At 36.1% G+C, this 57,671-nt stretch carries 58 protein-coding genes (1 of these 58 running past the window's edge); 52 read left to right on the top strand and 6 right to left on the bottom strand.

The window, feature by feature from the left end:
* Positions 1–730: the start of a hypothetical protein gene (locus BLS24_RS12425; protein ID WP_091759658.1), read on the bottom strand. The gene continues 821 nt to the left of window position 1, outside the view; the window shows 730 of its 1,551 coding nt (coding positions 1–730); the start codon lies at positions 728–730; its stop codon lies beyond the left edge, outside the window.
* A gap of 212 nt (positions 731–942) precedes the next feature.
* Here BLS24_RS12425 and BLS24_RS12420 point away from each other — a divergent pair, with 212 nt between their 5' ends.
* The 8 genes from BLS24_RS12420 to BLS24_RS12385 all read left to right on the top strand — a co-directional run bounded on the left by BLS24_RS12420 (position 943) and on the right by BLS24_RS12385 (position 8,986).
* Positions 943–1,578 (top strand): hypothetical protein, encoded by a 636-nt coding sequence (locus BLS24_RS12420; protein WP_091759657.1) that lies wholly within the window; start codon positions 943–945, stop codon positions 1,576–1,578.
* Between the two features lie 212 nt (positions 1,579–1,790).
* Complete coding sequence (locus BLS24_RS12415) at positions 1,791–2,942, top strand: hypothetical protein (protein ID WP_143015183.1); 1,152 nt, start codon at positions 1,791–1,793, stop codon at positions 2,940–2,942.
* An 11-nt stretch (positions 2,943–2,953) separates the two neighbouring features.
* Positions 2,954–3,406 (top strand): Imm30 family immunity protein, encoded by a 453-nt coding sequence (locus tag BLS24_RS12410; protein WP_091759651.1) that lies wholly within the window; start codon positions 2,954–2,956, stop codon positions 3,404–3,406.
* Between the two features lie 141 nt (positions 3,407–3,547).
* Positions 3,548–4,696 carry a glycosyltransferase family 4 protein gene (locus tag BLS24_RS12405; RefSeq protein ID WP_242872295.1) on the top strand — a complete coding sequence of 383 codons (1,149 nt, stop codon included), beginning with the start codon at positions 3,548–3,550 and terminating at the stop codon, positions 4,694–4,696.
* A 2-nt stretch (positions 4,697–4,698) separates the two neighbouring features.
* Positions 4,699–5,985 (top strand): glycosyltransferase, encoded by a 1,287-nt coding sequence (locus tag BLS24_RS12400; RefSeq protein WP_091759647.1) that lies wholly within the window; start codon positions 4,699–4,701, stop codon positions 5,983–5,985.
* 35 nt (positions 5,986–6,020) lie between these two features.
* Complete coding sequence (locus BLS24_RS12395; RefSeq protein WP_071175224.1) at positions 6,021–6,428, top strand: sugar 3,4-ketoisomerase; 408 nt, start codon at positions 6,021–6,023, stop codon at positions 6,426–6,428.
* Positions 6,429–6,432: 4 nt separating this feature from the next.
* Positions 6,433–7,401, top strand: coding sequence for a glycosyltransferase (locus tag BLS24_RS12390; RefSeq protein ID WP_091759645.1), 969 nt, complete (start codon positions 6,433–6,435; stop codon positions 7,399–7,401).
* Positions 7,394–8,986 carry a hypothetical protein gene (locus tag BLS24_RS12385; RefSeq protein ID WP_091759642.1) on the top strand — a complete coding sequence of 531 codons (1,593 nt, stop codon included), beginning with the start codon at positions 7,394–7,396 and terminating at the stop codon, positions 8,984–8,986. Before BLS24_RS12390 ends, BLS24_RS12385 begins: the two co-directional genes overlap by 8 nt.
* A gap of 16 nt (positions 8,987–9,002) precedes the next feature.
* Here the strand turns inward: BLS24_RS12385 and BLS24_RS12380 are convergent, their stop codons facing one another.
* Positions 9,003–10,871 carry an AAA family ATPase gene (locus BLS24_RS12380; RefSeq protein WP_330388266.1) on the bottom strand — a complete coding sequence of 623 codons (1,869 nt, stop codon included), beginning with the start codon at positions 10,869–10,871 and terminating at the stop codon, positions 9,003–9,005.
* 136 nt (positions 10,872–11,007) lie between these two features.
* Between BLS24_RS12380 and BLS24_RS12375 the strand changes: the two genes are divergently transcribed.
* Positions 11,008–11,643 carry a flavin reductase gene (locus BLS24_RS12375; protein WP_091759639.1) on the top strand — a complete coding sequence of 212 codons (636 nt, stop codon included), beginning with the start codon at positions 11,008–11,010 and terminating at the stop codon, positions 11,641–11,643.
* A gap of 285 nt (positions 11,644–11,928) precedes the next feature.
* Here the strand turns inward: BLS24_RS12375 and BLS24_RS12370 are convergent, their stop codons facing one another.
* A complete protein-coding gene (locus BLS24_RS12370) occupies positions 11,929–12,912 on the bottom strand; it encodes an Abi family protein (RefSeq protein WP_091759636.1) in 984 nt (327 codons plus the stop codon).
* A gap of 117 nt (positions 12,913–13,029) precedes the next feature.
* Between BLS24_RS12370 and BLS24_RS12365 the strand changes: the two genes are divergently transcribed.
* From BLS24_RS12365 to BLS24_RS12325, 9 genes are all read left to right on the top strand, one after another.
* Entirely contained in the window at positions 13,030–13,218 is a 189-nt protein-coding gene (locus BLS24_RS12365; RefSeq protein WP_091759633.1) for a hypothetical protein, read from the top strand.
* Entirely contained in the window at positions 13,215–13,772 is a 558-nt protein-coding gene (locus tag BLS24_RS12360) for a rhomboid family intramembrane serine protease (RefSeq protein WP_091759630.1), read from the top strand. The genes BLS24_RS12365 and BLS24_RS12360 overlap by 4 nt, the downstream gene beginning before the upstream one ends.
* Before the next feature lie 45 nt (positions 13,773–13,817).
* The gene (locus tag BLS24_RS12355) at positions 13,818–14,216 is read left to right on the top strand and encodes a hypothetical protein (RefSeq protein WP_091759626.1); all 399 of its coding nucleotides are present in this window, start codon (positions 13,818–13,820) and stop codon (positions 14,214–14,216) included.
* An 11-nt stretch (positions 14,217–14,227) separates the two neighbouring features.
* Entirely contained in the window at positions 14,228–15,034 is an 807-nt protein-coding gene (locus BLS24_RS12350; RefSeq protein WP_091759622.1) for a DUF2238 domain-containing protein, read from the top strand.
* 121 nt (positions 15,035–15,155) lie between these two features.
* Entirely contained in the window at positions 15,156–16,229 is a 1,074-nt protein-coding gene (locus BLS24_RS12345) for a Fic family protein (RefSeq protein ID WP_091759618.1), read from the top strand.
* Between the two features lie 54 nt (positions 16,230–16,283).
* Positions 16,284–17,399 carry an acyltransferase family protein gene (locus tag BLS24_RS12340; RefSeq protein WP_091759615.1) on the top strand — a complete coding sequence of 372 codons (1,116 nt, stop codon included), beginning with the start codon at positions 16,284–16,286 and terminating at the stop codon, positions 17,397–17,399.
* A 208-nt stretch (positions 17,400–17,607) separates the two neighbouring features.
* Positions 17,608–17,997, top strand: coding sequence for a type II toxin-antitoxin system RelE/ParE family toxin (locus BLS24_RS12335; RefSeq protein ID WP_091759611.1), 390 nt, complete (start codon positions 17,608–17,610; stop codon positions 17,995–17,997).
* A 35-nt stretch (positions 17,998–18,032) separates the two neighbouring features.
* Positions 18,033–18,440 (top strand): helix-turn-helix domain-containing protein, encoded by a 408-nt coding sequence (locus tag BLS24_RS12330; RefSeq protein ID WP_091759608.1) that lies wholly within the window; start codon positions 18,033–18,035, stop codon positions 18,438–18,440.
* A gap of 1 nt (position 18,441) precedes the next feature.
* Complete coding sequence (locus tag BLS24_RS12325; protein ID WP_091759606.1) at positions 18,442–18,891, top strand: hypothetical protein; 450 nt, start codon at positions 18,442–18,444, stop codon at positions 18,889–18,891.
* A 65-nt stretch (positions 18,892–18,956) separates the two neighbouring features.
* Here the strand turns inward: BLS24_RS12325 and BLS24_RS12320 are convergent, their stop codons facing one another.
* Positions 18,957–19,736 carry an IS3 family transposase gene (locus BLS24_RS12320; protein WP_242872294.1) on the bottom strand — a complete coding sequence of 260 codons (780 nt, stop codon included), beginning with the start codon at positions 19,734–19,736 and terminating at the stop codon, positions 18,957–18,959.
* Complete coding sequence (locus tag BLS24_RS15450; RefSeq protein WP_242872293.1) at positions 19,733–20,164, bottom strand: transposase; 432 nt, start codon at positions 20,162–20,164, stop codon at positions 19,733–19,735. Before BLS24_RS15450 ends, BLS24_RS12320 begins: the two co-directional genes overlap by 4 nt.
* A gap of 166 nt (positions 20,165–20,330) precedes the next feature.
* Here BLS24_RS15450 and BLS24_RS12310 point away from each other — a divergent pair, with 166 nt between their 5' ends.
* The 4 genes from BLS24_RS12310 to BLS24_RS12295 are packed head-to-tail and all read left to right on the top strand — an operon-like array spanning position 20,331 to position 24,064.
* Positions 20,331–21,401, top strand: coding sequence for an HNH endonuclease (locus BLS24_RS12310; RefSeq protein WP_091759601.1), 1,071 nt, complete (start codon positions 20,331–20,333; stop codon positions 21,399–21,401).
* An 8-nt stretch (positions 21,402–21,409) separates the two neighbouring features.
* On the top strand, positions 21,410–22,642 hold the full coding sequence (locus BLS24_RS12305; protein WP_091759598.1) for a hypothetical protein: 1,233 nt from the start codon (positions 21,410–21,412) through the stop codon (positions 22,640–22,642).
* Positions 22,643–22,692: 50 nt separating this feature from the next.
* Positions 22,693–23,514 (top strand): SMODS domain-containing nucleotidyltransferase, encoded by an 822-nt coding sequence (locus tag BLS24_RS12300; RefSeq protein ID WP_091759596.1) that lies wholly within the window; start codon positions 22,693–22,695, stop codon positions 23,512–23,514.
* Positions 23,515–23,518: 4 nt separating this feature from the next.
* A complete protein-coding gene (locus BLS24_RS12295) occupies positions 23,519–24,064 on the top strand; it encodes an SLATT domain-containing protein (protein WP_091759593.1) in 546 nt (181 codons plus the stop codon).
* A 106-nt stretch (positions 24,065–24,170) separates the two neighbouring features.
* On the opposite strand, the gene BLS24_RS12290 is transcribed toward BLS24_RS12295, so the two are convergent.
* Positions 24,171–24,479: a transposase gene (locus BLS24_RS12290; protein ID WP_091759590.1), complete on the bottom strand. Its 309-nt coding sequence runs from the start codon at positions 24,477–24,479 to the stop codon at positions 24,171–24,173.
* A gap of 563 nt (positions 24,480–25,042) precedes the next feature.
* On the opposite strand from BLS24_RS12290, the gene BLS24_RS12285 reads away from it, so the two are divergent.
* The 30 genes from BLS24_RS12285 to BLS24_RS12140 all read left to right on the top strand — a co-directional run bounded on the left by BLS24_RS12285 (position 25,043) and on the right by BLS24_RS12140 (position 57,655).
* Positions 25,043–25,690, top strand: a complete 648-nt coding sequence (locus tag BLS24_RS12285; protein ID WP_091759586.1) for a hypothetical protein — start codon at positions 25,043–25,045, stop codon at positions 25,688–25,690.
* A 493-nt stretch (positions 25,691–26,183) separates the two neighbouring features.
* On the top strand, positions 26,184–26,765 hold the full coding sequence (locus tag BLS24_RS12280; protein ID WP_091759583.1) for a GNAT family N-acetyltransferase: 582 nt from the start codon (positions 26,184–26,186) through the stop codon (positions 26,763–26,765).
* On the top strand, positions 26,765–27,904 hold the full coding sequence (locus BLS24_RS12275) for a glycosyltransferase (protein WP_091759580.1): 1,140 nt from the start codon (positions 26,765–26,767) through the stop codon (positions 27,902–27,904). The genes BLS24_RS12280 and BLS24_RS12275 overlap by 1 nt, the downstream gene beginning before the upstream one ends.
* A gap of 18 nt (positions 27,905–27,922) precedes the next feature.
* Positions 27,923–28,672 (top strand): glycosyltransferase family 2 protein, encoded by a 750-nt coding sequence (locus tag BLS24_RS12270; protein ID WP_091759577.1) that lies wholly within the window; start codon positions 27,923–27,925, stop codon positions 28,670–28,672.
* A 37-nt stretch (positions 28,673–28,709) separates the two neighbouring features.
* The gene (locus tag BLS24_RS12265) at positions 28,710–29,960 is read left to right on the top strand and encodes a hypothetical protein (RefSeq protein ID WP_091759573.1); all 1,251 of its coding nucleotides are present in this window, start codon (positions 28,710–28,712) and stop codon (positions 29,958–29,960) included.
* A 403-nt stretch (positions 29,961–30,363) separates the two neighbouring features.
* Complete coding sequence (locus tag BLS24_RS12260) at positions 30,364–30,636, top strand: hypothetical protein (protein ID WP_091759570.1); 273 nt, start codon at positions 30,364–30,366, stop codon at positions 30,634–30,636.
* A gap of 132 nt (positions 30,637–30,768) precedes the next feature.
* Positions 30,769–31,356 carry an ImmA/IrrE family metallo-endopeptidase gene (locus tag BLS24_RS12255; RefSeq protein ID WP_091759566.1) on the top strand — a complete coding sequence of 196 codons (588 nt, stop codon included), beginning with the start codon at positions 30,769–30,771 and terminating at the stop codon, positions 31,354–31,356.
* The gene (locus tag BLS24_RS12250) at positions 31,346–31,879 is read left to right on the top strand and encodes a hypothetical protein (RefSeq protein ID WP_091759563.1); all 534 of its coding nucleotides are present in this window, start codon (positions 31,346–31,348) and stop codon (positions 31,877–31,879) included. The genes BLS24_RS12255 and BLS24_RS12250 overlap by 11 nt, the downstream gene beginning before the upstream one ends.
* Before the next feature lie 331 nt (positions 31,880–32,210).
* Positions 32,211–32,972: a hypothetical protein gene (locus BLS24_RS12245; RefSeq protein ID WP_091759559.1), complete on the top strand. Its 762-nt coding sequence runs from the start codon at positions 32,211–32,213 to the stop codon at positions 32,970–32,972.
* 451 nt (positions 32,973–33,423) lie between these two features.
* Positions 33,424–35,346 (top strand): ATP-binding protein, encoded by a 1,923-nt coding sequence (locus BLS24_RS12240; protein WP_091759556.1) that lies wholly within the window; start codon positions 33,424–33,426, stop codon positions 35,344–35,346.
* A gap of 179 nt (positions 35,347–35,525) precedes the next feature.
* On the top strand, positions 35,526–36,683 hold the full coding sequence (locus BLS24_RS12235) for a DUF262 domain-containing protein (protein ID WP_091759553.1): 1,158 nt from the start codon (positions 35,526–35,528) through the stop codon (positions 36,681–36,683).
* The gene (locus tag BLS24_RS12230) at positions 36,676–37,656 is read left to right on the top strand and encodes an AAA family ATPase (protein ID WP_091759551.1); all 981 of its coding nucleotides are present in this window, start codon (positions 36,676–36,678) and stop codon (positions 37,654–37,656) included. Before BLS24_RS12235 ends, BLS24_RS12230 begins: the two co-directional genes overlap by 8 nt.
* The gene (locus tag BLS24_RS12225) at positions 37,649–38,524 is read left to right on the top strand and encodes a hypothetical protein (RefSeq protein ID WP_091759548.1); all 876 of its coding nucleotides are present in this window, start codon (positions 37,649–37,651) and stop codon (positions 38,522–38,524) included. The genes BLS24_RS12230 and BLS24_RS12225 overlap by 8 nt, the downstream gene beginning before the upstream one ends.
* A gap of 86 nt (positions 38,525–38,610) precedes the next feature.
* Complete coding sequence (locus BLS24_RS12220) at positions 38,611–39,792, top strand: acyltransferase family protein (RefSeq protein ID WP_091759545.1); 1,182 nt, start codon at positions 38,611–38,613, stop codon at positions 39,790–39,792.
* Positions 39,793–39,801: 9 nt separating this feature from the next.
* Complete coding sequence (locus BLS24_RS12215) at positions 39,802–41,505, top strand: glycosyltransferase family protein (protein WP_091759542.1); 1,704 nt, start codon at positions 39,802–39,804, stop codon at positions 41,503–41,505.
* Positions 41,496–43,364: a hypothetical protein gene (locus BLS24_RS12210; RefSeq protein ID WP_091759539.1), complete on the top strand. Its 1,869-nt coding sequence runs from the start codon at positions 41,496–41,498 to the stop codon at positions 43,362–43,364. The genes BLS24_RS12215 and BLS24_RS12210 overlap by 10 nt, the downstream gene beginning before the upstream one ends.
* Positions 43,365–43,377: 13 nt before the next feature.
* The gene (locus BLS24_RS12205; protein ID WP_091759536.1) at positions 43,378–44,031 is read left to right on the top strand and encodes an acylneuraminate cytidylyltransferase family protein; all 654 of its coding nucleotides are present in this window, start codon (positions 43,378–43,380) and stop codon (positions 44,029–44,031) included.
* On the top strand, positions 44,028–45,056 hold the full coding sequence (locus tag BLS24_RS12200) for a beta/alpha barrel domain-containing protein (protein ID WP_091759534.1): 1,029 nt from the start codon (positions 44,028–44,030) through the stop codon (positions 45,054–45,056). Before BLS24_RS12205 ends, BLS24_RS12200 begins: the two co-directional genes overlap by 4 nt.
* A 5-nt stretch (positions 45,057–45,061) precedes the next feature.
* A complete protein-coding gene (locus BLS24_RS12195; RefSeq protein WP_091759529.1) occupies positions 45,062–45,553 on the top strand; it encodes a KdsC family phosphatase in 492 nt (163 codons plus the stop codon).
* Between the two features lie 10 nt (positions 45,554–45,563).
* The gene (locus BLS24_RS12190; RefSeq protein ID WP_091759526.1) at positions 45,564–46,094 is read left to right on the top strand and encodes a thiamine pyrophosphate-binding protein; all 531 of its coding nucleotides are present in this window, start codon (positions 45,564–45,566) and stop codon (positions 46,092–46,094) included.
* Complete coding sequence (locus BLS24_RS12185; protein ID WP_091759523.1) at positions 46,048–47,169, top strand: thiamine pyrophosphate-binding protein; 1,122 nt, start codon at positions 46,048–46,050, stop codon at positions 47,167–47,169. The genes BLS24_RS12190 and BLS24_RS12185 overlap by 47 nt, the downstream gene beginning before the upstream one ends.
* A 59-nt stretch (positions 47,170–47,228) precedes the next feature.
* Positions 47,229–49,016, top strand: a complete 1,788-nt coding sequence (locus BLS24_RS12180) for an ABC transporter ATP-binding protein (protein ID WP_091759520.1) — start codon at positions 47,229–47,231, stop codon at positions 49,014–49,016.
* A 52-nt stretch (positions 49,017–49,068) separates the two neighbouring features.
* On the top strand, positions 49,069–50,088 hold the full coding sequence (locus BLS24_RS12175) for a sulfotransferase (RefSeq protein WP_091759517.1): 1,020 nt from the start codon (positions 49,069–49,071) through the stop codon (positions 50,086–50,088).
* A 33-nt stretch (positions 50,089–50,121) separates the two neighbouring features.
* Entirely contained in the window at positions 50,122–51,306 is a 1,185-nt protein-coding gene (locus BLS24_RS12170) for a glycosyltransferase (RefSeq protein ID WP_091759514.1), read from the top strand.
* A 141-nt stretch (positions 51,307–51,447) separates the two neighbouring features.
* Entirely contained in the window at positions 51,448–52,125 is a 678-nt protein-coding gene (locus tag BLS24_RS12165) for a YdcF family protein (protein ID WP_176764436.1), read from the top strand.
* A gap of 31 nt (positions 52,126–52,156) precedes the next feature.
* On the top strand, positions 52,157–53,992 hold the full coding sequence (locus BLS24_RS12160) for a DUF6077 domain-containing protein (protein ID WP_091759507.1): 1,836 nt from the start codon (positions 52,157–52,159) through the stop codon (positions 53,990–53,992).
* 31 nt (positions 53,993–54,023) lie between these two features.
* Positions 54,024–54,737, top strand: a complete 714-nt coding sequence (locus BLS24_RS12155) for a glycosyltransferase family 2 protein (RefSeq protein WP_176764435.1) — start codon at positions 54,024–54,026, stop codon at positions 54,735–54,737.
* Between the two features lie 2 nt (positions 54,738–54,739).
* Positions 54,740–55,123, top strand: a complete 384-nt coding sequence (locus tag BLS24_RS12150; protein WP_176764434.1) for a DUF2304 domain-containing protein — start codon at positions 54,740–54,742, stop codon at positions 55,121–55,123.
* A 98-nt stretch (positions 55,124–55,221) separates the two neighbouring features.
* On the top strand, positions 55,222–55,950 hold the full coding sequence (locus tag BLS24_RS12145) for a hypothetical protein (RefSeq protein WP_091759500.1): 729 nt from the start codon (positions 55,222–55,224) through the stop codon (positions 55,948–55,950).
* Positions 55,951–56,035: 85 nt separating this feature from the next.
* On the top strand, positions 56,036–57,655 hold the full coding sequence (locus BLS24_RS12140; RefSeq protein WP_091755420.1) for an IS1634 family transposase: 1,620 nt from the start codon (positions 56,036–56,038) through the stop codon (positions 57,653–57,655).
* The last annotated feature ends 16 nt before the right edge of the window (positions 57,656–57,671 follow it).

Genomic DNA, 57,671 nt, shown 5'->3' with positions numbered 1-57,671 from the left:
CAACAAGCTCAAGAACAAGTGGCACAAAAAGCATGAAAATTCGCTTATCACGAACTTTATTAAGTACAAATCCAGCGAGCCACAGCAAAAATACTGATAACAAAAGAAGTAAGGCAGCAGGATAGGTTGCGCCGCCAATTAGGGCAGCTACGATAGATAGCCACACAAGATCTGAAATCTTGTGAGAAGATAAGAACTTGTCACCAAGGACGATTCCCACAAGAGCAAGGCACATAGGCATTGCGTAGTGGATAGAGCCAACCCACCAGAAGAAGGCGGACTTTTGGGATGGAACAAGCTGGAAAACAAAGAGCATGTATATAAGACTAAGCTCCAGGTAAAAGAGTCCATCTATGCCGAAATGTCTTTTGATAAAGTGATAGGAAAAGTAGGTGAAGCTCGCAACCTGCATGATCACAAAGATATAGGGCACGATCACATAGGCTGAGTCTGAGAAAACCTCTGGGTGAAGGCAGAACAAGAAGCAGTCAAACCAGGTGCCCTGCCAGGTGTGCCAGATAGAAACTGTGGTGCGACCAGCAGCTGTGATAGCTGCCCAAACAGAACCAGAACTTAAGAAAGCCAATCGTGATGCGGCGCCGTAGTTGTAGTCATCACCTGATGCGGTGTCAAAGCCAGCAACAACAAATATAGGAATAAGCGAAATCACGAAGATGATCGTCAAGAGCCATGTGAATAATTTTTGATGTTTATAGAAAAAGTCAGACATAAAAATCTCCCTCAAAAACCTGATGTATTACCACTAAATTCTAGCATACCATTATGCATCGTGCCATGAGTAAATATCTGAGCCCTAGCGAAGGGGAAGATGCTCATTTTATTGTAAAAGTTCTTGATTTACAAGGCTTAACCATGTTAAATTATTAAAAAATATTACACATATTACGTGATAAGAAATAATATCCAATAAAGGAAAGCAAAATGCCTCACGACAAATTTTTTGAAGCATCAGGTGGCGGATATACCCCGCAGACATTTAAGACAAACAAGACCAACTGGCTTGATAGATTTAACGCATACAACTTTGACGAAATGCAGAAAGTATCTACATACTTTTCAAATGTCTTATCAGCGATGGAAGATGCAAACGAAGCCATTGAAAGTTCCGGAATAGAAGGAATAAGTAAGATAAAACTTGCCTTTGATTACTCTGATACGAAAGCTCTAGAAGAAAAAAGAGAGAACTTAAGTGACTTTTCTGGTGGAGTTTATGATGACGCTGAGAAGCTCATAGAAGATCCATTCCACGTAAGGATATATGAGCTTATGAGATCCACGCAGGAACATAAGACAATGCCTGTCACATATATGGGTAATACAATAGAGATTCCTTTTGAGCATTCGTCTCCACAGAGTATCTTTGCGTGGATGATGTATTCTTTGGAGAATACAGATATCGATGACATACTATATACAGGTGATGAGAGAAAAGATGAGATTATCCGTGAGTACATGACTTACGACATGAGAACTGGAACTTATGGATTTATGTATCAAAGCTGGAGGCTTTTGGAAGGGGAGCAGAAAATAATGCACTTCTCATACCTAGAGCTTTAACTAATCTTTGCATAAAACTTGATTCAGACAAGGCACAAAGCGTAGATATTAGAAACATAGACGAGCGTTTAAAATTATATGAAGAGAAGATTTCTGAAAAAGAAAGGAACTATCATGATGATCCTTTAAGTCCTCTTTGCGAAATGGTCAATCCTTCTGATGAAAACAGCAATTATTTAAAGTTACATCGTCCATATTTGCCGGATGATGAATTGGAAGATCTCAAGAATATATATTATTCATATGCAACATACTGTAAGGATCAATCCGCAGAACTATTGATTACGGATGAGATGTTAAATAAGCTCGACGCTATCAGAAAACTGCTAGAAAGAGCTGACGTGCAATACTTAATGGAATCTGGCTATACTGAGGAAAACGAAAAGATAGAGCTAGCTAGAAATCAACATCCAAAGTGGTTCAAAGGTGGAGAGATTGCAAGTGACGCAGTATTGTACTGGGCTTTGGCACCAGAAATTGGAGCGGAAAGAGTCTTAGGTAAAAAGACATTTGAAGAAGCTGCAAAAACCTTTGGAAAGAATGTTGCTAAAGGTATGGCACTTGATGTTGCTATAAAGGATATTCCGGCTGCGACATTATCCTTTGCAAGCGGACAGGATATTGATACAGTGCTCTATAATTTTGGTGGAGCGTTAGAAACAGATCTTGTTGGAAATTCAATCGGTGAATTTGTTGGCATTGGATTTGATGCGGCATTGAGTGCGGTTAAGAGTACTATCAGAGAATCTGCTAGTGAAACTTTTGAGAGTTCCTGTAAAACTGTTCAGAGTGCAGGGAATGAATTAGAGGAGATAGCTTTAGAAAAAAACATAGATAATATTCCTACTGATAACACCGAAAAAATTGACATATTTGCAGAAAAATCAGGTGTAGGGGATGCTTCAAAAAATGCAAAACAGGGCAATTCTGGGGATGCTACACAAAAGATTGCATATTTTGATAAGGCAGGTTCATTATTACCGGCAGAAGGTAAAATTGGTTCTTATAAAGAATTGATAAAGCAAGGAAAACGAGGAGATAATATAACTCCACATCATATGCCTTCATGTGAATATGCAAATAAAATGGGCGTAAGCAAAAATGATGGTTTATGCATGAATATGGAAATGTATTATCCTGGCAAAGGAGGAAGACATAGACTTACATATACGTATGGGAATAACATGACAAATATTCAAAAACAGATGTACTACGAACTATCACCGAGGGATGCTTTGACTTTTGATTTAAAAGATATAAAAAGAATTTATATGCAGCAAGGCTTATATGATGATATTCGACCTCAAATTCGAGAGTATATAGATGAGAGTATGCGGAGATGGCCAAATATATATGAAAAATAGGAGACGCTGTAATGAAAAATGAAATAATAGATGCTTTAAAACAGAATAGATTGTTGAGAAATCAGAAAGAAATTCGCATTTTTGAAAATGCATTAGAAAGATTAGCTTTTGACTATTCAGAGGATGATATTGCAGAAATATGCGAAATATTTGATGATGACACTAACGATACAGAAGTGATGTTTGGAATGGTTCATTTATTAGAAACGATTTCTACAAAGAAAGCATATTTAAATACTATATATGGAATAGTGTCAATGTACAAGAAAGCGCCGGAATGGGCAAAGACTATATTGTATAGATGTTTGAATGATGACTGTTCCGTTGAAATGATTAAGCAATTATATACTAATTTACCACAGAAAATTAAAATTTCTTTCAGTGAAATACTTGAAACTATTAAGAACGAAGATAAAGATATGTTTGGTGACGCAATTGACAGAATTATGTTTGGTACAAATTGATGATAAACGCTAATGTTCTTAGCAGATGCTAGGAAGACTCAGGCTCAAATCATGAAGGAGAAGATTGGTAGATTCAGGAGGAAGTAGCAATATTGCCACGAAAATGGCGACAAACTAAAAAACCATGATATAATCGGTTAGATGGATAATAGATATAAGAATAAAGAAAAACTTAACATAGCAATGCTGGGACAAAAGCGCGTTCCATCTAGGGAAGGCGGCGTTGAGGTTGTGGTGGAGGAACTCTCCACAAGGATGGCAGCCCTGGGGCACAAGGTGACTTGTTTTAACAGGTCAGGGCACCACGTGGCAGGACAGCAGTACGACAACGACGTAACAGGTGAGTACAAGAAAGTCAGGCTCGTAAATGTTCCAACGATCAACAGGCGAGGCTTTGCGGCAGCCACCTCGTCTTATTTTGGCGCCATAATGGCGGCCTTCGGACCATATGATATCGTGCATTTCCACGCAGAGGGACCTTGCGCAGCCATGTGGATTCCCAAATTATTTGGTAAAAGATGCATCGCAACCATCCACGGCCTTGACCACAAGCGCCAGAAATGGGGACGCCTTGCCAGCAGATACATCATGGCTGGTGAAAAAGGCGCAGTGAAGCATGCTGACGAGATCATAGTCCTTAGTAAGAGCGTTCAGGACTATTTTCAGAATAAATATGGAAGGAAGACAGTCCTTATTCCAAACGGTGTTAACAGGCCTGTTACCGTACTTCCAACTCAGATTGAAAAGAAATATGGTCTTCAGAAAGACGGATATTTTTTGTATCTTGGAAGGCTTGTGCCAGAGAAGGGGCTTGAATACCTGATCAAAGCCTACAAAGATCTTGATACTGACAAAAAGCTCGTTGTTGCAGGCGGCAGCAGCGACATGAAGGAGTTTGAAGATAAGATCCATGGACTTGCAAAGGGCGATGACAGGATCATCTTTACTGGATTTGTACAGGGTAGGATTTTGGCGGAGCTTCTTAGTAACGCATATACCTACGTTATTCCGTCAGATCTTGAGGGCATGCCACTTACTCTTTTGGAAGCTATGAGCTATGGCAACTGTTGCCTCACATCGGACATTCCGGAGTGCACCGAGGTTGTGGAGGATAGAGCAATCTCTTTTCACAAGGGCGATGTGACAGATCTTCGTAGTAAGTTAAAAGAGCTGGATGAAAGCCCGGAGAAGGTTGCACAGTACAAGGAAAAGGCTGCGGAGTTCATCTGCGGCAAGTACAACTGGGACAAGGTTGTGGAAAAGACGCTGGAACTCTATAGGGGCGTGTAAATATGCGATATTTGATGGTGAACAAATTCCTCCACCCAAACGGCGGATCGGAGACATATATATTTAAGCTTGGCGAAGCACTTGTGAAAAAAGGCCACGAAGTCCAGTACTTTGGCATGGAGCATGAGGGAAGGATCGTTGGAAACAAGGCTGAGAGCTACACTTCCGACATGGATTTCCACGGAGGCAGCAAGCTAAAAAAGCTGACTTATCCAATTAAGACGATCTACAGCAGCGAAGCTAGGAAGAAGATAAGAGTCGTTCTCGATGACTTCAAGCCAGATGTGGTGCACCTTAACAACTTTAATTATCAGCTGACACCTTCCATTATCCTGGAGGTTGTGAAGTGGAGAAAAGAGACTTCTCGTGAGTGCAAGATTCTTTTTACAGCCCACGATTACCAGCTCCTGTGCCCAAACCACATGTTCAATAATCCGGCAACTCACGAAAACTGTGAGAAGTGCATCGGCGGCAAGTTCGGCAATTGTATCAAGGGCAAGTGCATCCACGGCTCAACAGCTAAGTCCGTTGTAGGCGCCATGGAAGCTGAAGTTTGGAAGCTTAAGGGAACCTACAGATATATCGACAAGATCATCTGCTGCTCAGAATTCATGAAGACCAAGATGGACACAAATCCTGTATTTGCGGGAAAGACCGTGGCCATGCACAACTTCGTAGAGCATGTAGAAAATGGTCCACAGGGACGGGGTTCCTGGTCCATTTCCGAAAATGAGCCCCAACCTCCGTCCCTAGGGCTCAAATACGTCCTGTACTTTGGCCGTTTTTCCAAGGAGAAGGGCGTGCGAACTCTCATAGAAGCAGCAAAAAAGCTTCCGGAAGTGAAGTTTCTTTTTGCAGGAGCAGGAGAGTACGCTGAGCAGATAGAGGCTCTTCCTAATGCCGAGAACCTTGGCTTTAAATCGGGAAAAGAGCTGGATGACTTGATATCAAATGCGCTGTTCTCAGTATGTCCTTCTGAGTGGTATGAAAACTGCCCATTCTCAGTAATGGAGAGTCAGGAGAGACTTACACCAGTGCTGGGCGCGAGAATCGGTGGAATTCCTGAGCTTGTAGAAGACGGCAAGACAGGGTGGCTCTTTGAGAGTGGAAATGCAGAGGAGCTGGCGGAGATCATCGGTAATATCTGGAAAAAGACAGCGGAAAAGACTAGTGATAGCAAAGCACAAAGAGACGATAGATTTAATCTGATCCAGATCAAGGAAAAACTCCAGAACTTAAATCGCCCTGACGCAGATGAATATGCGAATTGGTTGATATCTATGTTATAATCTATAGGAATTGATAATTTGTTTTAGGAGTAACTATGCAGGTAGTTAAATATATGTTCCAGCCCCACGGCGACGAGAGAGGTCAGCTGGTGGCGCTTGAAGAGTTCAAAGACATACCATTTCAGATAAAAAGAGTTTACTACATGTACGACACCATTGATGGCGTCACAAGAGGTAAGCACGCTCACAAGAAGCTCGAGCAGATCCTCATTTGTATCCACGGAAGCTGCAAGGTTAGACTTGATAACGGTGTGGAGAAAAAGGTAGTGCCTCTTGAAAAGCCTTATGAAGGCCTTTACATTGCCAATAACATGTGGCGCGAGATGTACGACTTTTCACCAGATGCAGTTCTCATGGTGCTTGCGTCAGAGCTCTACGATGAGAGCGATTATATCAGGGACTACGACGAGTTCCTTAAGATGGTAGAGGAAGAAAAGAAGTAATAATATGTCAGAAAAACAGATAGATGTGAGCATTTATATGCTCACATATTTTCATGAAAAATATATTCGTCAGGCCATTGAGAGCGTCCTTGCTCAGAAGACTCAGTACACCTATGAGCTCGTGATTTCCGACGACTTCTCCCAGGACGGCACAAGGGATATCCTCAAGGAGTACGCTGAGAAATATCCTGACATCATCAGGGTGAACCTCAACGAGCAGAACGTTGGAATCCCAGCAAACATCTACAAAGCTCGCTCAATGTGTAGGGGCCGCTATATCACAGCTCTTTCCGGGGATGATTACTGGATCAATGACCAGAAGATCGAAACTGAGGTCAAGTTCCTGGATGAGCATCCCCAGTACGTTGCAGCATTCAACGCAATCGAGCTTAGAATGGACGATTCAACCGTTGCCTACGACATCGTGCCAAGAGATAAGTCTCAGCTCAACAGAGAATATTCCATAAAAGACTATGAGAAATGCGAACCTCTCGGAACACACGGATTCTTTATGCGTAACTACTTCCTTACAGAAGAAGGCAGAGAGTACTTCGCTCAGGCTCAGCAGATCAGTAAATTCGTAGACGACGCAGTAGATGAAGTATTGATCTTGAAGAAAGGCCCAGTCTACATCCTTGACATCGTAACTGACGCTCACCGTGTAGTAAGTTCAGAAGGGGATAAAAAGAACTATAACTCCCGCTACTCTCGTCTTGAGAAGTTCGGCCATCACATCGGCCTTCTCAACGGCATGAGTGAGAGATGGGGAGATGAGATAGATTTCTCTGGATGGTACGCAGAGTATTACGCTACAGGATTTTTAAGCATGCTTGTTAGCAGAGATTTCAAGGGCTATAAAGAGATCATGGCAACAATTCCAGATAGATATAAGGGAATCTTCTGGAAGGCGCTTCCAAAGATGTTTAGCTTTGTATTTAATAGATTTAAACGCGTGGGGAAAGATAATGTTTAGAGGAAAAAAGATTTCACCAGTCGAGGTTTTAATAGTTACACTATTATCCACGATAGCGGTATTTGGGGTACTTTGCTTTCTTGGAACGCTTACTTCAGGCTGGCACCTTGTAGATGACCACGAATTTCTGGAAGTCACCTACATGTTCAAATATCAGGACAAGTCCCTGTTTGACGTTATAAAATGGGCACTTTCCTGGGATTCAAAGACCAGAAACAGATTTTTATACTATCCATTTAGGATTTTCGTATGTTGGCTCGTTGGAGCTGATCCATTTGTTTTATCGATCATAAAAGGAATTGAAGTAATAGTCCTTCTTGTTCTTCTTTACGCCTGCGGCAAAAAGATAACAGGTTCATTTGGTTTCTCATTACTTTTTTCATTAACATGTATGGTTGGATATCAGAGCGCAATCTGGTGGAAACTAGGTCCTGAGCACGTTCAGGCAGGCATCTGTTTTGCGGTAGCATTTTTAACACTTCTTAAATGGTTAGAAATTCCTACCAAGAAGATATACGCTATCATCAGCATAATTTTTGCAGTAGCCATGGGCTTTTTCCACGAGTCCTTTGTACTGGTAATGCCATTTTTAGCTCTTTTCCCAATATATGAAAAGATCCGTGAAAAGAGCTCTACTCTAAAAGAACTTATAAAGGCAGCAAAGACAGAATGCAAGGGCATCTGGTGGTATACCATAACACTTATGACATGCTGCATGGCAGTTCTCCTTAGTATCGTAGTAAGACTTGGCTTAAACAGCTATGACCCAGTTAGCTTTGATTCACATACATCAATCTATCAGTATGTTATGACCTTCAAAGAGTCCCTTACTGACGGGCTCAGATGGTATTGGATTTTTGGAATCGTGCTGATTGGCATCATCCTGACCTATTATGACGAGGTAAAGAGCAGGTGGCTGGATGTGATCATGCTTTTGATCTTCGCGCTTCCTCAGTTTGCACTTTATAGCAAAGAAGGAATTGCAGAAAGATACATAGTTCCTATTGTTTTTGGAATTGCAATGTTCTATATTCTTTTTGTATATAGAAATGGTTTCCTTGATGGTGGCAGAAAAAAGACCTATGTAACAGTGCTTATCATCATGCTACTTCTTAATGCCAGAGGCATGACAGTTGAGGGTGACTATTATAGATTTCGCGGGGAGTCAGTAACAAATGCGTTAGAAGTTACTGAGGACCTTACGGATAGAGGCTACAATGTTATGTGTTGCCTAGGAAATGCTAATCCTGAGGCGGATTGGACAGTAAGCATGTATCAGAAGTCTCATGGCAAGCCGGATGTCTTTTACCTGGATACGGAAAAGGGCATGGCTACAGATGTGAGACCTATGGAAAAAGATGAAAATGCTAATCTCTATGATGTTGCAGATATGGACGTAATCTACGCCTACAACCGCGACGACAGGCATTTTGTGATAGAGCCTAACATAGATTTTTCTGATTATGTGCAAAAGAAATGTGGAAGTATCGACATCTACTTCAAAAAGGAAGTAGTAGATGAGATAGGCGAAGAGTATCTGGATAACTTAAGCGTAAAACCTACAATTTACGGCATTGGGGGATAACCCAATGCCGTTTTTATTAGCCAATAAGCACTTTCTTGCCCTCAAAGGCAAAGCCATAGTGGTGTATGTCTTTCTTTGAGATGCCATTTGCAATCAGCTGAGCATCATATTTCTTTTCTTTTATCTGTTCTAGAGCTTTCTGAACCGTATCCGCTAAATCTTTTTCATCATCAGGGTCGTGGACCTTGAATTCTAGAACATAGGCTGGGAGACCATTAACTCTAGGCTCTAGGCATACATCATATCTTCCAAAGCCACTTTCCCTATTAGAAGTGATGATATATCTGTCAGCAAGATCCACCATAAGTCCCAATATGAAGCCGTGATAGAATCTTTCGGGCTCATATTTCTCAGAAGCCCTTCCGCCCACATCAAATATTGAGAAGGTGTTCAGAGCAACCTCGTTCATGAAGCGGTTCATATATTTCACATCATTAAGTAAAAGAGCTTTGATAAAGTCGTTATATTTAATATCGCTTCCCTCAAACCAGCGTTTTATCATGTTCTCAAAAGCGTGACGAACCTCAAGATTTGTAAGAGAAACCATATATCTCCTGCGGATACCAAGATCGCCCACATCAGAATCAATCTTAAGGTAGCCAGATGCTAGGAGCATACTGAATATTCCTGATTCATTTTTATCTATAAGGTTAAAGACAACTTCTTCATCAATGAGCGCTTCAATGGATTCGCCGTTTAAAAGGCTCTCCATGGCTCTTTTGACATCAACGCTACCTTCACGTATGAGTTTCTCAACTAGGGAGTTCTCACTAGTGTTGGCCCAGTAGTTATTGAGAACGCCTGAATCCAGATACTGAGTGACGGACCATGGATTGTAGATGTCACGGGCGTTACCAATCCTGAAGCCGTCATACCACTCTTTTACCAAAGGAAATGCTGAGCCTAGGCCGTGTCTTGATAATTCATGGCGAACTTCCTCTTCAGTGAAGCCAAAATCAGTATCGTAGCTAGCATTTATCATAGTGTCGACCTTGAGATTGTTGAGATCAGAGAAGATAGACTCCTTGCTGACTCTGGTAATACCGGTCATGATAGCCCTTTCAAGGTAAGGATTAGTCTTGAAGGTTGAGTTGAAAAGACTCCTGATAAATCCTGTCATCTCGTTCCAGAATCCATCAACATAGGCTTCATGTATAGGTGTGTCATATTCATCCAAAAGAACTATGGCCTTCTTGCCATAATATTTGTACATGAGCTCGCACAGGAATCTGATGGATTCGGCAGCAGTTGCATCCGACATGTCATAGCCAATCTTGTTCCAAAACTGGAGATCTAGATCTGTAACAGAAGGAGCGTCCATAAGATGCATGTTGTCACGATAGAGAGCTACAAGTGTCTGAATAATCTGTTCTCTAGCGGTCTCATAATTTTTGCCCTTAACAGATGCAAAGCTTATGAAAAGAACTGGATACTGATTGCAGAGCTTTCTATAGGAGGGAGAATCCCAAATGGAAAGTTTACTAAAAAGCTGGCTTCCATTTTGATATTTGTTTGAAAAGAAATGATCCAACATGCTAAGGTTCAAAGTCTTGCCAAATCGTCTGGGTCTGGTAATAAGAGTTACAACATCCGCATTTTCCCACCACTTTTTGATAAAGCTGGTCTTATCAACGTAAAAGTAGTTGCTCTCAATGATTGTTGCAAAATCTTGATTGCCAATGGATATCTTGCCATATGTAGGAGTATCCTCCATAAGGACATTCTCTATAGCCTCTATAGTAGAGTATCTGGGAGATTCAACTTTTCCGCCAAGTATCTTTTGGACAGAACTCAAGGAAACGCCTGACTTCTGGGCAATCTCTTCATATGTAAGCTTTGAAGCTTTCTTTTTCTTTTGTAGTTCTTGAATCTTAGTACTTGCCATAACAATCTCCGAAAAGTAGCAAAATGCAATTTGCGTAAATAAATAATAGCATAATATTGCAATTTTTAAAATGGTAAAATTGCATTATAATATACTTAACACTAACTCGAATTGTTTTCAGAAAGGAGCATCTACCATGAATACCAAAGCAATGTACAAGTTATCTTACGGATTATTCGTTTGCACTGCAGTGCAAGGCGCCAAGATGAATGGCTGCATCACTAACACCGCAATGCAGGTGGCTTCAGAACCAAACAGAATCTCAATTGCCATCAACAAGGCAAACTACACCCATGACATGGTAAAAGAGACTGGTGCCTGCAATATTTCTGTTCTCAGTAAGGATGCTTCTTTTGATATATTCAAGCACTTCGGATTTCAGTCTGGACGTGATGTAGATAAATTCGCACCAGAACTTTTAAAAGATATCGCATATAAGCTTGCAGATAATGGCATTCCATATATCACAACAGGAACTAGTGCTTATTTCTCATTAAAGGTAGACCAAGAAGTAGACCTTGGTTCACACACACTTTTCATTTGCGAACCAACTGCTATGGAAGTGCTATCAGATACTCCATCCTGCACCTACGAGTACTATCAAAATGAAATCAAGCCAAAGCCAGAAAAGGTTGGTACAACAGTCAAAGGTGAACCAGTTTGGAGATGTACAATTTGCGGTTATGAATACGTCGGTGAAGATCTGCCAGATGACTTTATCTGTCCAATATGCAAGCATGGAAAAGAAGATTTTGAGAAGCTAGTTAGATGATTCAATAGAAATAAAAAAAGGAGATGGTTTCCCGTCCATCTCCTTTTTTCTTCGTGTCATTGATAACTAGAATGATATAAATGTTTGTTTTTGAGAGAAGTAAATGAATCGTGATATTTCATTTACTCAGTACGAAACATCGATATAATATTATCAAAAAGAAATTTTGTCAAGAATTTTTTGCAAAAAAATAGGACGTTGCCATGGCACCGCCCCGTCAAAGCATTACTGCTTTTTATGTTACTTAGATTGTAACCTTAATGTTTATGATTTGTCAATGTTATGTTACATATAGTGGTCAATAATCTTGCAACAATAGTGATATGAGGTGATAAGAATATTATTATTTTTGTAAAATTCTTTGCTCTGCGTGAATCGTTTGGTGAATAATTCATAAAGCTCATCTGATCTGTGCTTTTTTATGTTACCTTGCACAACTTTGTCATAAAGATAAATTAGTGCAGTAAACTCAAGAAGTGTTCTACTCGACAATTTTTTCTGACGCTGAGAAGTTGTAATACTTGGAATGTGTTTTACAGCCAAGGTTATTTCTTGGGACGGAATACATGCTCCAGTAGTCAGATGGCACAACAAACATACATCATGAGATGCACCATTTCTTAAGCTTCTTACGAGATTTAAGGTACTCCAAGATGCTGGTAAATCGATGTTTCTAGTTTTGCAATAATATTTATAGAATTCTAACAAATCACCAAAAGTTAAGCATTCGATCAAAACCCAAGCGGGACAATCATTATAGGAAGTAATTGTTGAGATATTTTTTCCTGTTGTTTCATCATGGTTAGTGGTTATAGTAAAATATTTCTGTATTAAATTCCCAGTATGAGGAGAACATATTGAGCGTTCTAGGTTTTTGAGCACATATTTATGTGAATCCAGGAAGTGTTCTACTATGTCATAACCGTCAGTTGTAGGATCATTGTCGATTAGTTTGAGTAGCATCATACATAAACTATGTTCTATGTCGGAACACATTTTTTTTACAAGAAATCTATAATGCATATCCAAAACTGACAGTTCTTGTAAATAAGCAAAATCAAGATTCATGTATTTTCCTTTGTTTTCTCCACTCTGGTATTTTGGATAAATGAATCTATAACATGCAGTTCTTAAATAGTTATTATGATCAGTTAGAAAATCAACAGCGTCGTTCTCACTTGTATAGTTAAAGGATATTCCTTTTTCATCCTTCATTCTATGTACCAATTGATAAGGATTTAATTTTGGCTTATGATCTTTGTTGCTCATGTGTTTCTTAAGCCCTTTCGGATTATAGTATTATAATTATAGTTATTGAAATTAGAACTGTAAATATTGTCAGAATAAGCGAATGTAATAATATGTCATTATATTGGAGGTACAATAATGAAAAAGAACAACTTACTATACATTGCATTTGGAGTATTAGTGATCTTAGTAGGAATTTTTGCAATATGCACAGCCCAAACTTCAAGAAATCCTATTAAATCTACATTGCGTGGAATTGCAATGATAATCGCTGGAATAGCTGTAATAGTATTCACTATCATAGAGCAGGTGCAGAAAAAGAAATGATGAATTCTCCAGTTACAACAATCATAATCCTGATCAACATTGCCATATTCGGCCTCGTAAATACCAAGAAACTAGATGTAGGTAGCCTTGGCTCATCCTACATGATGACAATCCAAAATCACCAGTACCACCGCGTCATCACCAGCGCCTTCACCCAAAGAGAGGTCATGCACCTTTTTTGCAACATGTACTCCCTCTACAACATAGGCACAACTCTGGAACGTGCTCTGGGAAAAGAGCTGTACATACTCTTCTACGCACTCATCATGGTGGTAGGTGGTCTACTATCCGCCAGGATAAAGAAAAAGAAAAGTCCCTTCACCTTATCCATTGGAGCCTCAGGCGTTCTCTGTGGACTTTTTGGAATCTACATGGTCATAGCCTTTAGCATGTGGGGATTTGCTGGGATAAGATCAATGGTACCAACAATTGTCATTCTGGTAGCCATGACACTGTCGCCAAAGATTGATTCTGTAGGGCATTTCACAGGTCTTTTAACAGGGCTTATCTGCGGATTAGTGGTTGTGAATATGTATAGTTTTGTGGCATATTAAGTCAAAAGAGATAATGGAACATTTTTAATAGAGGAGGTACATATCATGAAGAAATCAACTTGCGAAAAAATACACACCTTGATTCTGAAGCTTCCGAGCTTTTTGGAAAAGGTAGTAGCTGCCATATTGCTGGTAGGCGTCGTCTATAGCTGCATTCAGCTGGCGATGCACGTATTTACCTTCTCAAGCCTTGACTTTGGCATATATGTGGAAGACATATTAGTAACTGCTTTCAATGCAGTTATCGTCATAGAGTTCATACGTATGCTGGTCAAACACTCCATGAATACAGTTGTAGAGGTCCTGATCTTTGCCATTGCCAGATCTCTTGTGGTTGGTCATGAAAAGACCTTGGAAACACTTGTAAGTATAGTGTGCATTGCTATATTACTGGCGTGTAGGAGATTTTTGTTCCATGATTTTGATTTTAAAGAGGAGGAGTAAGGAACAGGAAAATGAAGATACTCGATTATAAAAATTCCCTTGTAAACAGCTACAAACAGAATAAGAAAACCTTTATTTTTTACCTCGTTTTGCGAGGACTGGTAATCCTTACACTTATAAGGTGCATTTTTACCAGAAATTATGAAAGCGCAGCAATATGTGTTTTATCTTTATTGCTGTTTTTACTGCCGGCATTTTTGCAAAAGCAGATGAAGATAGAGTTTCCACCGCTTTTTCAGGCTATCATTTTTGGATTCATCTATGCTGCGGAAATTCTCGGAGAGGTAGATCATTATTATGTGATTATTCCCGGTTGGGATACCATGCTCCACACTATCAATGGATTTTTGTGTGCGGCAATAGGCTTTTCACTCATTTATCTGTTAAATCGCGGGAGTAAACATTTTAATCTATCACCGTTTTATCTGACCTTGGTAGCCTTCTGCTTTTCCATGACAGTAGGAGTAATATGGGAATTCTTTGAGTTTACTATGGATCAGTTTTTTGCCCTTGATATGCAAAAGGATTTTATAGTGCAGGAAATTGGTTCAGTGACACTTGATCCCAACAATAGTGGGATGCCTTTTGTAATCAGGGACATCACTGATACTGTAATAAACACAGCTGATGGTAAAACATATGCTGTAAATGGTGGATATCTTGATATCGGCATTATCGATACAATGAAGGATCTGTTGGTAAATCTTGTAGGGGCAGTTGTTTTTAGCATCATTGGTTATAGTACGTTGAAGTTTTCAAAGAAATCGGCTATAGCGGACAATCTTATGATTAAACCAGTTGATAAAAGCGAAGATTAGTGTCATATGTCCAAAGCTCTAGAAGAGAAAAATCACTGTTTTTTATAAAAACAGTGATTTTTTTGTGCGCAAAGTGTATAATTACACATATAAAGTGAAAAAATAGGATAGGAGATTAAAATTGACACCATATATTGCAAAAAAAATGCCATTAGAATACGAGGTTGATAAAGAACTGTTAAAACTAACATCTGAAGCCAATACGAAATATGGAGAGTATAAGGCTATGCTTAATACTCTTGAATTTGATGCGTCATATTTTTTGGATTCTGTCATACTAACTGAAAGCTATAAATCCACACAGATTGAAGGAACGCAGATTTCTCAGGACGAGATGTATTATCTAAAATACATGGAGAAAAATGATGATAGTAAAGAAATACAGAATTTAAAAAAAGCAATTTCATTTGCAGAAGAAAATTTAGACAATGGAATTAACTATGAACTAGTAAACCACATGCATGAGATATTACTTGATAGTGTTAGAGGGTCAGAAAAGACTCCTGGAAAGATAAGGACTACACAGAATTGGATCGGACCAAGGGGGTGTGATATTGATAACGCCACTTTTGTTCCGCCAATTCCAGAAGAAGTATATGGGCTTTTGATGAATTTATATGAATATATGAATAATCTGTATGTGGATCCATTTTTGATAAATGTTGCTATATCACATGCTCAATTTGAAACAATCCACGCGTACAAAGATGGTAACGGAAGATTGGGACGAGCACTTATTCCAGTTCAGATGGCAGTTTTGGATGAGACAATGCCAATATTGTTTTTGTCAGAAATAATCGAGTTATATAAACCTTCTTATCAGCGTAATTTAATGGAACTGAGGAGAGGTAATGTTATAGGCTATATTAAGTTTTTTTTACAGTGTGTAATAGATCAATGTACATCATATGTATACAAGATTGACCGAATAAAAAAGATCTATAAAGAAGACATGGAAACTATAAAGAAAATAAAGGGCAATTCTGTTTATAGGATTATGCCAGCAATTAGCAAACAGATCGTATTTACCAAGAAGGAAATCGTAGAATCATCTGGAGTATCTGTAAATGCTGTTTCTAAAATTATAGACCAGCTAGTTGATCTAGGAATATTGATTAAAGACACTAGTGTTATGAAAAAGGGCTATAGGTATCAAAAGATTTATGAAATATTTGTGGCAGATAGCTCTGTGTAATATTGGATATTTAGACATCACCCCACCATCAACAAACACTTATAGGACAAAACCATGACCCATAAATACTTCAAATCCCTTCAAATACTAAGAGCCCTTGCGTTCTTATCCATATTCTTCTTCCACGTGACAGTACTGGACGATACCTTCTCCAGATGGAGCATCACAGTATTCCTCATGCTCAGTGGCTTCCTGAACGCTCTTCACGGATATGAAAAAGATATAAAGGCAGACGTACGTAGCTCCTGGGAATATGCCACAAGAAAAATAAAAAAGCTCTATCCCCTGCACCTTGTGATGCTGGTAGTAGCCCTTGGACTCTATATGTACAGCTTCAGAGCAGAGCTAATGCAAAACTTCAAGTTCAGAATCGTGACAGAGAGCCTTAAGATATTATCAAACATCCTTCTGGTATCTGACTGGGGCCCAAAGAGCGGCTGGTGGTATAACGTATTTAGCGAATACAATATAGTTACGTGGTATCTGTCACTGAGCCTTCTGCTCTTTATCCTAACGCCATTAATCCTGGGCATAATGCATAGGCTATATGACAACAAGAGAAGTAACAACTTTTGGAGCAGACCTCTTATAGTTTCGATTGCTATATACCTGGTGACTATAGTCATTAATCTAACCTTGGTAAAAGAGCTTGGACCATCAGGAGCTTTCCTCTATACCTATGAATCTCCCATATCCAGAATAGGCGACTATCTAATAGCTCTACAATTAGGATACATATACTTGCACTCGCAGCAGGAAAAAGACATTAAGGAAAACAGTAAGCTTGCAGCCACAGCAGTAGTTTTGTCCATATTGTTGTCCTGCGCACTAATTTACCTTGGTACTTCTGTTTTATCAGAAAACAGTAAATGGGTCGTTTCAACAGGATTCTATTTCACTATTCCTACAGCAATACTTATCTATTACCTTGCAAAGACTGAAGATAAGATCAGTAAACGCCTTGATTCAGGTAAAGCTATAAAGGCGGTTACAGAAAAGGTACTATACCTGGGAACAATTTCCCAATATGCATTCCTGATTCACGTTTCCGTGATCAATCTCGTCCATGGAGTGTATAGTAAGGTTGGAGATGTGAATATTTGGGTGTGGAGTGTCGTGGCGTTTGGGATTACGATTAGTTCTGCATGTTTGGTACAAGAGAAAAAATAAAAGTAATCATATCAATATGACTTAGTTAAGCGATGCGGATGCATCGCTTTTATTATCAAATAGAATAATTTTGAAAGCTTTTTAGAAAACAGAAAACTGATTATATTAGCTACTAATAAGCATCAAGGGAAAAAGAAATATAATTGAAAATATTACTTATATGTAATATTATTATAATACACTATTGTGTAGAGAGGAGGTTGTATGGTTGGAGCTAGAATGCATAGAAATTGAAGGCTGTGAAGAAATCTATATGATTTCAAGTGTGAAAAAGGAGTTTTCAAAAGCTGTTAGTGAAAATTGGAAAGATAATCCGCCTTGGCAAAGATATCAGAAAAAGTTGATAGGTGACTTGGTTGTACTTCAAGCTGATAAAGAGAAAGCAATAGAATTAGCAAGCTTTCAAAAAGTAGATGGCGAAGATAATTTATATAGCATAAGACATCCTGAGGGTAAGAAAAATGTTAGGGTTCTATATTCAATAACTGATGACCGAGAGATTGTTCTATTAACAGCTTTTTTGGAGAACAACACTAATGATTATAAATTGGCAATTAGAAGGGCAAAAGTAAGAATGAAGTGGCTATATAGCGACTGACAGACACTTGCTATATATCTGAAGAGGGAATAAGAATGGGAATACAAGAAAAAATTAAAAACGCAAAAAAAAGTAACTGGTTAACAAAAGGATTATCTGATGTAGAGATAAAGAGCATTACTGAATTAGCATTGATCTCATCTACAATTGAGAGAAGAAGGATTGAAATGGGAATGACGCAGGTTGAGTTTGCTGAGTATATGGGTGTTACTCAAGGAATGGTGTCTAAATGGGAAAGCAGAGAGTACAATTTCACGATAAAAACACTGAATGAAATATGTTGCAAGCTTGATTTGGAGTTCAAGCCATACTTGAATAGGAAGATTACTAGAGAGAGTTTTTCTGTTATGCATATGAACACAAAAAACAATTATGTTCCAAGCAGAGAAAAACTAGAATGGGCTAGTAAAATGAAATCAAATAAGGAAGGAGCAATTGCTTGACATGAAGCTTAATAATGTTGCTAAGGGCATTAACCTAATTGGTACATCGGTTACTGAGCTTAAAGTTGATAATAACCTTATTGATTTAGGAACAGATGCAAAGAAGTCTTTTGGGTTATCTGTACATAAACCCAAAAAAGAAGTTGTTGGTAATAGTTTTTTTTATACGGTGAGAATTACCATTGATGTACAAATTGAAAAAGATGATAATGTTGAAACAAAGATAAAAATGGATTTAGAAGGAGCTTTTGAACCAGAAGCGGATATACATGAAAAGGATTTTGAAACGCTTGTTGCTATTAATGGAGTTGCGGCATTGATTGGTATTGCAAGAGGAAAGATTGAAGCTATAAGTGCGACTTTATTTAATACAGGTAAGATATCAATTCCATTTGTCAATGTCATTGAATATTATGATGAAATTAAGAATGCAAAGAAAAAAAATATGTGATTTGTGTACCTTTTTATGGTCCTATGTCAATAAAAAGTACAAATTAAAATGAGAGGTTTACCTGCTTATGCAGCAGGTGTAACCATAACCCTCTCATATAGTTCTTCAAATTCGTTAGGAGACATATAGTCATAGTGGCTGTGAATCCTAACGGTGTTATAAAAGGTTTCGATATACTCGAATACAAGCCTATATGCGTGCTTGTAGTTGATAATAGAAAAGCGGTTAAGCCCCTTCCTTTTAATCAAGGAATGGAAGGATTCTATGCAGGCATTATCGTATGGATAACCGCTATGGGAATAGGAATAGCTACGCTGCATCTTTTCAGTAGCCTCACGCCATGCGCTTGAAACGTATTGGCTTCCGCAATCTGAATGGATTATCAAAGGCAGATCTGTGTTGCGGCAGGCTTTTGCCTTATTTATGGTTTCAATTACTGTAGATACCTCCATGGTATCTGCAAGGGTCCAGGCAATGATTTTCCTGGCAAATAAGTCCATGACGCAGTTGAGATATACAAAGCCGTCCTGAGTCCATATATATGTGATATCAGTACACCAGACTGCGTTAGGACGCTCTGGATTAAACTGTTCATCAAGAATATTGTGAAGTTCATTGCTAAAATCAGAATCTCTGGTTGTGGTAGTCCAAGGTTTGATCCATTGAGCTTTAATCCCCATTTCGCGCATGTATTTGCCTACTGTGCGTTCTGAAATGGTCTCACCGGATTTGCGTAGTTCCTGAGTTATTTTAGTTGCTCCGTAGTTCTGTTTAGAATCATCATAGATTTGCTGGATTTCCTTTTTACAGTTTCTTTTTGCTGTTTTGAAGGAGAGACTTTTCAATTGAGGAAAGCTTTATATCCAGAGCGAGACACGACAAGAAATTTCAGCATTCCAGAGATAGAGACGCGACGTTTTGTAACTTTAGATGCCTCTACATTAGCAGTAACCTCGGTATGTATGGCTTCTGCTAGTTGTTTCCTAGAATGCTGATGGCTTTTTTTTAACACATCAAGTGCATCCTGAGCATCACGTAATTCACGTTTAAGACGAGCTATTTCCTTTGCTTCGTCAGATGAGTAGTTACCTGATTCTCTAGTAGGGATATCACCATCATTATCTTTGAACTGGGCTTCCCACCTTGCTAAGGTGCTGGTACCTATTCCGAGATTCTTGGCACATTCAACCTGTGTGAGATCAAGATGTTCCTTGCGATAGTTGACAGCATCCAACTTGAACTGCTTTGTGTGTTGTTTGTTTTTTCTTGACATAATGAGTTCCTCCTCTTGTATTATATGCTATCTAAGGGATTAACTCATTTTAAAATGTACGAATTAGATGCTAACACTAGTAGTATTTTCTTACCAATATCATAGTATTGCTAAGAAATTATTGCAGGTGCGGTGCAAGATTTATAAATAACACGAGGTGGTCCGAATGATTTATATACCTAGAACTACAAAGTGGCTAAAAAGAGAGTCCGGTCTAATAACGCCAATGACGAAGATAGAAGAGCAAGCAGATTTTTATCTTCAGAATTATGATGTTATTTCGAAATATGTATGTAATCATACTGGAGGTCATAAAGAGTTTTTGGATAAGGCTGTCACAAAGCCATATAGGTGTAGGTTTTGTGGAAAATCTGAACCAGAAGTCAAATTTACAGATGATGCACATGCAATATCAGAGTTAATAGGAAACAAATCATTATTCTTGAAATCAGAATGCGAAGCGTGTAACAAAAAATTCGGAAGGATATATGAAGATCAGTTTGCGAAGTATCTAGGACCTGGTCGAACAGTTACGCAGACAAAAGGGAAAAATGGAATCCCGTCATACAAAACGGTGGATGGCAAATTCCGTATGGATGTTACGGACAAAGGTTTTGTGATACAGGAAGTAGCAGGTAATGGTCGTCTTGATTTTTCAAATGGGGAGATACAGCTACAGTTGGTTAAGGATACATATATTCCGCTGAATGCATTTAAGGCACTGGTTTTCATGGCATTATCAGTCATTCCTGAAAATGAAGTTTCAGCCTTTGATGAAACAATAAGATGGCTGAATGGAGAAGAGATATGTTTTAATATGAAAATCTATTCACAATATGTTATGGAAAGGTTTATTGCTGGAGCAAAACCATTGCCTTTGAGTGCTGTTGTATTGAGAAGAAAGTATGGCAAAGAAGTGCCATACAGCATCTTTTCATTAGAATTTGATAATTATGGTTTCCAGATTGTTGTGCCATGTCCCAAGGAGGATTATAGGCTTGATGGAAAGACAATTACTATACATGCTTTACCATCAATGATTGATATTGATGAAGAATTAAAGAATCGAAAACAGAGTTTCGCTATTAGAGATTGGAGCAGTAACAAGCCTTTGAGGGGCGAGTCGTTTGAGATGAATCTACATTACGAGTATCGAGAGGAGATTACCGGAAAGTATTCAGATGTTGCAGATATGGCAAAGCAAGAAGGCGTAAAGCCGTTGAAACCGAAGGGGTGAATGAGAGAATGGATAATGGAATTATTAAACTTCCATACGAAATAGATTCTGATTCAGAATACAAAAAGGCATTTGTCAAATGCATGGATAAGTATATGAGCTGGGCTGTTAACTTCTTAGAAAGGAATGAAGGCTTTACAAAGTATCTCTCAGAGGATGAGAAGGATGGTATTATTAAGGCAATAGTAACAGATGGCGGCATTATTAAGAACTGCATTAAGCTGTATTGTTCTGGAGATATAGTTTCGGCTTCTCTTAGGATTAAGAGACTTCTTGCCAGAATTATAGAAGAAGATAAGGGAACGGGATTTATAAAGTCAGATTTAGACAAGAATTATTGCTCTAGGATGTCAGCTAATTATCCATTTTTATATGGAGAAGAGAATAAGAGGTATATTGAGCGATTACTTGAGCATGATCTGACTTTCTTTAGAGCAAGAACCGATTACTTTCTTGATTATAAGGAAATGTATCATATTCCACTTGATAAACGGGATCTTGTAGGCACAGAAAGGTTTAGTGTTCCAGGAATACCTTGTTTTTATATGGGCTCATCAATATATGATATATGGCTAGAAATGGGACGGCCTGCATATAGTGATTTTAATGTGTCTGCAATCAAGCTGACAGAAAGTGGTAAAAAGCTACAAATCCTTAATCTTACAGCAAATCCATACCTATTGTTTGGGGTAAATAACATTTCTGGAAATGAGGATGAGATAGAGAACAATGTATCACTTGTAAGAGCGTTATTAAGGATTTATCCTTTGGTAATAGCTACGTCTATAAGAAACAAGTCACCAAGAGGGAAATTCCGTTCAGACTACATCATATCTCATCTTATTATGATGAGTATCAAGGATCTTGGGATAGATGGGGTAGCTTATTTATCGAAGAGGATTGAAAACCATGGTGAAGATTATGCTATGCCACAGTTAGTAAACATTGCGCTTCCGGCATTTGAGGAATCTAAGATTAACAAGAAGTATGGCACCATATGCGAAAAAATAGAGATTACAAGAGCAGCTAATTATGAGGAATTTCTTAGTTTAGAATTGGGAGCTGGAGAGAGAAATGATAAGGCGAGCTATTTTGCGAAAACATTTGTTGAACCTGGATATCATAATATAGCGAATGGAATAGTAGTATCAGGAAGATATGTTGATTATCATGATACAGGATTTTATCGATTTGAGAATCATGTTTGCTCGATGAAGTTTCATGAACTGACAAACTCATAAATTGATAGGATAATCCAATGCAGACATAATTATTGGGGGGACAAGATAAAATGAGTTCACATGTAATACAAGGTAATCATCCAAATGATAAGGATACAAGGACTCTGATATCAAAGCGATATAAGAGAATAACAAAGGCTGTGAATGAAGAGTTTTGGGATAGTAGTTCTGAGACTGCTCATAGTAGATATGTTGGATCTTATGGTAGAGGGACTGCAATAAACACCAGCGATTTAGATGTTCTGATTGAGCTCCCTAGAGAGGAGTATGATCATTTTGCATCTCTTTACGGAAATGGACAATCAAGACTTCTTCAAGCAGTGAAAGATGCTATTCTCGATACTTATCCGAATACGGATATTAAAGGCGATGGTCAGGTTGTGGTGGTTAATTTCAGCGATGATATGAAGTTTGAAATATTGCCAGCATTTCAAAACCTGAACATTTTGGGAGCATGGGATGGAACATACAAATATCCAGATACCCATATGGGAGGAAATTGGATGACTACAAATCCTAAAGCTGAACAAGATGCTATAGACGAAAAGGATGACTATGATCATGCTAATGGACTACTTACGGATACTTGTAAGCATATTAGGTATATAAAATCAGAATATTATTCGAGCTACCATCTTTCAGGTATTCTTATTGACTCATTTGTATATGATGCTATAGGTTGGTGGCATTGGCTGAGAAACGACGAGGAAAAGAGCAATGGCTATGGGAAGTATTACGAAGAAACTCTGCTAGATCTTTATAATAGTGTTTCATCTTACTATGTGCCAACATTGTATGCTCCAGGAAGCGGCATGAAAGTATCATGTGATGATTGGGATGTTCTCGGAAAAATACTAAAAAGGATGGTATAGTTTTATGAGTGGAGATAATGATTCCTTGAAATTGAAAGATCAAATTATTGAAGCAGCAGGAAATGTCCAATATACTTATATGGCCCATTGGAATATTGTTAATAGGCTTAAGAAGAACTATTGGATTATCAAGGTTGCGCAGATTGTGCTTACTGCATTATCAGCAGGAGGGTTTCTTGCATCGTTTTTTTCAGGTATCACGAAATTGAGCTGGATTGGTGGATTGACATCAGCTGTGGCATTAGGAATTAATCTTTACATGCTGAATTTTAATTTACCTGACAATATTAAGCAGCATACTGATGCAGCTAATGACTTATGGGAAGTAAGAGAGCAATATAAGTCACTGATTGTTGATTTTGATTGCATTGATAATGCTGAAGCCAGAAGTAGAAGAGATGATCTTATTAGGACGGTTAGCAATATCAACAAGAAATATCCTGGAACAGATGCTAGGAGTTTTAAGGAAGCCCAGGATAACCTTGGAAATTATATATTTGCTAAAGGCGAAGCAGCGAATGTCATCAACATTGGGGACAAGGAAGGATAATGAATTATAGATTCTTGCTTTTTTTCTTTTAATTTATCCGGCCTGTATACCTACATTATCGTCCGAGTTAAAGTCTGGATTATCTGAAGATGCATCGGAGTTTTCATTATCTGAAGCCCCGATTGGCATTACCTCTGATGGCTTTTTTTAACACATCAAGTGCATCCTGAGCATCACGTAATTCACGTTTAAGATGAGCTATTTCCTTTGCTTCGTCAGATGAGTAGTTACCTGATCCTCTGGTAGGGATATCACCATCATTATCTTTGAACTGGGCTTCCCACCTTGCTAAGGTGCTGGTACCTATTCCGAGATTCTTGGCACATTCAACCTGTGTGAGATCAGGATGTTCCTTGCGATAGTTGACAGCATCCAACTTGAACTGCTTTGTGTGTTGTTTGTTTTTTCTTGACATAATGAGTCCCTCCTCTTGTATTATATGCTATCTAAGGGATTAACTCATTTTAAAATGTACTAATTAGATGCTAACACTATGATGAACTTAAGTACACAATTGAGGCTTTAATGAGAGTGCTTAATTATTGCGGGTATATCGCGGAGAAGAATGAGAGGGCGGCTGTATCTTCAACGCATGATACTACACATTGCGTTTATGGAACTGCTTGTGATGGTATAATTACTATGGATAAGAGATTTGCGAGGAAATGTCAGGCAGTCTACTACTAAATTGGAGTCACAACAAAAGTTCTTTATTGTGATAAGCCAGATTCTTTTTTGATAGACATACAAGCGTTGGGAAGTGGGCTTAGAAAGAATAGAGAGAAAAATAACGTATCTTCAGAACAGGAATGACATAGGATAATAAATATAATATAACCTATCCTCTATCAAAGCTAAGAAGATACAGGATGAATTTCCATGTTTTGATTCTGTTGTAAACGTCAAAGAAATAGTAATATAGTAACCGATATGATAATACAGTTTATATTGTGAGAGATTTATTTGGAGGAACTAAGGATGAAAAAATCTCATTATATGTTTATAGTTATCGCGGGGGTTTATTTTCTCGTAGCGATGACAAACCTTTTTGGCATATTAAATGTTGGGAACAATATATTTATGGCGCTATCTTTATCTGCATTGCTCTTATCTATTAGTGATTTTTTCTATAAATCATTGATGATATTGGAAAACGATAACATATTTCAGTGTGAGTTACAGGTAATGATTAAATTTTTGGAGCAGAAAGAGGCGGCTGATGTTGTTAGCCCACTTATTCTCATTGATAATTATATTGGAAACTTGAAGATGATAAAAGGGTATGATCCTAAGTATGTATTTGTTAATCCGGCAGAGTTTAGTAAGACAAAGCGATATAAATTTACTTATTTATTGGCAATTGCATTCTTTGTTTTGGGTATTATGGTTTTTATTTTCATACCATTTATAAATGTAGATCTCATCAATGAGAGAGAAGTGGCTTCTATTACATTATTTGCATTTGCTATTATGATGCTGTGCATGTATTTGGATGAAAAGAATATAGATATACAGACTACAAGTGCTGAAATTGTTGGCGTGAAATATCCTGAGGTACGAAGAGCTTTTTCAGATTTTGATTCGTATTGTTTTGAATGCTACCGATATAAGAAAGAAAAAGAGTGATGATAAAAACTATGGTTCTGAGAATCACTAGTCTGCTTTATCACAACACAAGGTGTATTCTGTAGAATTGTACTTTCAAATTATCAAGTAATAGGTATTGTATAGTAGATAATATAATGTATTGATCCTAAAGAAGTGTTTTAAATCTAGAGGATGCTGGTTTTACCAACAATTATGAGCTAGTGAATCGCTACAATAGCAAGTGATGTAGATTATGATTGGAAATAAACAGTATGATGAGTGGGAAATATATTTCTTTTAAATTGAAATAGAATATCAACGATGGCTGATTCTGACAGATGAGAATTAATAGTCGTCGCATTTGGTACGTTGTTTAGTGAATGATTAAATAAACAGCTTAGTGATTAGATGTGTACAGTTTGCTACAAACATTAGATAATAGTATAATTGAAGCGGCGCACTAGCGCCGCTTCATTCGTTATAACCACCCAAAAACACGAACAAAACCAACCAAAAGGATAAAATATATACCATGATAACCCTTCGTCCATTACAGCTCTCCGACGCTCCTCTCATGCTCGAGTGGATGCACGATCACGAGCTGGTAAAAGATTTGCATAAAGACTTCAGTTCCATGACAATCGAGAACTGTGATAACTTCATAAATAAAGCACAGGATGATAAGAACAACCTTCACTTAGCCATAGCGCTCCTCGAAGCCGATACAGTTAATTCAACCATTGCGGAAGCCGACATCCCTAACTTAGCCTCCGACGGCACCTACCTCGGCACTGCCAGCCTCAAAGACATCGACACCACCCTCGGAATAGCAGAGTTCGGCATCGTCATTCGTCGCTGTGCAACGGGCAAAGGCTACTCCATCGAAGCCATGAAACAGATCCTAAACAAAGGCTTCAAAGACCTTCACCTTCGCCAAATATACTGGTGCGTCGATTCCGAGAACAAACGCGCCCTCAGATTCTATGACAAGAACGGTTACAACCGCGTAAACCTCAAAGATTATTCCGTCCTCTACACCCACATCGTAGAGTCCGGCGACTACGAGCAAGACAAGATAGATAGCTATGTCTGGTACATAGCAGAGGAACAGTAATGGCAAACGATTACATACTAGAAGTCTCCTGGGGCTGCCCCTCCGAAAAGTGGCCCATAAACGGACTATTCCAATTTGACCAGGCCAAGGCCATCAGCGACTCCGGTAAAAGAGTCGTTTTCTTAGCTTTAGACCTTCGCTCAATCCGTAGATGCCGCAAATGGGGGCTCAATAAATTCAGCAAAAACGGCATAGACGTCTATGAGTATAACTTCCCATTAGGCGGTTTCAAACCATCAATCAAGTATGCAGTTCAGGACTATGCCTTCCGCCGCAGCATCAAGACTATAGTAAAAGAACTGGGGCATCCGTCCTGTGTTCACATCCATTGCTGTCAGCAAGCTATCTCCGTATCGGATTATTGCCTTGCCAACAACATTCCATACATAATTACAGAGCATATAACACCTTTGAACGAAGGTGAAGCAATAGAGCAAAGAAAAAAAGAAACCCTAGAGCATGCTAAACAGCTTATCTGTGTCAGCAACGCCTTAGCAAAAGATATGAAGAACACCTATGGTGTAGATTCAGTAGTAATCCCAAACATCGTAGACCTCACTGAATTCAAATACATTCCAAAGCAGAAAACAGACACCTTCAGATTTCTATCTGCCGCCAGCGTGAACTACGGCAAAGGATTCGATGTTCTCGTCAAGGCCTATGCCAAGTTCCTAGAGGATGCAAAAGATCTTTCAACGTCAGGATATAAAGATACGCACCTTACAATTATGGGCGATGGTCCTGAACTAAACAACATAAAAGAGCTTGCAAACTCTCTGGGGATATCCGATAAGATTACCTTTACCGGTTCATACATCAGATCTGATTTTGCAAAAGAGCTAGCAAAAAGCGATTGCTTCGTTCTTCCAAGTCGTTCAGAGACATTCGGAATTGTTTACATTGAAGCTCTTGCAACTGGGACTCCTGTAATTGCTACAAGATGTGGCGGACCAGAAGATTTTGTGAATGAAGAGAATGGTATGTTAGTGGATGTTGATGATGTAGATGGATTATCTGGAAAAATACAAAAGATGCTATCTACAGCGCATATATATGATTTAGAGAAGACATCCACTGAATGCATATCAAAATACTCATCTAGAAATGTAGCTGATCAAATAGTTACCAATTTGAAATAATAAATTAAAGGATTGCTAATGGATACATCAGTAAAAATCTCAATAATAACCCCAACATACAACAGTGCCAAGACTGTCCGTGACACCTTAAACTCCGTCCTGGCCCAGAACTACACAAACCTCGAGCACATCATCGTCGACGGCAAGTCCACTGATGACACACTCGCCATCGTAAATGAATACAAAGAAAAAGCTCCATACGAAGTCAGAATCGTATCCGAGAAAGATAATGGCATCTACGACGCTATGAACAAAGGCATAGGCCTTGCCACTGGCGAACTCGTCGGAATCATCAACTCTGATGACTGGTACGAGCCAGATGCCATCGAAAAGACCCTCAGGACATATCAGCACCAGAAGTACGAAATCGTCTATGGCATGATCAGAATCTATCAGGACGAAAAGATAAGTGAAATCCAGTTCTATAGCCACGAGTTCATGCTGCAGCACATGATCTGCCATCCTTCATGCTTCGTAACCAAAGCAACCTACGAAGATTTAGGAACTTTCGACCTCAAGTATCGCTCATCCTCAGATTATGATTGGATGTTAAAAAGATATTCCGAAGGCAAGACCACGTTCTCAACCAATTATGACATGATTGCCAACATGAGAGCTGGTGGCATGTCAGGATCCAACCTTGGCTACAGAGAGACGCTGAAACTTCAACTGGAATATCATCAGATTCCAAAATCATATTTCTGGTTCTATACAATAAAAAGCCATATTGGAGATATAGTGAGAAAAATTCACAGTGTGAGATTCTAATTCATAGGATGCATTTTGCAAATAAAAGGGGGAAATGATGGCTAGTTATTTGGAGGTAAAAAAGTATATTTTTCAGATATTGGGGGCGAATGATGAAGAACAAATAACTGAAGATTCGGATCTTTACATATCTGTAGGTTATACTAGTTACAATGATGAGGAAAGAAAGGTTATTCCTAATGAGCTACTTAAAAAAGCATATTTAAAAATGAAAAAACAAAAATGTGAGGGTATGCTATTATATTCAGATACAAGATTTGAGGTTGCTACTTGGGTAAAATGGCTTAGACCGGACAAGGAGGAAAATATCGATGATACAGTAAATGGGATTAAATACTCATTAGGAGTTGCTTCTCTCGAATATATTATGATGGTTTGTAATCAGATGTGCGATACCATGGGTGATAAAAAAGATGACCCTAGAGCAATGAGATTTATGCGGAGAGCAGCAATTTATCGAGGCGATGTTGAAGGGTATTTTTCTAGAGTTTTTGGTATAAGAACAATTACGATCAAATCTGAAAAAAGTAAAAAGCTAGAACAATTTAATCAGTATTGCAGTTCTTTTGAGTATCTTTATATGTATAAAACGCGTTATTCTATTATGAGGATAGGGGATGTTTCGGATTTGTTTGTGAGGCGTATAAGCGGTAGAAATAGGGTTCGAATGCTTGATGAACCGCCGCGAAGGACTGTGAATCAAGAGACAATGGAGTTTTATGCGATGGCGTTGGATGCTGATGATCCATTTACTGCGTATATATCGTTCTATCATGTTCTTGAATATTATTTTAGTGAGGTATATAAAAGAAAAATAATATCAGAAATGAAGGATAAACTTACTAATCCCAGCTTTTCATATAAGAATGAATCAAAACTATATGATTTAGCAAAGTGGATTGGCAAAAAAATGAAAAATGATGAGGAGAATGGACGCGGGAATGAACTGGAATCATTAAAATATGTTTTGGAAGAATATGTTCCGATATCAAGTCTTTTGATGGCATTAGATGAATGGGATGAAGGACTTAAGGAAAGGTATGCGTCTAAGAATGTTAGTTTTTCTGGTAATAGTAAGGATATAGTTGCGTGGAAGGATAATGATGGCGTATATACAAATTTGGCAAATCGAATATATAGCACCCGCAACGCATTGGTGCATTCAAAAAGTGAACTTCCTGAAAAGCAGTATAAACCTCGAAAACATCGGATGGAATTATTGCAGGAATTGCCTTTGATTCAAATAATAGCAGAGTTGATTATATTCAAGGATGGTGGTGCGCTTTAATGCTATTTTAGTGTATCTGTGGAAAACTGTTCTAACAAAAGATGCATATGGTACTTTAACTAACTAAAAACAGATAGAATGATACTCCAGAGCGGTATGGTAGAGTGTGATATAATTATTATAGTGAGATGGATCAAAATATTATTAAAAGGGGGATGATGCGCTAAGCATCTAATTGGGGATATGTTTTGCTCCATATAGGTTCAATATCACAGTATGCTTTTTTGATACATGTTCCAATAATAAACTTTATTCATGGAGTTTATTCAAGGCTTGGAAATGTGAATTTAGCTATTTGGAGTGTTATTTCTTTCATAATTACCATGGTTTTATCTGAACTAGTTTTTGTTAGAAAAAAATAATCTTGATAAATAATATCAGATTGAGTTTTGGATAGTTTAATATGCTATTTGTCTTGGATAATTTGGAAACGATAAATACTGAGGATATTAAAGGCTTTTTAGACAGATTTACTGAGTATGGAAAGGTTTTGATTGCATTAAGAGTAGGATTAGGTGAAATGGAACATCGTTATAAAATGGGAGGAATGAGTAAAAATGATGTTCTAGAATATATGAATTATATTAAGGTGGTAAAGGGCTTGGGGCTAAAAAAATTCGAAAGGTATATCAATAGGGGTGACAATGCAGAAAGCTGTACTTTTATGTGGGATTAAGGTGATACAAAATAATAGACTAATATGAATTGAAAATAAAAATGGTATAATATTTTTGCTTTTTATGATAAACTCGTTAGGTTATATGATATTATACAATTGTAGGTTGGTCTTTTTTGAGGTTAGAAAACAATGGGTAAACTGCAAGTTCCGGAATATGTTAAAGAAATACGAAAAAATATTAGAAATGATAGTTACATACCAGAGGCTGTAAAAATTATCTTAGCGCAGAATGGAATCGACAAATATCCTATCAATGTCTTTGATATAGCCAAAAAACTTAGCTTTGCCATAAAATACGCTTCTTTTCAAGATGACGCCATTTCTGGTATTTTGTGGGATGGGATAGAGCCGATTAGTGTTGAGGGTGAGCAGTATCAAAGAGTTATCTTTGTCAAAAAAGATGAAATTCCTCAGAGGCAAATGTTTACAGTCGCACATGAGATTGGACATTTTATGTTACATTGCAATGATGAATCTAATTTCTATGAAAGGTATATGACAAAAAATAGCAATGTTTCTAAAGAACAGAAAGAAATGGAAGATAAAGCAGATTTTTTTGCTGCCAATCTAATATTACCTGAAGATATTTTACACAGATATATATTAGTAAATAAACTGGAGAATATTGATGAAATAGTTAATAAAGTCTCTTCTGATTTTTTTGTAGAAAAAGAGACAATCGAGAGAAGGTTGGAAGAGATAGGATATGCCCAGTAAAGAAGAAAAAATAGATGTCGTAATTAGCAATAGTGTAGCTGCTTCGGATGTTCCTAATGACATTACGAGTGTGGTAGCTGATGATGGTGGATCATCAAACCCAGAAAAGCAAATATCAAAAGAATCAAGAGAGATAAAAAGCTTATTTGAAGAATCATACATGAAGATGGACGAAAAGTTCATTGAGTATTTGGATGTTTTTACTAACGCAATGAAAAAGAGTGAAGAGGCAAAGACATCGTTAAAAAAGCATTTCTTTTGGGTGATAATGGGTATATTGATGCTTATCGTTATTTCATTATGTTTTGTTTGTATAGTAGCTGTTATAAAAGGGGTGAATGATCCTAAAACTGTTGTTGCAATAGGTGGGATGCTTATTGAAAGCGCAGCGGCAATATGGGTTTTACCTAAAATTATAGCGAAATATTTGTTTAATAAAAAAGAAGAAAAACATAGAATGAAGATTATTCAGTCTATGCAGGATTATAATGATCATAAGAAAAAAGAAAAGCAAGAGTTGTAAAGTGCACTGATTTGGAATTACCAAAGAATATAAGAATTAGTTTGGGGTCTGGAGTTGTTTTCAGGCCTTTTTTATGCGTTTACAATAAATTCAGTGATGTATGCCCTATTTATCAAGAATAGTTCTAAAATGATTCAGCGGATAAGCGATGTACAAAAGTTCATAATGGATTTATATAATGTAGCGCGAGTATGTGATTTGTGAACATGCTGATGATAGTGTAAGACGTAAAATCGAGATATATGATAAAAATATGGCAGTTACTAGTAATATGTCGATGTGAATGGTATTTGTTGCAATGTTTAAAGCGTAAGGTTATTAGGAGGTGTTTATGGCATCTATAGCAAGAATGTGGAATCCATCAGGGAAACAAGTTAAAGCAACCGACGTATATAGCAAAATACCGTTTTACTGTAATAATGAAGGCTGTACTGCGAAAATGACAATAGTGTCAATGGGGGATGCTTCTGCACATTTTAGAAGTATAAGACGAGCTGATCATGCATATGCAGAATGCCTTCGTGAAGATGTTGTCTATAACAAAGATGCCTATGATGATGATAAGTTTTTATATAATGACTTCAAAGAACGTATAATGCGAGGAAATGATAATCCTCGAGAACATGGTCATATTGATGGAGGTGGGGGAGCTGTTGGAAGTGGTTCTAGAATTCCACCTATGACACTAAAAACAATATATGCGTCGTATATAGATGCTATGAGTAATCCAAGTGCTAGAATTGGAGATAGCTCATTTGGAGAATTTATGCGCTGCAAAGAAAATTACATGGATTTTGTTATGAATCCAGAGGGTTTTTATGTTGTTGAGACTACATGTTTTCATAAGGTGAAGGACGAATTAGCTTTTTTGCTTAATATACCTATGTATAAACCTGGTCAGAAATGTTATCACGTTAAAGTTAATTTTACGAATAAAAAAGATTTTTGGCATGTGCATAAACACTATAAGAGCTTGCGTCCAAAGTATCTTGGTATCATGTTAGTAGCTAATGAATGGAAGAAAGTGGATGGAAATCCAGATTATTTTGCTGAATGTACAATTACAAAAGCGTCCCAGCATGCGTATATTTAATGTCACCATAAATAAGGCTACGCATAAATATGGCATAATAAAATGAGTGCTATACGTTAGTAGTTTTGGCTAATTATATAAGGCTAACTACATAGATGAGGGTTAAATTATCTGTTATAGACTATATATTCAGAAGATGGCATAATATGCCATCTTTTTTGCTTTTATAAGCGCTAAATTTTCTAGGTGCTAGTGCGTTTTGTATCATTATTTCAATCATGTGACTTATTAGAAAACATCTTTTATCAAAGAAATGAATTTAGGCTATTAACTTAATTGAAAATCAATATATTTAAAAATGCTAAAGAGATATGCTTATTATAATTGAATGAAAGTGGTAGTTTGTAGGCTAGTACAGAATTCCATACAGAATCTCTTTGTGATAGAATAAATTGTGCTTTGAATACTATTTTTGGATAGACTTATATATAATCGATAAAAAAGGAAGAATATGGATAAGATACGCTTTGAAGATGATTATATTTTTAGAAATAATAGACTGATTACAAGTTCTCCAGACATTGCACTTACAGAATTAGTTGCTAATGCATGGGATGCAGGGGCTTTAAATGTGGAAATAAAGATTCCTGTTAGTGAGGATGATAAATATATTTGCGTTTCTGATGATGGGTGCGGAATGACTGATGATGAATTTTTGGAAAGATGGATGACGTTAAATTATAATCGTGAAAAGCATCAAGGTAAAAAAGTTATTTTTCCAGATATTAAGAATGCAGTAGTTGCTCCAAGAATAGCATTTGGAAGAAATGGCGTTGGAAGGCACGGGATGCTTTGCTTTTCTAACAAATATGAGGTTGAAACATGGAAAAATGGTGTTGGATGTAGATATTCTATTGCTGTAACATCTGGTAATATGCCATATAAAATTGTTTCAAAGGATAGTATAGAACGAAAAGGACATGGAACAGTTGTAAGTACGTATGTTGAAAGAAATCATCCTGATTTAGAAAATATTAGAGAAATATTATCTGCACGTTTTATTTATGATCCACAATTTGAAGTGAAAATTAACGGGAAAGTACTTGATTTAGCATCATGTGATGACGTTTGCGGGAAACTAACTGTTCAAACGACTGATGGCGTGGAACTTGATATAGCTATCATTGATTCGACAAAAACAGCGCATGTTTCTAGACAACATGGCGTGGCCTTTTGGATAAGTGGAAGACTTGTGGGGGGGCCATCTTGGACGTATGGCAAACATCAATTTATGGATGCAAGGTATAAGTTTGCGAAGCGGTATACAATTATAGTACAGTCATGCGATGAGAGAATAATAAATGATGTTTTGCCGGATTGGTCTGGATTTTATGATACGAACTTGATGGATAACGTATATTTTGAAGTGGGAAAAATAGTTGGAAAACTTGCAAATGAACTAATGACTGATGCAGTATTAGAACTAGAAAAAGAAATTATTGAGGAAAAAAGGGATACTTTAGAAAATTTGTCAGTTTCAGATAAGAGAGCTGTTTCTTTGTTTATGAACTCGATGACAATAAAGAATCCTATGATTTCAGCTGAAGTATTAAGTTTATCTGTTGATGCTTTATTACAAATACAACAAGCTCAGAGAGGAACAGAACTGTTAGAAAGGCTTAGCAACATGTCAACATTTGAATTGGATAATTTGACAGAATTGCTAAAAAATTGGGATATCAAAGATGTAATTTCAGTCATGGATGAAATAGATAAGAGAATTATAGTTCTAGAGGCAATAGAACGTATTTATGAAGATGATAAAACGGATGAATTGCATACATTACATCCTATGGTATTGAATGCAAAGTGGTTATTTGGGGCTGAGTTTGATTCGCCAATGTTTACTTCAAATAAAGCATTGGGTACAGTGATAAAAACTTTGTTTAATGAAGAGGAGTATGATGTTACTGCAGTAGCAAATCTTCACAAACGACCAGATATTGTCTGCCTTAATCGGTCAACTATTCGAGCTGTGTGCTCAGAAAGAATTGATACTGAGGCAGGAGGAATAATGAAACCAGATCAAATTCTCATTATTGAATTAAAGAGAGGCGGATTTGAAATTGGAACTAAAGAGGTTATTCAGGCAGAAGACTATGTTCATCAAATAAAAAAATCAGGTGTTTTACACAAGTCAGCATTAATACATGCATTTGTTGTTGGCTCAAGAATAGGCGATTTGGCATCACATAGAGAAAATGAAGATGGATTAATTGATGTTGTGACGTATGGCCAATTGGTTCAAACTGCAAAAATTAAGCTGTTTGGATTGAAAGACAAATTAGAGGAACACTACAATAATTATGACGATAAAAGTTTGGTAGAAAAAGCTTTGCAAAAGCCACGACAAATGAAAATAAGCGATTACTAGAATGTAGAAATTAAGTTGGAAATGTGATTACGGAAGTGATGATATTATTCTAAATCGTTCAATGAACGCACTAATAAATGGAATAGTTATATGTTTAACTAAATGATTAAATGCTGAGTAATTGCTTTTTTATGTTGTGAAATGGTTCACAAGTATAACGGATGGGAGACAAGAATAGAATGGATAATAATGTAGAAAAAAATATTCGTGAAGTCTTAGACGATGATGGAGTTGAAGACTACAATACGTTAAAGACAGATGCTGATGGAGAAACAGAGGAAAATTATCCTAATATTACAATCAAGATAGAACGCGAGCAGTACTCGGTTTTTGAGATGTTGAGAAAATATCATAATGATAAAATTTGTCTTGATCCATCATTTCAAAGAAATTTTGTTTGGACAAGAAGACAGATGTCGGAACTAATAGAATCAGTAGTTATGGGGATTCCCTTACCGCTTATATATCTCGCTGAGAATAGAGATGGAAAAATGATAGTAGTGGATGGTCGTCAGCGTCTTACAACTTTTGTCAAATTTCTTGATAATGAGTTTAAACTTGAAAAACTTAAAATATTAAATGAACTCAATGGAAAAAAATTTAAGGATATAGAAAATGAATATCCTAAATATGCAGCAACTATAGAAGATTACCAATTAATGATTCAAGTGATTAAGCATCCTACGCCTGATCGTATAAGATTCGATATCTTTGATAGAGTAAATCGTGGGGGGACACCATTAAATAAGCAGGAGATGCGAAATGCACTGTATCAAGGAAAAGCAACAATATTGCTTGATAATATTACAAAATTAGATAGTTTTAAGAATGCAACAGGAAGAGCTATATCTGACAGGCATATGAAAGATAAGTATATAGTTTTAAGAGCAATTGCGTTCTGTATGGTTAATGAAAAAAAATTGGTAGATTCAAATGGCACATTAGTAGATTACAGAAGTGATATGGATGATTTAATGGGGAAAGTGATGGATAGCCTTAATCATATGCAAGATAGTGAAATTGATTGGATTTTTGTCAAGTTTGATAGAGTTATGAAAGAAATTTATAGTTTATTAGGGGAAGATGCTTTTCGACTTAAGGGAAACAATGAAACTAGAAGGCCTATTAGTATGACTTTATTTGAGACATTATATTATTTGTTTTACCTCCTAGATGAAAAACAATATGATGTGAAAAGGTTAGTTAATAAAATAGATGAGTTGCTGTCTGATGCTACGTATTTATTTGCATTACAAAGATCTGTTGATAGCGCAACAAATGTAAAGGTACGATTTGATAAAGTAAAATGTGTGTATGAGGAAATAAGTAATGATTAATGAGCTGGAAATAAAAAATTTTAAATGTTTTGAAGACGCAAAGTTTGTATTTAAAAAATTAAATGTACTTACCGGTCCTAATTCATCTGGAAAGTCGACGGTTATTCAAGCTCTTCTTTCAGACAAGCAAGCTAAAAAATATGGTGAAACATATTTTCTAAATGGTAAATATATTAAATTAGGACAACTTTCAGATGTAAAAAATTGCTATACAAGGGGGGATGTATGTATTGATGCTACTTCTGATGGTGCTGAAGTAGAAGATAGAATAGTTTATCTATCCACTGAAAGGAAAGGACCAGATATTGATTATAAGCAGAATCTTGAAGATGAAACTGAAATAGGTGTTCATGGAGAATATGCATTTGATTTTTTAAGTAGAATGAGACTAGAAAAAATACGAGAAGATGCATTTATTTATGATAAAAATATGGGGGTTAATTTAGGAAATCAGGTTGACTATTGGTTATCATATCTATGTGGATATACTATCACAGCTGAGCGTATTGAAGGGACTACTACTGTAAAAGTATCTTATCGAACGGAAGACAATATTAAAGACTTTAAAGCTATACATGTAGGTACGGGAGTAACATATTTAGCAACGATAATAATAGCAGCATTGTCGTGTACAAAGAAGGATATGTTAATAATCGAAAATCCTGAATTATACTTGCACCCAGCAGCTCAGTCAAGATTTGTAGAATTTTTTGTATTTATGGCATCCAAAGGGTTACAAATATTGATAGAGACGCATAGCGATCATATATTTAATGGAATAAGAAAATCTTTGAAAACTAGTAAGATATATCCACAAGATATTGCCGTGTTTTTTTTAAAAAAAGAAGATGGAATATCTTATCCTATCATTATAAATTTTACTAAAGAAGGGATAGTTTTAAACCAAGAAAAAGGTCTATTTGATCAGTATGATGACGACTTGGACGTTTTATTAGGGTTTGAATATGAATAATCGAGATGCATATGTAAATGAACTCTCTTTGATGGGGCAATATGATGATATAGAGGAATTTCTGAGCCTAAATAAGGATTTTGTGTATGTTTTGAGTTCGTTAAAAAACAAAGGATACAATCTATTAAAAAAATATAATTTATATGAATATAGAATTACTTGTACTGACCCTTTTAGCGCACTTTTAAGATATAGAAGTAACAAGGGGAATGGGAACAATGATTTATTGAGAAAACTAAAAATAAATTTATTGGACATGTGTAATCATGAGCCGTTTTGGACGATTAGTGATAATGAAAAAGAATGCTGTTTGAATGATGAGAATGTTACCGGGTCTTCTGTAGCTAGGGCAACGATAAATAATGGTATACTATTATCTTTTTCCAAGTCTGGGCAATATGATAATAAGATGTTAGAAATATGTCTTGATAATGGAACAATTCAAAATCTTTATTCAATCAATTCACCAAGAATGTTAGCAGAAGAACTATTTAATCGTGGCGAAATAGATGGCGATGAGTATTTGAGGTTAAGGTATAGAAATACTAGACTTGATTTTTCAAAAATGCATCAGGAATATGGGACTGGAAGACTTGAAAAAAAAGAAATAGCGGACTTTATAAATAGTTTCGATAAATTTATCAGTTTTTTATCTTGGAATGAGATATTAGAAGATGATTCATTGCACTACAAGAAATATTCACCATCATCAGATAGGCACGATTGTTTTTTTAATACTGTATTTAAGGATAAAACAATATGTAAGTTTCGTTGTATAAATCCTAAAAGATGTTTTGGATATAGAGAAGGAGATGTGTTCTATGTTCTCAGATTGGAGAGAACGCATGAAATCAGTGACTTTGGATAGTATATTTTTTGTGTCGAGTAAAATCACTATAATTTGACTATTTATATTATTTATAAATAATTTGAATAAAAATTATTGCAGGTGTTATGGAAAATAAAAACCAAAATTGCTTAGTAAGACTAAAGATGAAAAAACAATATTTCAACGCACTACAAATACTTAGGGCAATAACCTTTTTATCTATATTTCTATCACATTGCTTGATAGTGGATGGAGCCTTTTCTAGATGGGGGGTGGCTGTATTTTTTGTTCTCAGTGGTTTTCTTAACGCAGTTCATGGATACGATAAAGAATTGGATTGTTCTTTGAAAGCGAGCTTTAATTATGGTATCAGGAAAATTAAGAAGCTGTTTCCACTACATGTTGTCATGGTTTTTGTGGCTTTTGGATTATATGTATTTAGTAACATTTCAGAGTTAATTGCGAAGTTTCCAACAAGTGCAATTGTTGCAGTGTTAAAACTCCTATCTAACATTTTTCTTGTTTCAGATTTGTTTCCTAGCGAAGGTATTACAAATGCTATATTTAGTGAATATAACATTGTTACCTGGTATTTATCTGCAATGCTGGTTTTCTATATTTTGACACCATTGCTATTAAAAGGAATCAAGGCATTATTCTCAGATAAAAGATCAACTAATATTACAATTAGAATGATATTATTCATGCTGATTATCTATGCATTAGTGATAATTGAAAATCTTCTGTTTGTGAAAACTCTTGGATCAGAGAGGGCATTCTGGTATGTGTATGAAAATCCATTATCTCGTATTGGAGATTATGTAATAGGGTTGATCTTAGGATGCCTGTATGCATATAAGATGAATCCTAGCAATAGTAGTGGCACAGCGGGAAATATAAAGAGTAAAGAGATAAAGGCATATGCTTTAACTACATTCTCAGCTCTTATATCTATTCTACTTTTGTACATTGGGATTGTAGTCTTTACTGATGCTCAGAAGTGGATGATTTCATCAGGTTTCTATTTCACAATTCCTGCTGCAGGACTTGTAATTGGCCTAGCATTTCTTGAGTCATTTATCAAAGAAAAAGTATGGGATAATGTTGCAATTAAGAAACTGATTCAGTTTGGCACTCTTTCTGCTTATACATATCTGATTCATGTGCCAGTAATAAATTTAGTTCACGCAATCTACAAAAGATTGGCTGTAGTTAATGTCTACATTTGGGGCGCGATATCTATGATTATAACTGTAGTTATTGCAATGGAAGTATATGAAAATAGCAAATCCAAGAAGGTGAAATAATACTTTATAATGACCAATAGATCTGTTATTGATGATAAAACTAAATATATTTCAATTGGCTTCATGATTCTTCTTTGCGTGCTCTATTGGATATGTGAACCAATAGGCGTTGATATGCCGTTTCACATGCTTAGAATAGGTGAGTTAGGAAAAGAGATTGCTAGAGATGGCACATTTCCTGTGTACATGTTTAAAGATGTGTATTATGGCTATGGTTATCCTATTCCGATTTTTTATTGTGCTACATTTCTCTATCCATTTGCATTATTAGTTAGTGTAGGTTTGAGTGAGATTGTAGCGTACAAGATAATGGTTGTTACATTACTTTGGGCAACATTTTTTTGTGCATATTTTTGTGCAAAGGCATGGTATAAAGACAAGGACTATAGCTTTGTGGCTGCATTTCTATATGCAGCACAACCCTATTTTTTAATGGATTTATTTGTTAAGGCTTCAATAGGAGAAGCCTTTGCTTTTCTTTTCATTCCACTTATTATTTTGGGATATTGTTTCATAATGAAAACTGATCAAAAGATAAAAGGAAGCATTATTCTTGCTTGTGGAATGGCTGGATTAGTATGTTCGCATGTAATCTCCACTGTTTTAGTAACTATTGCTTTGGCAATTTGGTTTATAGTGGATTTTATAAAAAACAGCCAAAAGATAAAAGTCTTGATAAGCATAGTACTATCAGCAATCTTATGTGCATGTATTAGTGCGGGGTACATATTGCCAATGCTAGAACAGCTGTTGAATGATAGATACTATGCGCAAACATCTGCAAAATTGTCATCAATTCCACAGAGCGTACTGGGGATATTTATCCCAATGCATGCAGCAAAAGCATTGTCAATGGTAACTGGTATTGATGTTCCAATGTCTGAGGTTGGAGGAGCGTTAATCCCAGTTGCATTAGTGTTCATATACTTGTTTGCAAAAGGAAAAATCAAAGACCTGAAAAGAACTGACAAGATATTGATTGCGATATATTGTGGGATTGTAGTTTCAATGACAGTAAGGTTTGTATGGATTCCTTTAGAATCAATATTTGGCTTTATGCAATTCACCTGGAGAATATATCTAATTGCAGCAGTTATTGGGACGGCTTTATTTATATTATTAACTCAGAGAGAATACAATTGTAAGTTCACAAGAGTTCAGGTGCTGATTACTATTTTTTCTGGAATATATGTACTTGCAGTATGTTTTGGATACTTTGGCGCCAAAAGACTTTCTAATGCCACAGTAAATCGGAGTACTATAGAATACAGTTCTGAAACAGGGGATATTTTATATATTTCTCAGAAGACTGATCCATATAGTATAAAAGATATGGAAAGAATCGTAACTTCTGATGACAATGTAGAATTCACATATGAGGTTAACGAAGTGTCAGAAGTGATTTCTATAAATATTGATAAGAATACTTCAGAAAAAGAAGCCCACTTTGAAGTGCCATTTCTGTTCTATAAAGGATATGAGGCATATTATAAAGACGATAATGAGAAACTAGAAATCAACCAAAGCAATAATGCATTGGTAGAAATAACGGTTCCTGCGGGTAATACCGGTGAAATAGAGGTGAAATACACAGGAACTAAGTTACAGAAATTTTCGTTATATTTCAGCACGATTACGATGTTAATAGTTGTCATTGCATATTATTTATTCTGTGTAAGGGATGTTAAGAGGAGAAATCTGAAATGGGAGTAATTGCTGCAGCAATAGTTGGCGGAGCTATAGCATGTAAATTCAATAAAAAAATAGAGGAAACCTTGGCCCTGGCAATGATCGTTTTGACAAGCATAATCTATGTCTTAGGGTTAAGTTTTTCTTTGCTTATCGGCGTTTATGTAGATGTCGCTTTAGTTGTGGCTTCAATAGTCTATTTGATAGTAACTTTAGTAAAGGATAAAACGAAAGCAAGCCAAGTATTTATTACTTGGGGAGCGTTGGCGTTTATCCTATATTTCTTTGTAATAGCACTGTATTCGTACAATAGAGGCTATGATCATCCAGATGATTTCTACTGCTGGGGATTGATGATAAAAGGCTTTTATGAATTTAAGGATATGTTCAGCGACCTATCAAGTGCAATTACGGCTGGACAACCACCATTCATGTGTCTGTGGGATTATTTTAATGTTGAATTATCTGACGGCTATTCTGAATTCATATGTTTTGTTTCACATAACATGTTTGTTATGTGCCTTGTATTGCCTTTCTTTGCACATATTAGTGAGAAATTAAATGCAAAGCGCTTTGTGGTAATGATGGCCATATTACCATGTTTGTTCGTGCTGTCAGGGTTAGAAGGCTTTAAAACTATTCTTATGGATGGAGCGCTTGCTGCATTTGTTATATTTATTATTTTGAATGTTATCAAATATGTTCAGACATCTGAAAAGTATTATTATATTGCGTCTCTATTTGCGGTAGCCTCTGTTTGTCTTGTCAAGAGGATGGGCGTAGTGTTTGCTGCGTTAAGTATATTGATTGCAACAATAACGTTGCTTGAAAAGAAGAATAAGCCATATTTTGAAATTGTAGGATATGTAATTACAGCTACATTATCGACATATTCATGGATTAAGATTGATTATTATGCTAAGCTGCCGGTAGCATGTGTGCTTGTTGCTATATTTATCGTGGCTTTGATAAAAATTGGCAAGAGATTACCATCTAAGATACGAGATTTATACATTGCAGCAATGGCATTTGGCGGGGCGATTGTTATATATATAGGTTCTATGATTAAATTTCGAGGAAATGGCTATGCATTCATCGTACTTGCTAGATTTATGGAAAGCTTTTGCTCTTTTTCATTTGAAGATGGATATATTAAACTATCGTATGGTTTATACTTGTTATTTGGAATATTGCTTGTGCTGATATTGCATAGCAAAGTGAAAGACAGTGCCCTTAAGTATGTAGGAATAGGCGTCATTTTTAGCATGATCATCTATGCTTTGATTATGTTAAGCATTCATGTTAGTACAATTGGTCCGGGAAATAATTATAAAGAGAGTTTAATTGAGAGATACATGATTCCATGGCAAATAGTAGTGGTATTTATGTTGATATATTCATTAGCAAGGTATTATGACAAACTAAATCTCATGACTATGATTTCAGCACTAATAGTGGTACTTTTAATTTCTGATTCCGGAACAATGTTATGGGGATTTTATTTCAAAAGACATACAGAAGACTATGCTGCTGTTACTAATAGTAACGTGGCATTAAATTCTGATGATATGATATATTACATTGATGAAGAGTATACCTATGGATACGCTAACAGAGAATTTTATTACTGCGTATTTCCGGCAAAAACTAATTTCATTTACAATGTGATTGGTGGTGAGGATTTAGGTAGAATTGAACTGACGTGTGAAGAATTCTCGGATAAACTGTATGAAACATATGACTATGTATATATTCAATCTTATAGTGAAGATTTCATAGATAGATATGGAAAATTGTTTGATAACGTAGACAACATAAGTGAAAAATCCTTATATGAAATAAATAGAGAAAACAATAGTATAAAACTAAGTAAAATCAATTAACGAGGATAATATAATGAAAACAGTAGCACTTATTCCAATAAAATTAGGAAGCACACGAGTTCCTGGGAAGAATATTAAGCCATTTTTTGATGGCACTCCACTGATGCATTTTATTCAGAAAACATGTCTTGAATGCAAGGGGATAGATGAGGTATATGTTTATTGTTCAGATGATGCGGTAAAAGATTATGTTCTTCCAGGAGTTAAGTATCTAAAAAGACCAGCTTTTTTGGATGGTGATGACAAAAACGCAAATGACATTATTTCTGAATTTATGAAGGAAGTTGATGCGGATATATATGTTAATACACATACTACATCACCATTTGCTAAGGTTGAAACAATTCAGAATTGCGTGGATAAAGTTAAAAGTGGAGAGTATGATAGTGCTTTTTGTGCGGAGTCTATTAGAACATTTATGTGGAGAGAGGGAACACCTATAAACTTCGACCCTGATCATTTCCCAAGAACGCAGGATTTGCCACAGATATTTGGAGAAACTTGTATTGCATATGTATTTCCAAAGGAAACTTTCAAGAAATATAATAGACGAGTTGGAATTAAGCCATATATTCAGGAAGTAGGAAAAATAGAGGCTATCGATATAGATTATCCAGAAGATTTTGAAATAGCCAACGCGATTTATAAGGAGGTAATCTGTAAATGAGCGTTAGAATTACAGATTGTACTATAAGAGATGGTGGATATCTCCTTAACAAGAATTCTGATCCGGAATTTGTTAAGGGAGTTATGAAAGGTCTGGCAGATGCAGGAATTGACTTTGTAGAGACAGGATTTCTTCAGACAAATGTTACTGGAGAGTCGTTGGTCTATGCCAATTCTGTAGACGCAAGAAAATATATTCCAGAAGATAAAAAAAGAACTGAATTTCTAGGGTTCTGTGATAATAGCAGATATTCTGCAGAAAACTTAGATGACTATGATGGTAATTCATTTAAGTGGTTGAGAATTTCTTTTGCCAAGCATGAGATTGACGATTCGTTGGATTTTTGCAAAAAAGCACAAGACAAGGGATATAATGTTCAATTTAATCCAATGGATGCTATCAGTTACACTGATAAAGAGAGAGAAGAACTTATTGAAAAAGTCAATGAAGTAAAGCCAGGATCAATGTCTATAGTTGATACCTTTGGCGCAATGTATTTAGAAGATCTTATTCATATATTTAAACAGATGGATGGGCTTCTTGATAAGAGTATATGCATTGGACTTCATTCGCATGATAATCTTGGACTTTCATGTGCATTGGCAGAGACAATGGTTATTTTGGCAGCAGAAAGTGATAGAGATGTTATCGTAGATGGCTCTCTTTATGGTATGGGAAGAGGTGCAGGTAATGCTTCAACAGAGCTCTTGGCAAGCTATTTAAATAAGAATTATGGCGCAAATTATAATATTCCAGCGCTGTTAGATACTATTGAGAAATATATTCTTCCACTAAAGAGGAACAATGTGGTATGGGGATATGACCTGCCAATGTTTATTTGCGGAACAGAGCATGCACATGTGGACAATGTTTATCACCTTCAGAAGCAGGGCTGTGAAATTAAAGATATGTATCATGTAATTGGTCAGATGGAACCTCAGCAGAGAACAAGGTATGGAAAAGGTTATTCTAAGACCGATTTTTCTGTGTTAGATAAAGCTTATGAAGATTACAAAAATAGGTAATAAGCATGAATAGAGTAAAATTGATAATAATAGATGTAGATGGTACACTTACAGATGGAAAAATTTACATGGGTAATGATGGAGAAGTTATGAAAGCATTTGATATAAAAGATGGGTATGCTTTCTATAAGCTTCTGCCAGATAATGATATTATTCCAGTTATCATCACAGGAAGGCAGTCTGCAATTGTCGAAAATAGGTGCAAAGAGCTTGGCATAACCGAAATTTATCAGGGATGTACTGATAAAAAGGCAAAGATGCTTGAGCTTGCTAGACAAACGGGACTTGAAATAAGTAGTGATGGTAAAATAATGGGGTGTGCTTACATCGGAGATGATATTCTGGATATCCCAGGTATGGAAATATCTGAAGTAGTAGGATGCCCTTCAGATGCGGTTGATGAAGTTAAAAATATAGCGGACTATGTATGCGTCAAAAATGGTGGAAATGGTGCATTCAGAGAGTTTGTTGAGTGGCTCATCAAAGAGAATATATAGGAGTTTTTTCATGAATTGTTCTGAGTATCTTGTTGATTTTTTGATACAAAAAGGAATAACAGATGTGTTCGGCTATGCAGGAGGCTACATTGTACCATTTATGGATGCTCTTCATAGCAGAAAAGAGATAAATGTTCATGTATGTTATAATGAACAAGGATGCGCGTTTGCTGCCAATGGATATGCTAGAGCTAGTGGCAAATTGGGAGTGTATTTTACGACATCTGGACCTGGTGCAGTTAATGCACTTGGTGGTTTAGCAGATGCTTGGTTTGATAGTATTCCACTTATGGGAATATGCGGTAATATTCCGACTAATGAGCAGAAAGGATACTCTGGCATCAGACAAAATGGTTTTCAGGAGATGGATATAGTGTCAGTTACTAGATCTATAACAAAGTATTCGGTAACACCTAATGATGCCGCTAAGTTTCCTGAGATTGTATCTAGAGCTTATAACATTGCTACTATTGGCAGAAAAGGGGGAGTAATCATTGATTTTCCATTCAACATCCAAAAAGCCGATATTGATTGCAGGTAACGGCGTACATTCTGCCGGAGCAGAGAAGATATTGCTAGAATTTGCAGAAAAGACTAACATACCAGTACTTACAACTATGAATGCTGTAGATTTAATCCAAGCTGATGATAAGCTTGGATTTATTGGCGTTTATGGGAATAGAGTTGCCAACATGATAGTTAATGCATCTGATTTGGTTATTAGTATTGGCGCGAGATTGGGACTTCGCCAAATTGGAAATATAAAAGAGTATTTTGCTCCTAATGCAAAGCTGATCAGAGTAGATATAGATGAGTATGAGCTATCTAGAACTATAAAAGAAGACGAAGAAAAATATCTAGAGGATGCAAAGGAATTTTTAACTAGGCTTATGGCTGAAGATATTTCTGACTACTCTGACTGGAAGAATAAGTGTTATGAAGCAAAAAGCATTTTATCAGAGTATGATAGAGAACCTGGTAATCTGTGTATGGAAAAGATATCTGAACTTCTGCCTGAAGATGCCAAAGTTGCAGTTGATGTAGGACAAACTTTATGCTGGGCAGCGCAGTCTTTAACTTTAAAAGGAAAAGATGGAAGGTTATTTATTGGTGGAAGTTATGGATCTATGGGCTGTGGTCTACCTATGGCTATTGGAGCGTCTATTTCAGATAACAAAAAGAGTGTGTTTTGCGTAACTGGTGACGGCGGTCTACAGATGAATATTCAAGAATTACAGGCTGTAGTAACAGAGAAGTTACCAATAAAGATATTGGTAATTAACAATCATGTTCTTGGTAAGATAAGCGAAATACAAGAGAAATCCTATGGTTCAAGATTTGCTCAGACTACAGAAGGTAGTGGCTATGGAGTTCCTGATTTTGTTAAAGTTGCTGAGGCATACGGAATAAAGGCAACTAATGCTGATGGATATCGAGAGCTAGATAAATATAAAGATTGGTTTACAGATGATGATGCTTGTCTCATATCTATCGAGATTCCGAGTGATAGCAAGCTGATACCTAAAGTTAACTGGAATTCTAATGAGATTTTACCTGCTATAGATGATGTTGTTGAACAAAAAGTCAAAAGGATGCTTGGAGACGAGATTGAGTAAGGGTAAAGCTTTTGATGAAGCTTAACTGGGAAAGACGATTTTAATATAAGGAAGTTGTAATGAAAAAAATTAAAGCTATCAATGCGATGTTGCATAAAGTATTGTTTATTTTGACTACTAAGCAAAAAGTACTAGGGGTATTGCTGATTTTTGTTACGCTCTTTTCAGCTGCTATGCAGACCTTGGGTGTAGCAATTATAAGTCCTTTAGTTAGCTTAATGTCGTCTTCGGAGATGTTTCTAAAAAGTAGAACAGCTTCGTATATAATAAATTTTTTTAAAGTTGATGATGCAAAAGGCCTTTTTGTGGTGGTTTGCACATTGGCGATTGTATTGTATTTTTTTAAAGAATTGGTAAGTATTTTTCATGCTTGGTTTAATATCAAATTTACTTTAAAAGTTGAAAGAGAGTTAGCAATAAGAGTCTTTACGAGCTATATTTGGCGAGATTATGATTTTTTTGCTAATTATGGAACGGCAAAAATACTTAGAGATGTACGCCAGGATACTACAGAGGTAAATAATTTACTAAGATGTTTTGTTAATCTATTGGTTGAATGTATTACGGTGCTTTTCATCTTACTGTACATTTTACTTATGGATTGGCATATAGCTTTATGCATTGGCTTTCTTTCCGTGGTATGTGCATTTTTGTCATTTAATGTTTTTAAAAAGTGGATGAAAGAAAGTGGCATAAGAGGCAGAAAGGAGTATGCAAATACTCAGAAAATACTACTGGAGGCTGTTGAAGGTATAAAAGAAGTTCAAGTTATGGATAAGCAGAACTTTTTTTTGAATACTTTTAGTAAACAAATGACAAATCAACAGATACCGAGAGCTTATGAGGCAATATCTGCATATATACCGTCTTTTGCGATAGAAGGTATTTTCGTAATAGGAATGATGTTATATATGATTTACGGAGTTATGTTTACTGAGGGATTTTTTAAATTATTGCCAATAATGGCATCTGCTTTAGTAGGAGCTATAAGGTTATTGCCTTCGCTTGGAAAAATATCATCTTCGTTAAATTATATTCCGTTTTATATGCCTGCATTGGAATCAGTATATGGGAATGTGAAAAAAATTAGTGAGTATGAGGCGTCAGTAGCTTTAGATAGCGATGAAAAGCCAAATGACGATAGTGAATGTATTTTGAATAATGAACTGAAGCTTGAAGAAATATGTTGGAGTTATCCTAAAGCGGAAAAAAGAGTCTTAGATGGCCTTAATATGTATGTTAAGAAAGGGGAATCGATTGGCATAATAGGGCATTCGGGATCTGGCAAATCGACTTTGGCTGACATTATTTTAGGATTGCATAGACCTCAACAAGGAACTATATATGTTGACGATTCTTCTTATGTACAAGTTCCTAAAAACTATAAAAAACTAGTTGGATATGTATCTCAAAATATATATTTATTTGATGGAACTATACGTGAGAATATTGCTTTTGGAGTTGAGCCAAATGAAATAGATGATAATGAAATTCATGAAGTTCTCAAGCAAGCGCAACTAGAGGATTTTGTTAATGAATTAAAAGATGGTTTGGATACTGTAATAGGAGAACGGGGTGTAAAGATATCCGGTGGGCAACGCCAGAGATTGGCTATAGCACGAGCTTTGTATAGAAAACCTCAAGTATTAATATTGGATGAGGCAACGTCAGCTTTAGACAATGAAACAGAAAGTACTTTGATGAAAGAAATAGAGGCTTTGTATGGAAAAATGACTATGATTATTATTGCTCATAGACTATCAACAGTAAAGAAGTGTAATAGGATATATGAGATAAGAGATGGTAAAGCATATGAAAAGCGTTGGGAAGATATAGAAGCCAAATAGAATTATAAAATATGAAAGGTAAGAATGATTATATAATCATGTGTAAGAAAATATGAAAATTGTTTCATCTGCAGGTTTTGGTTTCACTGGATCCACAGCAATTACGGATTTGTTAAGTGAGTATGAAGATATATATACATATAGTATTCCTTCTTATGAGTTGAGCTTTTTCAATACATCTCATGGAATACTAAATTTGTATAATAATATGGTGAATAATCGTATACCAGATTTGATGCACTATGCAGGAAAAGATTATTTGGAACAGTGTAAGACCTGGGCAAATTACGGTACTATTGCTAATCATGAGTCCTTTTTTTGCGGTAAATTCATGGAATACTCTGAAGAATATATTACTGAATTGGGAAAGAACAAGTATTATTGTAATCATACTTGGAAGCACAATAGTGAATTACAGAGAGTAATATATAGAATAATAAATAAAATATATCATGTTAGTAAATCGCTATCAGTGAAGAATAGTTATGGGGAACAAAATATTGAGCCATTAACTACCTTCTCAAAACTTGAGAAGAACTATTTATATGATGTTAATGAAGAAGAGTTTACCAAAATAACCAAGGACTACTTTGGTAAATTGTTTGAGGCTATAACTGATAAACAGTTGATAAATGTCCATAGCTTGATACCAATACAAATGATTGATGAGTGCACAAAATATTTTGAGAATATTTGTATTATAGCTATAGATAGAGATCCAAGAGATATATATTTAACTGCTAAGCATAAGTGGAAGACTTTGGATTATCCAATAGATGATGTGCATTTTTACTGTGATTACTATAAATGGCTTCGTTCTGCAATTAGGGAAACAAAAACACCTGTGCTGAGATTGCAATTTGAAGATTTGGTTTACAAGTATGATGAAACAGTAAATAAAATAGAAAGATTCTTAGATATTGATTCTGAGAAACATGTGTTAAAAAAGACAAAATTTGTGCCAGAATTATCAGCGAATAACTGTAATCTAAAAGATAAATATCCAGAAGAAAGCAATAACATAAAAGTGATAGAAAAAGAATTGGGAAAATGGCTATACGATTTTTCTTAAAGATGAATTCGGAAGGAATTATTAAAAGATAAAATGAAAAGCAGGAAAATAATAGATTTTTCCAAAAAAGTTATGATGTTGGTAGGAATTAATCCAACAGTTTTTAAAGGGAAAGTTAATGGCTTTTTGGGACGAAATGTTATAACTAACTATTTTGATACGAAGTATGAAAAAAAAGCATTAATATCCTACATCATAGTTCCATTTCAGAATCATCAAAATGATAATGTGCATCAGAATTTTTGGCAGGCCAGAGAAATGGCTAGAATTGTATCAAATAAAGGCTATGATGTTGATATCATACCGTATTATGACCCATACGTACATTTGAAGAAAAAATATGATTTGGTTATTGCGCAGTTTCCTAAAGATGTAGACTGTTTTTCAAACAATATCAAGGAAAATGCAATTAAAATAGCATATTTAACAACATCAAGTCCTGAGTTTAACAATGCAGCTGAGCTTTCACGAATTGATCAAATGGAAAAAAGGAGAGGGGTCAGGTTAGAACCTCTGCGTCAGATTCCTGAATTGACGGATGATTTTTATTCGTATGATGCATTCTTTGTTATGGGGAATGAAACAACTCTTTCGACATATAAAGGAATCAATAAAAATTGTTTCCTAATTAAAAATCATACGAATGCCATAGATTGTTCTATCGATGTAAATAAGAAAAAAAGTAATAATTTTATGTTTATAGGAAGTGTAGGACAAGTACATAAAGGCTTGGATATATTATTAGAAATTTTTTCAGAAGAGGGATTTCCATGTAATTTGTACGTATTAGGAGCTTATAAAAATGAAAGAGAGTTTTATGAGTTTTATGACATCGAATTGAATTATACAAAAAATATTTTCTCTGAAGGATTTGTAGATATTTCAAGTTCGAAGTTTAAAGAACTATCAGAAAAATGTTCTTATATGATTATGCCTTCCTGTTCTGAAGGTATGGCTGGATCAGTTTTGGATGCTATGGCGGGCGGTGTTATTCCAATAGTATCTAAGAATTGCGGATATGATGAGGAAGATGGAGCTGTTATTCTAGATAACTGTGATGCCGAAACAATTAGATCGTTCATAATTTCTTACAGTAAAAAACCGTTAGATTGGATCATTGAAAAGTGTCAGAAAGAAGTGGAAATTGCTAGAGTAAAGTATAGTAGAGAACAATATACAAAATCACTTGAGGAAGCTTTTGACTTTCTTAAATTATAAGATTGAGTCTTGGTATTTAAGAGAATGATGGAAACAAATCACAAAGTCTATTTTCATATAATTATTATTTGCTCAGTACTGCTTTATTTATTGTATGGATATTTGATGGGATATGAGCTGTCAAGAAGCTTGTGGGGGTTTTTGTTACTAGTAGCTGGAGAAATAATTTGTACACTTATTATTCTATTAGAAAAGGGAATAAAACGTAAATTATTTAAGAAAATAGTATTGTTTATTGAGGCATTGGTATTATCTGTGCTGGTATTAACTTCATGCTTATATATGTTTTTGCTTTTTTATCTTAATGAGAGACAGGAGCTGTTTGAAGAGCAAATATCTAGTTCAAGATGCAAAGTAGAGTATGTTGTTATATTAGGAAGCCAATTGAAACATGGAAAAATGGATAATCACTTGGTGGATAGATTAGATTACTTTTGCAAGCTGGAAAAGAATCATGAATTGGAAGGCAAATATATAATCCTATCAGGTGGAGCTACTGAAGATGGTTGCAGCATTACTGAATCACAGCTAATGGCGGAGTATTTAATTGAAGAGGGAATTAAGCCTGAAAAAATACTATCGGAATCCAAGTCTACAACAACATATGAAAACATTCAAAATGTTAGTGAATATTGCAAAGATAATAAAAGTGTTATTATTTCTAGTGAGTATCATTTGCCAAGAATATGGTTAATTACAAAAAAATTTAATCTAAATGATTGTGTTTTATTGGGAACTGAGAGAAAAAAACGGGGGAATTCTTATCATTACTTTGAAGAGATATTCGGAATAATTGCTTATTTTTTAAATATTCGTTGATAGAAACGGTTTGTAGTTAGGGAGAATAGATGTGTTAAACGTTGCATGGGTTGATTATGTAAAAATAATAGTAGCGTGGGCTATGTGCTTGATTTGCATGTTAAGTGTGGGAACATTATTAACTAAAGTTTTACATTTAAATCAATTACCGCATCTAAATATTATTTGGGGAACAGTGGCAATCTTAGCATATGCTGAGGTGATTTATCTTATTTGTTTGACATTTGGACTATCATTTGAAGTCTTTCTGTATACATTGACTGGAAGCGTCTTTTTATTGACAATTTGTTCAATGATTATCTCGGTTTATAGGCACAAAATACTTCATTTGTTTTTTAAGTTGGAAAAATCTTATGTTTTAGCATATTTAATGTTGGCCGTTCTTTGCATAAGTTCAATTATGCTTAAATGGGGTAACTCTGGAGATGATGAGTTTTATCTTGGGAAAGCATCAGAGATCATATTTAGTCGGAATATTAATCCTGTACAACCAGCTGCTGCGGGCGGATTGCTAGAAGCTGGTAATTTTCCAAGAGCAGATGCTAGTAGTATGATTGTTGTATTTGCTTGCATTTCTAAAATATTATCCATTCATCCTGTTATTGTGGCTAGAACAGTAATTCCGCCTTTAATAATGATTATTGGTTATTGTGTAATTAAAGAAATGGCCTGCAGTATTTTTGATGATCCTAAACAGCAGCGGAATGTCTTTGTTATTTCATTGGCTATTTTACTTTGCTTAAAGAATGATTCAGCTTACCAAGTAGAAACATTTTTCATTAAGTATCCATGGTATGGCATTGTGATAATGACAATTTGGGTATATTTGTTTATTTCTCAAATTGCAAAATTATATAGTGATGATGAACTGGCAAAAAAAGGTTATTTTTGGATCAGAATAACGCTTATCAATTTAGCTATCTTGCAGTGTGAAATAGTTGCTCCATTTATAATATTGTGTATGTTTATAATATATGGAATTCCTTTTTGGATTTCAAACAAGAGAATGCTAATGCCTTCGTTAAAAGGGGCTTTTATTTCACTGATACCCGTTTTGGTTTGTGGCGTCTATATATTAAAAGTGTACTATGGTAATACTGTACTGGTGGGGAGTGAAATTAACAGGAGTTGGAAAGAGATTGTTTATGGATATTTTCTCTATGGAAGAAAGTTTATAACATTTTATTTTTTGCTGCTGATATTGTCGTTAATATTTTTTACGGTTAGGGGAAAAGGAAAGAAACGATATTTATTTGTATATCCGTCAGTTATTTTAGCGATTACTTTCGCAAATCCAATACTATTTGATTTTGTTTCTAATTACATAACATCTAAAGACGCATATTACAGACTTTTTTTTGTTATTCCTGTATTTTTTATTGTAGCTAGCTTTACTACTACTATAATGATGACTAAGAACAAAGTTGTTGAAGGCTTGTTTACATTTGTAATAGTTATAGTTATAAGTATTAGTACATTTAGGCTATTTTCATCTGAGCGAACAACAAATCTTTATAAAGAAGATGAAGAAAGCTTGCAGTTTATTTGTGATTTGCGTCAAGAATATCCAAAAGAAGAATTACTGATTGTGCCTTGTGTAGATTCTGAAAAGATACATATATATGACTATAATATAAAGTATGTTTGTAGCCGTTATTCTAGCTCGGAAACAATTGCTGGAACGGAGTATACGTATTTATCATTATATAACGCGGCGTGTAATAAAGATTTAAATGCATTGGAAACCCTGAAAAGATTAGGGGCAGATTGTGTTATTTATGATGAAAAAGCAGATTTGACTTTGCTACAGGATAAATATAGTCAAAAGAAAATTGATGCATATAAAATAGTATTTCTCAATGATTAAGTATTTCCTAATTTAGGGAGGAGTATTATATATGGAAAAGAAAATTAAGACTTTAGTGATAATACCAGCGTATAACGAAAGTGAATGCATAGAACGAGTGGTTGACAATCTACGGAAAAATTACAGTGAATATGATTATATTGTAGTGGATGATGCCTCTACCGATGGTACACGAGCTGTCTTAGATAAAATAAAAGCTAATTATGTATCATTACCAGTTAATTTAGGAATAGGTGGGGCAGTTCAAACAGGGTATAGGTATGCATTAGAGAATGGATATGATATAGCGATACAGATGGATGGTGATGGGCAGCATGATCCTAATTATTTGCATGCGTTAGTTGAACCACTGAATGAGAATGAAGCAGATATTGCGATTGGATCAAGGTTTATTACGAAAGAAGGATTTCAATCTAGCAGGAGCAGACGACTTGGAATAAAAATATTAAGCGATTTATTGTTCGTTTTGCTGCATAAAAGGTACTATGATGTAACAAGTGGTTATAGAGCGGTAAACAAAAAATTCATTTCTTTGTTTTCTTTTGATTATCCACAGGATTACCCAGAACCAGAAGCAATTATGATAAGTAGTAGGAATAATGCAGTCATAAAGGAAATTCCGGTGATTATGCGCGAGAGGGATACCGGAGAAAGTTCCATTAACCTAAAAAAATCGATGTATTATATGTGCAAAGTTAGTCTTGCTATCGTTATATCATTTTTTCAGAGAGTAAAAGGGGAATAAAATTGATTACTAGAAGATTTCAATTTATTATTATCTTTTTTTGTGTTTGTTTTTTTGTAGTTATTTTCAGGCTGTTGAGAAAAAAGGAATTACTACTTAAATACACTTTAGTATGGCTTTTTATGGGCGTGGTCCTGACAGTATTTGCGATTTTTCCAAATCTTGTTGGGAAAATGGCTAATGCTATTGGCATATATTTAGATGTGAATTTTTTATTTTTTATGTTGATTGGTCTACTTATGTGTGTGGTAATTTCATTGACGATAATTGTTTCGCGCATGAATTTGAGAAATAAGAGGCTTACTCAAGCGTTGGCACTTATGGAACGCCGGTTGAGAGAATTAGAAAAAGAATCAAGAAAAGAGATAAGAGATGGTAAAAAATAAAGAGGGCAAAATAATATTTGGTTCGAAAATTCGCATTTTCTTAGCTATGGGAATAGTATTATTTTGCCTGATGGGTATCCCGATTTCTCTTAGAGGAAATGAATCATATATATAATCAAGCTCAGAATAATGAGATTCAAGTTGATAAGAATATTATTCAGCAAAAAGTGTTGGGCAATGATAGAAAATTAAAAAAAATCGTTTTACCTATATCTCGTTGCAATATTTCAGATTCTTCAAAAATAGCAGTGACATTATATCAAGGAAATGATAGCGAGAGTAGAGTAAAACTAGTGGAAACTAGTGCAAGTATACTAGATGATAAAATGATAGTTGATATTCCAAATGTGTTTTTGAGATGGAATAGGGATTATAGTGTTGTTATAGATGGAACCAGATTAGCAAAAAATGATTATTTGTTTCTTAATTCTGGAGCTGAAAATGATGTAGCCTATACGCTATGTTTTGCGCCTGTCTCAGGAAATACTCTTTTCTTATGGAAAATGATAATGTTCATTTTTCCGTTTGCCATTGCTATTTCAATCATTCTACATGTAGATTTTTGGAGAGCGTTAGCAGTAAGCACAGCTATAGATTGTTTTCTTCTTTATGCGATTGGTTTAGCTGATTGCTTCTCTTTGATAATTCCAATATTCATATTAGTTTCTAGTTTGTCAATTATGTTTATTATTTTTATGGTGTTAAAAAATTCTAAAGAGAAACTAGAAATAGAATGGGGGTATATTTTTGAAACACTTACTTTCATAACCTGGATTCTCGGAAACGTGACGATGAAAACCTCGTCACAGATTTCTGAAATCCGCTAAAATACTGAATTTATTGCTATTTCTCTCTTGATTTTTGCATCGTCATGTTTTATAATATTTATAGAAAACATGACGAGGTGGGGCGATGGCAATCATTACACAAACTGACAAAAGATCCGGTATTACCTACGCTTACGAGACAACCTATTACTGGGACAAGGAGAAACAGCAGTCGAGGTCCAAGCGTGTCTGCATTGGAAAGGTTGACCCAGTCTCTGGGGAGATAATCCCTACCAGAGGACGCGCAAAGAAAGGCGAGTCCAAGACTCCTAAAGCTTTGCCTGCCAGAACAGGCCCGGTCACATATACTGAGACAAAGCACCTTTATTTTGGCGCCACATATCTTCTGGAGCAGTTTGCTGATCAGATAGGACTTACAGCTGATCTTAAGCAGTGCTTTCCGGATATGTACAAAAAGCTTTTGTCAGTAGCTTTTTACCTTGTACTTGAGGATAACAATCCTCTATACAGGTTTGAAAAATGGAATCTTACCCATAAGCATCCTTATGGACAAGATATAGCTTCACCCAGAAGCAGTGAGATGTTCGCATCCATCACTGATGATCAGATAGCCAAGTTCTTGCGGTTACAGGCCAAGAGACGTGTCGAGGATGAGTACTGGGCTTATGACAGCTCCAGCTTCTCAAGCTACTCAGAAACTCTTAAGCAGGCTCAGTGGGGCAAGAACAAGGAAAACGACAGGCTTCCTCAGATAAATCTCCTTCTTGTGTTCGGAGAGAAATCCGGTCTTCCGTTCTATTACCGCAAGCTTGCCGGCAACATCCCTGATTCAAAGACGGTCAAGCACCTTCTTGAGGATCTGGATATCCTGGGCTTTGGCAAGACCAAGTTTGTCATGGACAGAGGCTTTTACTCTGAGGACAACATCAATGGTCTGTACAGGGAGCACGTTAAATTCCTTGTAGGAGTAAAGCTCTCCCTTAAGTTCATCAAGAAGAATCTTGATGATGTATATGATGATATCCGTATGTTCAACAACTTCGACGAAGGCCTTAATACTTATGGACTTACAGTCAGCGCTGAGTGGAATTATACTCAGGACAGGCCATACAAGGGCGACACCCTCGAAGAGAAACGCCGGATCTACATCCACTATTTCTACAGCATCGAAAGAGGTGCTGATGAAGAGCAGGCTTTTGACAAGCGTATCATGGACTACTGCAATGAGCTTCTTTCTGGCAAACCGGTTGAGGATCACAAGAAAGCTTACGCCCGTTTCTTTGAAGTAAAGGATACCCCTGTCCGAGGAAGGCAGGTCTACTACAAAGAAGATGAGATCAAAGCTGCTCGCAAGCACATAGGATACTTTGCCATCATCACCAACGAGAAGATGGACGCATTCACCGCCCTTCATCTATACAGAATGAAGGATGTCGTAGAGAAAGCGTTTGGCAATCTCAAGGAAAGACTCAATATGAGAAGGCTTCTCGCCAAGTCCGAGAAGAATCTCGATGGCAAAATATTCAACGAGTTTATAGCACTAATTCTGATTTCCCACCTTGATCACAAGATGAAGGAAACAGATTTATATAAAACTTACACAATGCAACAGCTGCTTGATAAGCTTGATGTCCTTGAGTGTTATGAGGACGAAAAGCGTGCGCTCAGGATTGGTGAGCTTCTGGACAAGCAGGCAGATATTTACAGGACTCTCGGAGTGGCATTGCCAACCTCGTCATGTTAATCCGAGAATCCAGGTT

Origin of the sequence: Butyrivibrio sp. INlla18, from assembly GCF_900103635.1 — a bacterium.
Classification (GTDB): domain Bacteria; phylum Bacillota; class Clostridia; order Lachnospirales; family Lachnospiraceae; genus Butyrivibrio.
Note: the sequence above shows the minus strand (reverse complement) of the source record. Positions and strands in the feature narration are given on the sequence as shown.

Excerpts from the sequence above, each read along its gene's own strand:
- BLS24_RS12420 (WP_091759657.1), top strand. The coding sequence starts at position 943 with ATGCCTCACGACAAATTTTTTGAAGCATCAGGTGGCGGATATACCCCG.
- BLS24_RS12410 (WP_091759651.1), top strand. The coding sequence starts at position 2,954 with ATGAAAAATGAAATAATAGATGCTTTAAAACAGAATAGATTGTTGAGA.
- BLS24_RS12405 (WP_242872295.1), top strand. The coding sequence starts at position 3,548 with ATGGATAATAGATATAAGAATAAAGAAAAACTTAACATAGCAATGCTG.
- BLS24_RS12400 (WP_091759647.1), top strand. The coding sequence starts at position 4,699 with ATGCGATATTTGATGGTGAACAAATTCCTCCACCCAAACGGCGGATCG.
- BLS24_RS12395 (WP_071175224.1), top strand. The coding sequence starts at position 6,021 with ATGCAGGTAGTTAAATATATGTTCCAGCCCCACGGCGACGAGAGAGGT.
- BLS24_RS12390 (WP_091759645.1), top strand. The coding sequence starts at position 6,433 with ATGTCAGAAAAACAGATAGATGTGAGCATTTATATGCTCACATATTTT.
- BLS24_RS12385 (WP_091759642.1), top strand. The coding sequence starts at position 7,394 with ATGTTTAGAGGAAAAAAGATTTCACCAGTCGAGGTTTTAATAGTTACA.
- BLS24_RS12380 (WP_330388266.1), bottom strand. The coding sequence starts at position 10,871 with ATGGCAAGTACTAAGATTCAAGAACTACAAAAGAAAAAGAAAGCTTCA.
- BLS24_RS12375 (WP_091759639.1), top strand. The coding sequence starts at position 11,008 with ATGAATACCAAAGCAATGTACAAGTTATCTTACGGATTATTCGTTTGC.
- BLS24_RS12370 (WP_091759636.1), bottom strand. The coding sequence starts at position 12,912 with ATGAGCAACAAAGATCATAAGCCAAAATTAAATCCTTATCAATTGGTA.
- BLS24_RS12365 (WP_091759633.1), top strand. The coding sequence starts at position 13,030 with ATGAAAAAGAACAACTTACTATACATTGCATTTGGAGTATTAGTGATC.
- BLS24_RS12360 (WP_091759630.1), top strand. The coding sequence starts at position 13,215 with ATGATGAATTCTCCAGTTACAACAATCATAATCCTGATCAACATTGCC.
- BLS24_RS12355 (WP_091759626.1), top strand. The coding sequence starts at position 13,818 with ATGAAGAAATCAACTTGCGAAAAAATACACACCTTGATTCTGAAGCTT.
- BLS24_RS12350 (WP_091759622.1), top strand. The coding sequence starts at position 14,228 with ATGAAGATACTCGATTATAAAAATTCCCTTGTAAACAGCTACAAACAG.
- BLS24_RS12340 (WP_091759615.1), top strand. The coding sequence starts at position 16,284 with ATGACCCATAAATACTTCAAATCCCTTCAAATACTAAGAGCCCTTGCG.
- BLS24_RS12330 (WP_091759608.1), top strand. The coding sequence starts at position 18,033 with ATGGGAATACAAGAAAAAATTAAAAACGCAAAAAAAAGTAACTGGTTA.
- BLS24_RS12325 (WP_091759606.1), top strand. The coding sequence starts at position 18,442 with ATGAAGCTTAATAATGTTGCTAAGGGCATTAACCTAATTGGTACATCG.
- BLS24_RS15450 (WP_242872293.1), bottom strand. The coding sequence starts at position 20,164 with ATGTCAAGAAAAAACAAACAACACACAAAGCAGTTCAAGTTGGATGCT.
- BLS24_RS12310 (WP_091759601.1), top strand. The coding sequence starts at position 20,331 with ATGATTTATATACCTAGAACTACAAAGTGGCTAAAAAGAGAGTCCGGT.
- BLS24_RS12305 (WP_091759598.1), top strand. The coding sequence starts at position 21,410 with ATGGATAATGGAATTATTAAACTTCCATACGAAATAGATTCTGATTCA.
- BLS24_RS12300 (WP_091759596.1), top strand. The coding sequence starts at position 22,693 with ATGAGTTCACATGTAATACAAGGTAATCATCCAAATGATAAGGATACA.
- BLS24_RS12295 (WP_091759593.1), top strand. The coding sequence starts at position 23,519 with ATGAGTGGAGATAATGATTCCTTGAAATTGAAAGATCAAATTATTGAA.
- BLS24_RS12290 (WP_091759590.1), bottom strand. The coding sequence starts at position 24,479 with ATGTCAAGAAAAAACAAACAACACACAAAGCAGTTCAAGTTGGATGCT.
- BLS24_RS12285 (WP_091759586.1), top strand. The coding sequence starts at position 25,043 with ATGAAAAAATCTCATTATATGTTTATAGTTATCGCGGGGGTTTATTTT.
- BLS24_RS12280 (WP_091759583.1), top strand. The coding sequence starts at position 26,184 with ATGATAACCCTTCGTCCATTACAGCTCTCCGACGCTCCTCTCATGCTC.
- BLS24_RS12275 (WP_091759580.1), top strand. The coding sequence starts at position 26,765 with ATGGCAAACGATTACATACTAGAAGTCTCCTGGGGCTGCCCCTCCGAA.
- BLS24_RS12270 (WP_091759577.1), top strand. The coding sequence starts at position 27,923 with ATGGATACATCAGTAAAAATCTCAATAATAACCCCAACATACAACAGT.
- BLS24_RS12265 (WP_091759573.1), top strand. The coding sequence starts at position 28,710 with ATGGCTAGTTATTTGGAGGTAAAAAAGTATATTTTTCAGATATTGGGG.
- BLS24_RS12260 (WP_091759570.1), top strand. The coding sequence starts at position 30,364 with ATGCTATTTGTCTTGGATAATTTGGAAACGATAAATACTGAGGATATT.
- BLS24_RS12255 (WP_091759566.1), top strand. The coding sequence starts at position 30,769 with ATGGGTAAACTGCAAGTTCCGGAATATGTTAAAGAAATACGAAAAAAT.
- BLS24_RS12250 (WP_091759563.1), top strand. The coding sequence starts at position 31,346 with ATGCCCAGTAAAGAAGAAAAAATAGATGTCGTAATTAGCAATAGTGTA.
- BLS24_RS12245 (WP_091759559.1), top strand. The coding sequence starts at position 32,211 with ATGGCATCTATAGCAAGAATGTGGAATCCATCAGGGAAACAAGTTAAA.
- BLS24_RS12240 (WP_091759556.1), top strand. The coding sequence starts at position 33,424 with ATGGATAAGATACGCTTTGAAGATGATTATATTTTTAGAAATAATAGA.
- BLS24_RS12235 (WP_091759553.1), top strand. The coding sequence starts at position 35,526 with ATGGATAATAATGTAGAAAAAAATATTCGTGAAGTCTTAGACGATGAT.
- BLS24_RS12230 (WP_091759551.1), top strand. The coding sequence starts at position 36,676 with ATGATTAATGAGCTGGAAATAAAAAATTTTAAATGTTTTGAAGACGCA.
- BLS24_RS12225 (WP_091759548.1), top strand. The coding sequence starts at position 37,649 with ATGAATAATCGAGATGCATATGTAAATGAACTCTCTTTGATGGGGCAA.
- BLS24_RS12220 (WP_091759545.1), top strand. The coding sequence starts at position 38,611 with ATGGAAAATAAAAACCAAAATTGCTTAGTAAGACTAAAGATGAAAAAA.
- BLS24_RS12215 (WP_091759542.1), top strand. The coding sequence starts at position 39,802 with ATGACCAATAGATCTGTTATTGATGATAAAACTAAATATATTTCAATT.
- BLS24_RS12210 (WP_091759539.1), top strand. The coding sequence starts at position 41,496 with ATGGGAGTAATTGCTGCAGCAATAGTTGGCGGAGCTATAGCATGTAAA.
- BLS24_RS12205 (WP_091759536.1), top strand. The coding sequence starts at position 43,378 with ATGAAAACAGTAGCACTTATTCCAATAAAATTAGGAAGCACACGAGTT.
- BLS24_RS12200 (WP_091759534.1), top strand. The coding sequence starts at position 44,028 with ATGAGCGTTAGAATTACAGATTGTACTATAAGAGATGGTGGATATCTC.
- BLS24_RS12195 (WP_091759529.1), top strand. The coding sequence starts at position 45,062 with ATGAATAGAGTAAAATTGATAATAATAGATGTAGATGGTACACTTACA.
- BLS24_RS12190 (WP_091759526.1), top strand. The coding sequence starts at position 45,564 with ATGAATTGTTCTGAGTATCTTGTTGATTTTTTGATACAAAAAGGAATA.
- BLS24_RS12180 (WP_091759520.1), top strand. The coding sequence starts at position 47,229 with ATGAAAAAAATTAAAGCTATCAATGCGATGTTGCATAAAGTATTGTTT.
- BLS24_RS12175 (WP_091759517.1), top strand. The coding sequence starts at position 49,069 with ATGAAAATTGTTTCATCTGCAGGTTTTGGTTTCACTGGATCCACAGCA.
- BLS24_RS12170 (WP_091759514.1), top strand. The coding sequence starts at position 50,122 with ATGAAAAGCAGGAAAATAATAGATTTTTCCAAAAAAGTTATGATGTTG.
- BLS24_RS12155 (WP_176764435.1), top strand. The coding sequence starts at position 54,024 with ATGGAAAAGAAAATTAAGACTTTAGTGATAATACCAGCGTATAACGAA.
- BLS24_RS12145 (WP_091759500.1), top strand. The coding sequence starts at position 55,222 with ATGAATCATATATATAATCAAGCTCAGAATAATGAGATTCAAGTTGAT.
- BLS24_RS12140 (WP_091755420.1), top strand. The coding sequence starts at position 56,036 with ATGGCAATCATTACACAAACTGACAAAAGATCCGGTATTACCTACGCT.